The 57671-nt window shown below is 60.2% G+C and carries 47 protein-coding genes (2 of these 47 running past the window's edge); 24 read left to right on the top strand and 23 right to left on the bottom strand.

The window, feature by feature from the left end:
* The 3 genes in view from ptsP to AAEZ05_RS08740 are tightly spaced (at most 11 nt apart) and all read left to right on the top strand, a layout consistent with a single transcriptional unit that may run on beyond the window.
* On the top strand, window positions 1-1810 hold the 3' portion of the coding sequence (ptsP, locus tag AAEZ05_RS08750) for a phosphoenolpyruvate--protein phosphotransferase (RefSeq protein ID WP_045060029.1). Its footprint begins 1052 nt before the window's first position; the window shows 1810 of its 2862 coding nt (coding positions 1053-2862); its start codon lies off the left edge, out of view; the stop codon is at window positions 1808-1810.
* Window positions 1810-2751 (top strand): 1-phosphofructokinase, encoded by a 942-nt coding sequence (pfkB, locus tag AAEZ05_RS08745; protein ID WP_045060028.1) that lies wholly within the window; start codon window positions 1810-1812, stop codon window positions 2749-2751. Before ptsP ends, pfkB begins: the two co-directional genes overlap by 1 nt.
* Window positions 2752-2762: 11 nt before the next feature.
* Window positions 2763-4502, top strand: a complete 1740-nt coding sequence (locus tag AAEZ05_RS08740; protein ID WP_350646927.1) for a PTS fructose-like transporter subunit IIB — start codon at window positions 2763-2765, stop codon at window positions 4500-4502.
* Between the two features lie 253 nt (window positions 4503-4755).
* Here the strand turns inward: AAEZ05_RS08740 and AAEZ05_RS08735 are convergent, their stop codons facing one another.
* Together AAEZ05_RS08735 and AAEZ05_RS08730 are read right to left on the bottom strand one after the other, a co-directional pair.
* The gene (locus tag AAEZ05_RS08735) at window positions 4756-7284 is read right to left on the bottom strand and encodes a PepSY domain-containing protein (protein WP_350646926.1); all 2529 of its coding nucleotides are present in this window, start codon (window positions 7282-7284) and stop codon (window positions 4756-4758) included.
* Window positions 7285-7542: 258 nt separating this feature from the next.
* Complete coding sequence (locus AAEZ05_RS08730) at window positions 7543-9879, bottom strand: TonB-dependent receptor (RefSeq protein WP_350646925.1); 2337 nt, start codon at window positions 9877-9879, stop codon at window positions 7543-7545.
* Between the two features lie 207 nt (window positions 9880-10086).
* Here AAEZ05_RS08730 and AAEZ05_RS08725 point away from each other — a divergent pair, with 207 nt between their 5' ends.
* Window positions 10087-10767, top strand: a complete 681-nt coding sequence (locus tag AAEZ05_RS08725) for a Fe2+-dependent dioxygenase (RefSeq protein WP_045060023.1) — start codon at window positions 10087-10089, stop codon at window positions 10765-10767.
* Window positions 10764-11525 carry a tetratricopeptide repeat protein gene (locus AAEZ05_RS08720; protein ID WP_350646924.1) on the top strand — a complete coding sequence of 254 codons (762 nt, stop codon included), beginning with the start codon at window positions 10764-10766 and terminating at the stop codon, window positions 11523-11525. Before AAEZ05_RS08725 ends, AAEZ05_RS08720 begins: the two co-directional genes overlap by 4 nt.
* 192 nt (window positions 11526-11717) lie before the next feature.
* On the opposite strand, the gene AAEZ05_RS08715 is transcribed toward AAEZ05_RS08720, so the two are convergent.
* The 5 genes from AAEZ05_RS08715 to AAEZ05_RS08695 all read right to left on the bottom strand — a co-directional run bounded on the left by AAEZ05_RS08715 (window position 11718) and on the right by AAEZ05_RS08695 (window position 16800).
* Window positions 11718-12881, bottom strand: a complete 1164-nt coding sequence (locus AAEZ05_RS08715) for a type III PLP-dependent enzyme (RefSeq protein ID WP_045060021.1) — start codon at window positions 12879-12881, stop codon at window positions 11718-11720.
* Between the two features lie 453 nt (window positions 12882-13334).
* Window positions 13335-14492, bottom strand: coding sequence for an osmoprotectant ABC transporter ATP-binding protein OsmV (locus tag AAEZ05_RS08710; protein WP_045060020.1), 1158 nt, complete (start codon window positions 14490-14492; stop codon window positions 13335-13337).
* Entirely contained in the window at window positions 14489-15142 is a 654-nt protein-coding gene (locus AAEZ05_RS08705) for an ABC transporter permease (RefSeq protein WP_045060019.1), read from the bottom strand. Before AAEZ05_RS08705 ends, AAEZ05_RS08710 begins: the two co-directional genes overlap by 4 nt.
* 12 nt (window positions 15143-15154) lie before the next feature.
* A complete protein-coding gene (locus tag AAEZ05_RS08700) occupies window positions 15155-16063 on the bottom strand; it encodes a glycine betaine ABC transporter substrate-binding protein (protein WP_414704656.1) in 909 nt (302 codons plus the stop codon).
* Between the two features lie 20 nt (window positions 16064-16083).
* Window positions 16084-16800, bottom strand: a complete 717-nt coding sequence (locus AAEZ05_RS08695) for an ABC transporter permease (protein WP_045060018.1) — start codon at window positions 16798-16800, stop codon at window positions 16084-16086.
* A 467-nt stretch (window positions 16801-17267) separates the two neighbouring features.
* Here AAEZ05_RS08695 and AAEZ05_RS08690 point away from each other — a divergent pair, with 467 nt between their 5' ends.
* Window positions 17268-18851 (top strand): peptide chain release factor 3, encoded by a 1584-nt coding sequence (locus AAEZ05_RS08690; RefSeq protein WP_045060017.1) that lies wholly within the window; start codon window positions 17268-17270, stop codon window positions 18849-18851.
* A gap of 135 nt (window positions 18852-18986) precedes the next feature.
* Here the strand turns inward: AAEZ05_RS08690 and AAEZ05_RS08685 are convergent, their stop codons facing one another.
* Window positions 18987-19361: a nuclear transport factor 2 family protein gene (locus tag AAEZ05_RS08685; RefSeq protein ID WP_350646923.1), complete on the bottom strand. Its 375-nt coding sequence runs from the start codon at window positions 19359-19361 to the stop codon at window positions 18987-18989.
* A 157-nt stretch (window positions 19362-19518) separates the two neighbouring features.
* Here AAEZ05_RS08685 and AAEZ05_RS08680 point away from each other — a divergent pair, with 157 nt between their 5' ends.
* The 3 genes from AAEZ05_RS08680 (at window position 19519) to AAEZ05_RS08670 (ending at window position 22260) form a co-directional block, all read left to right on the top strand.
* Complete coding sequence (locus AAEZ05_RS08680) at window positions 19519-19776, top strand: hypothetical protein (protein WP_045061496.1); 258 nt, start codon at window positions 19519-19521, stop codon at window positions 19774-19776.
* Between the two features lie 1055 nt (window positions 19777-20831).
* Window positions 20832-21053, top strand: a complete 222-nt coding sequence (locus tag AAEZ05_RS08675) for an MbtH family protein (RefSeq protein WP_350646922.1) — start codon at window positions 20832-20834, stop codon at window positions 21051-21053.
* Window positions 21046-22260, top strand: a complete 1215-nt coding sequence (locus tag AAEZ05_RS08670) for an MFS transporter (protein ID WP_350646921.1) — start codon at window positions 21046-21048, stop codon at window positions 22258-22260. The genes AAEZ05_RS08675 and AAEZ05_RS08670 overlap by 8 nt, the downstream gene beginning before the upstream one ends.
* A gap of 310 nt (window positions 22261-22570) precedes the next feature.
* Here the strand turns inward: AAEZ05_RS08670 and AAEZ05_RS08665 are convergent, their stop codons facing one another.
* The 9 genes from AAEZ05_RS08665 to AAEZ05_RS08625 form a co-directional block, all read right to left on the bottom strand.
* Window positions 22571-23551 (bottom strand): peptide ABC transporter ATP-binding protein, encoded by a 981-nt coding sequence (locus AAEZ05_RS08665; RefSeq protein ID WP_045061495.1) that lies wholly within the window; start codon window positions 23549-23551, stop codon window positions 22571-22573.
* Window positions 23551-24519 carry an ABC transporter ATP-binding protein gene (locus AAEZ05_RS08660; RefSeq protein ID WP_205893544.1) on the bottom strand — a complete coding sequence of 323 codons (969 nt, stop codon included), beginning with the start codon at window positions 24517-24519 and terminating at the stop codon, window positions 23551-23553. The genes AAEZ05_RS08665 and AAEZ05_RS08660 overlap by 1 nt, the downstream gene beginning before the upstream one ends.
* A gap of 10 nt (window positions 24520-24529) precedes the next feature.
* Complete coding sequence (locus AAEZ05_RS08655; RefSeq protein WP_045061493.1) at window positions 24530-25447, bottom strand: ABC transporter permease subunit; 918 nt, start codon at window positions 25445-25447, stop codon at window positions 24530-24532.
* 10 nt (window positions 25448-25457) lie between these two features.
* Window positions 25458-26468, bottom strand: a complete 1011-nt coding sequence (locus AAEZ05_RS08650; protein WP_045061492.1) for an ABC transporter permease subunit — start codon at window positions 26466-26468, stop codon at window positions 25458-25460.
* A gap of 74 nt (window positions 26469-26542) precedes the next feature.
* A complete protein-coding gene (locus AAEZ05_RS08645; protein WP_350646920.1) occupies window positions 26543-28138 on the bottom strand; it encodes an ABC transporter substrate-binding protein in 1596 nt (531 codons plus the stop codon).
* Window positions 28139-28216: 78 nt separating this feature from the next.
* Window positions 28217-29632 (bottom strand): OprD family porin, encoded by a 1416-nt coding sequence (locus AAEZ05_RS08640; protein ID WP_045061490.1) that lies wholly within the window; start codon window positions 29630-29632, stop codon window positions 28217-28219.
* A 172-nt stretch (window positions 29633-29804) separates the two neighbouring features.
* Entirely contained in the window at window positions 29805-31406 is a 1602-nt protein-coding gene (locus AAEZ05_RS08635) for an ABC transporter substrate-binding protein (RefSeq protein ID WP_045061489.1), read from the bottom strand.
* A 303-nt stretch (window positions 31407-31709) separates the two neighbouring features.
* Window positions 31710-33335, bottom strand: coding sequence for an ABC transporter substrate-binding protein (locus AAEZ05_RS08630; protein ID WP_045061488.1), 1626 nt, complete (start codon window positions 33333-33335; stop codon window positions 31710-31712).
* A 470-nt stretch (window positions 33336-33805) separates the two neighbouring features.
* Window positions 33806-34522: an SIMPL domain-containing protein gene (locus tag AAEZ05_RS08625; protein ID WP_045061487.1), complete on the bottom strand. Its 717-nt coding sequence runs from the start codon at window positions 34520-34522 to the stop codon at window positions 33806-33808.
* Window positions 34523-34836: 314 nt separating this feature from the next.
* Here AAEZ05_RS08625 and AAEZ05_RS08620 point away from each other — a divergent pair, with 314 nt between their 5' ends.
* From AAEZ05_RS08620 to AAEZ05_RS08580, 9 genes are all read left to right on the top strand, one after another.
* Window positions 34837-36099 (top strand): ATP-binding protein, encoded by a 1263-nt coding sequence (locus AAEZ05_RS08620; RefSeq protein WP_045061486.1) that lies wholly within the window; start codon window positions 34837-34839, stop codon window positions 36097-36099.
* A complete protein-coding gene (locus tag AAEZ05_RS08615; protein ID WP_045061485.1) occupies window positions 36092-36658 on the top strand; it encodes a response regulator transcription factor in 567 nt (188 codons plus the stop codon). The genes AAEZ05_RS08620 and AAEZ05_RS08615 overlap by 8 nt, the downstream gene beginning before the upstream one ends.
* Window positions 36659-36755: 97 nt before the next feature.
* A complete protein-coding gene (locus AAEZ05_RS08610; protein ID WP_045061484.1) occupies window positions 36756-38483 on the top strand; it encodes an ABC transporter ATP-binding protein/permease in 1728 nt (575 codons plus the stop codon).
* 168 nt (window positions 38484-38651) lie between these two features.
* Complete coding sequence (locus AAEZ05_RS08605; protein ID WP_205940042.1) at window positions 38652-39401, top strand: FadR/GntR family transcriptional regulator; 750 nt, start codon at window positions 38652-38654, stop codon at window positions 39399-39401.
* A 389-nt stretch (window positions 39402-39790) separates the two neighbouring features.
* Window positions 39791-40702, top strand: coding sequence for a 5-dehydro-4-deoxyglucarate dehydratase (gene kdgD, locus AAEZ05_RS08600; RefSeq protein ID WP_045061482.1), 912 nt, complete (start codon window positions 39791-39793; stop codon window positions 40700-40702).
* 59 nt (window positions 40703-40761) lie between these two features.
* Window positions 40762-42207: an aldehyde dehydrogenase family protein gene (locus AAEZ05_RS08595; RefSeq protein ID WP_045061481.1), complete on the top strand. Its 1446-nt coding sequence runs from the start codon at window positions 40762-40764 to the stop codon at window positions 42205-42207.
* A gap of 219 nt (window positions 42208-42426) precedes the next feature.
* The gene (locus tag AAEZ05_RS08590) at window positions 42427-43794 is read left to right on the top strand and encodes an MFS transporter (protein WP_045061480.1); all 1368 of its coding nucleotides are present in this window, start codon (window positions 42427-42429) and stop codon (window positions 43792-43794) included.
* Between the two features lie 11 nt (window positions 43795-43805).
* Window positions 43806-45359 (top strand): galactarate dehydratase, encoded by a 1554-nt coding sequence (gene garD / locus AAEZ05_RS08585; RefSeq protein WP_350646919.1) that lies wholly within the window; start codon window positions 43806-43808, stop codon window positions 45357-45359.
* Window positions 45360-45513: 154 nt separating this feature from the next.
* Window positions 45514-46455 carry an AEC family transporter gene (locus AAEZ05_RS08580; RefSeq protein WP_045061478.1) on the top strand — a complete coding sequence of 314 codons (942 nt, stop codon included), beginning with the start codon at window positions 45514-45516 and terminating at the stop codon, window positions 46453-46455.
* 129 nt (window positions 46456-46584) lie between these two features.
* Here the strand turns inward: AAEZ05_RS08580 and AAEZ05_RS08575 are convergent, their stop codons facing one another.
* The 6 genes from AAEZ05_RS08575 to gatC form a co-directional block, all read right to left on the bottom strand.
* Window positions 46585-46965, bottom strand: a complete 381-nt coding sequence (locus tag AAEZ05_RS08575) for a carboxymuconolactone decarboxylase family protein (protein ID WP_045061477.1) — start codon at window positions 46963-46965, stop codon at window positions 46585-46587.
* Window positions 46962-48020, bottom strand: coding sequence for a calcium/sodium antiporter (locus AAEZ05_RS08570; protein ID WP_350599258.1), 1059 nt, complete (start codon window positions 48018-48020; stop codon window positions 46962-46964). Before AAEZ05_RS08570 ends, AAEZ05_RS08575 begins: the two co-directional genes overlap by 4 nt.
* Before the next feature lie 50 nt (window positions 48021-48070).
* Window positions 48071-48445, bottom strand: coding sequence for a septal ring lytic transglycosylase RlpA family protein (locus tag AAEZ05_RS08565; protein WP_045061476.1), 375 nt, complete (start codon window positions 48443-48445; stop codon window positions 48071-48073).
* A gap of 148 nt (window positions 48446-48593) precedes the next feature.
* On the bottom strand, window positions 48594-50039 hold the full coding sequence (gatB, locus tag AAEZ05_RS08560; protein ID WP_350646918.1) for an Asp-tRNA(Asn)/Glu-tRNA(Gln) amidotransferase subunit GatB: 1446 nt from the start codon (window positions 50037-50039) through the stop codon (window positions 48594-48596).
* A gap of 10 nt (window positions 50040-50049) precedes the next feature.
* Window positions 50050-51501: an Asp-tRNA(Asn)/Glu-tRNA(Gln) amidotransferase subunit GatA gene (gene gatA / locus AAEZ05_RS08555; RefSeq protein WP_350646917.1), complete on the bottom strand. Its 1452-nt coding sequence runs from the start codon at window positions 51499-51501 to the stop codon at window positions 50050-50052.
* Between the two features lie 16 nt (window positions 51502-51517).
* Entirely contained in the window at window positions 51518-51805 is a 288-nt protein-coding gene (gatC, locus tag AAEZ05_RS08550; protein WP_045061473.1) for an Asp-tRNA(Asn)/Glu-tRNA(Gln) amidotransferase subunit GatC, read from the bottom strand.
* A gap of 210 nt (window positions 51806-52015) precedes the next feature.
* On the opposite strand from gatC, the gene mreB reads away from it, so the two are divergent.
* The 6 genes from mreB to AAEZ05_RS08520 form a co-directional block, all read left to right on the top strand.
* Window positions 52016-53053 carry a rod shape-determining protein MreB gene (mreB, locus tag AAEZ05_RS08545; protein WP_002555108.1) on the top strand — a complete coding sequence of 346 codons (1038 nt, stop codon included), beginning with the start codon at window positions 52016-52018 and terminating at the stop codon, window positions 53051-53053.
* A gap of 140 nt (window positions 53054-53193) precedes the next feature.
* The gene (gene mreC, locus AAEZ05_RS08540) at window positions 53194-54288 is read left to right on the top strand and encodes a rod shape-determining protein MreC (protein ID WP_350646976.1); all 1095 of its coding nucleotides are present in this window, start codon (window positions 53194-53196) and stop codon (window positions 54286-54288) included.
* Window positions 54288-54779 (top strand): rod shape-determining protein MreD, encoded by a 492-nt coding sequence (gene mreD, locus AAEZ05_RS08535; RefSeq protein WP_045061471.1) that lies wholly within the window; start codon window positions 54288-54290, stop codon window positions 54777-54779. Before mreC ends, mreD begins: the two co-directional genes overlap by 1 nt.
* A 50-nt stretch (window positions 54780-54829) precedes the next feature.
* Window positions 54830-55426 carry a Maf family protein gene (locus AAEZ05_RS08530; RefSeq protein WP_045061470.1) on the top strand — a complete coding sequence of 199 codons (597 nt, stop codon included), beginning with the start codon at window positions 54830-54832 and terminating at the stop codon, window positions 55424-55426.
* A gap of 57 nt (window positions 55427-55483) precedes the next feature.
* Window positions 55484-56941, top strand: a complete 1458-nt coding sequence (gene rng, locus AAEZ05_RS08525) for a ribonuclease G (RefSeq protein WP_045061469.1) — start codon at window positions 55484-55486, stop codon at window positions 56939-56941.
* A 75-nt stretch (window positions 56942-57016) separates the two neighbouring features.
* Window positions 57017-57671 carry the 5' end (the start) of a YhdP family protein gene (locus AAEZ05_RS08520; RefSeq protein ID WP_350646916.1) on the top strand. It continues 3149 nt past the right edge of the window, so 655 of the gene's 3804 nt are visible here — the first part of the coding sequence; the start codon lies at window positions 57017-57019; the stop codon falls past the right edge of the window.

The following is a 57671-nucleotide window of genomic DNA, read 5'->3' as shown; positions in this document are numbered from 1 at the left end:
GGGAATTGCCGCTGACGCGTTGCCCGCTCTGCTGGCTGCCATCGAAGAGGGCCTTGGTGAGGAAGTCGAGCCATTGCCCGCCGTGAGCCAGCAGCGAGAAGTGCTCACCGACATCGCCGAGGTGCTTCTGGCACCGGCATCCGGCAGCCTGGTTCAGGCGATCGCCGCCGCTCCCGGGATCGCCATCGGCCCGGCGCATATCCAGGTGCTGCAAGCCATCGAATACCCGCTGCGGGGAGAGTCGGCTGCCATCGAGCGCGAGCGTCTCAAACTGGCGTTGGCCCAGGTGCGGCAAGACATTCAAGGGTTGATCGAACGGAGCAAGGCCAAGGCCATCCGCGAGATTTTCATCACCCACCAGGAGATGCTCGACGACCCGGAACTCACCGACGAAGTCGACACCCGACTCAAGCAGGGCGAAAGCGCGGAAGCTGCGTGGATGGCGGTGATCGAAGCGGCGGCCCGGCAACAGGAAGCCTTGCAGGATGCATTGCTCGCCGAACGCGCAGCCGACCTGCGGGACATCGGGCGCCGGGTGCTGGCGCAACTCTGTGGCATCGAGACGCCGAGCGAGCCGGATCAACCCTACATCCTGGTGATGGACGAAGTCGGTCCTTCCGATGTGGCACGTCTCGACCCGGCGCGGGTTGCCGGCATTCTCACTGCGCGCGGCGGCGCTACGGCACACAGTGCAATCGTCGCCCGGGCCCTGGGCATTCCGGCCCTGGTCGGTGCGGGCGCGGCCGTGTTGCTGCTGGCCCCAGGTACGCCATTGCTTCTGGATGGCCAGCGCGGTCGCCTGCACGTGGACGCCGACGCCGCCACCTTGCAGCGCGCTACCGAAGAACGTGATACCCGCGAACAACGGCTCAAGGCCGCCGCCGAGCAACGGCATCAACCGGCCCTGACCAGCGACGGCCACGCCGTCGAAGTGTTTGCCAACATTGGCGAAAGTGCGGGTGTCACCAGTGCCGTGGAGCAGGGCGCCGAAGGTATTGGCCTGCTGCGTACCGAACTGATCTTCATGGCTCATCCGCAACTGCCGGACGAGGCCACGCAAGAGCTGGAATATCGCCGCGTGCTCGATGGCCTCGCCGGTCGCCCGCTGGTGGTACGCACCCTCGATGTCGGCGGTGACAAACCCTTGCCGTACTGGCCGATCGCCAAGGAAGAAAACCCTTTCCTTGGAGTGCGGGGCATTCGCCTGACCCTGCAACGTCCCAAGGTCATGGAAGCGCAATTGCGGGCCTTGTTGCGGGCCGCGGACAACCGGCCATTGCGCATCATGTTTCCCATGGTCGGTAGCGTCGACGAGTGGCGCCAGGCCCGGGACATGACCGAGCGCCTGCGCCTGGAAATCCCTGTGGCGGACCTGCAACTGGGGATCATGATCGAAGTGCCGTCGGCGGCCTTGCTGGCGCCGGTGCTGGCAAAGGAAGTCGACTTCTTCAGCGTCGGCACCAATGACCTGACCCAGTACACCCTGGCCATCGACCGCGGTCATCCGACCCTGTCGGCGCAGGCGGACGGCTTGCACCCGGCGGTGCTGCAACTGATCGACATCACCGTGCGAGCCGCCCACGCGCATGGCAAATGGGTCGGTGTGTGCGGCGAGCTGGCTGCCGATCCACTGGCGGTGCCAGTGCTGGTCGGCCTCGGCGTGGATGAGTTGAGCGTCTCTGGTCGCAGCATCGCCGAGGTCAAGGCGCGCATCCGCGAGCTCAGCCTCACCCAGGCCCAAACCGTTGCCCGCCAGGCCCTGGCCGTCGGCAGCGCGAATGAAGTACGCGCACTAGTGGAGGCCCTGTAATGGCCAAGATCCTGACCCTGACCCTCAACCCGGCACTGGACCTCACTGTCCAGCTGCCCCGCCTTGAACCCGGCCAGGTCAATCGCAGTGACGAGATGCACACCCACGCGGCCGGCAAGGGCGTGAACGTGGCGCAAGTACTGGCAGACCTCGGGCATCAATTGACGGTCAGCGGGTTTCTCGGTGCAGACAATCCCCAGGCATTCGAGACGCTGTTCGCCAGGCGCGGCTTTGTCGATGCGTTCATTCGTGTTCCGGGTGAAACCCGCAGCAACCTCAAGCTCGCCGAGAGCGATGGGCGCATCACCGACGTCAACGGTCCGGGACCGCTGGTCAGCGCCGCGGCGCAGCAGGCGTTGCTTGACCGCCTGGATGAAATCGCACCCGATCATGACGCGGTCGTCGTCGCCGGCAGTTTGCCCCAGGGTGTCAGCCCGGCATGGTTGCAGGCACTGATCGAGCGTCTGAAGAATCTCGGCCTGAAGGTGGCCCTCGACACCAGCGGCGAAGCCCTGCGCGCAGCGCTCAAGGCCGGACCCTGGCTGATCAAGCCCAACGCCGAAGAACTGGCCGAGGTATTCGATAGCGAAGTGGTGTCGGTGGCTGCGCAGGCCGAAGTCGCGAGTCGCTTGCACGCGCAAGGTATCGAGCACGTAGTGATTTCCCATGGCGCGCAAGGTGTGAACTGGTTCAGCGTTGGCTCGGCGATGCACGCCACGCCGCCCAAGGTCAGCGTCGCCAGCACGGTGGGCGCAGGTGATTCGTTGCTTGCCGGCATGCTCCACGGTTTGCTCAGCGCCGACACGCCTGAACAGACCCTGCGCACCGCCACGGCGATTGCCGCGATGGCCGTGACCCAGATTGGCTTCGGCATTGGCGACACCGCGCAATTGGCGCAGCTCGAACAGGGTGTGCGCGTACGCCCCCTGACAGAACAATAAGAGGGATTGTCATGAAGTTAGCCATTGTTACGGCCTGCCCGAACGGCATGGTCACCAGTGTGCTGTGCGCCCGTTTGCTGGATGCTGCAGCGCAGCGTCAGGGCTGGAGCACCAGTGTCGAAGTTACCGATGCGGCGCACCCTGAGCGGCAATTGTCGGCGGCCACGCTGGAGGCGGCCGAGTGGGTATTGCTGGTGACCAGTGCGCCTGTGGACATGTCGAGATTCGTCGGCAAGCGCGTGTTCCAGAGCACTCCGGCCCACGCCCTGCAGGACGTGGAGGCGGTGCTGCGCAAGGGCGCTGATGAGGCGCAGATTTACGAGGCCCCCGAAGCCGTTGCCCAGGCACTGCCCACCGGCCAGACCACGCCGAGATTGGTGGCGATTACCGCCTGCCCGACCGGTGTCGCCCATACGTTCATGGCCGCCGAAGCCCTGCAGCAAGCGGCCAAGCGCCTGGGCTACGACCTGCAAGTCGAAACCCAGGGGTCGGTCGGCGCGCGCAATCCGCTGAGTGCCGAGGCCATTGCCCAAGCCGATGTGGTGCTGTTGGCCTGTGACATCGAGGTGGCGACCGAGCGTTTTGCCGGGAAAAAAATCTACCGTTGCGGCACGGGTATCGCCCTCAAGCAAGCCGAGGCCACCCTCAACAAAGCGCTGGCCGAGGGCTCGCAGGAAACTGCAGCGAGTGGAACCAAAGGCCCCGCCAAGCAGGAGAAGACGGGCGTCTATAAGCACTTGCTGACCGGCGTGTCGTTCATGCTGCCGATGGTCGTGGCAGGCGGCTTGATGATCGCCTTGTCGTTTGTGTTCGGCATCACCGCGTTCAAGGAGGAGGGCACCCTGGCTGCCGCGCTGATGCAGATCGGTGGCGATACCGCATTCAAACTGATGGTGCCGTTGCTGGCGGGTTACATCGCCTACTCGATCGCCGACCGCCCGGGCCTCGCGCCGGGGATGATCGGCGGTATGCTGGCGAGCACCCTTGGCGCGGGCTTCATCGGCGGGATCATTGCCGGTTTCATCGCCGGTTATGCCGCCAAGGCGATCAATCGTTATGCGCGATTGCCGCAGAGCCTCGAAGCGCTGAAACCGATCCTGATCATCCCGTTGCTCGCCAGTTTGTTCACCGGCCTGGTGATGATCTATGTGGTTGGCAAACCCGTAGCCGGGATGCTGGAAGGGCTCACTCACTTCCTCGACAGCATGGGCACCACCAACGCGATCCTGCTGGGCGTGTTGCTCGGCGGCATGATGTGCGTCGACCTTGGCGGGCCGATCAACAAGGCCGCCTACGCTTTCTCGGTAGGGCTGCTGGCATCGCAGAGTTATGCACCGATGGCCGCGACCATGGCCGCCGGGATGGTGCCGCCGATTGGGTTGGGCATCGCCACCTTCATCGCCCGGCGCAAGTTCGCCCAGTCAGAGCGGGAGGCGGGTAAAGCTGCTTTTGTGTTGGGGCTGTGCTTCATTTCCGAAGGCGCGATTCCCTTCGCTGCCAAGGATCCGCTGCGGGTGATTCCGGCGAGTATCGCCGGTGGGGCGCTGACGGGTGCGTTGTCGATGTACTTCGGCTGCAAGCTCATGGCACCGCACGGCGGGTTGTTCGTGCTGGCCATTCCGAATGCGATCAACCATGCCTTGCTCTATCTGCTGGCGATCGTCGCAGGGAGCCTGGTGACGGCGGTGGCCTATGCGCTGCTCAAACGCCCGGAAGCCGTCGAACTGGCACTCGAGCCCGCCAAGGCCTGATAGCAGTCCCCTGTAGGAGCGAGCTTGCTCGCGAAAAGACCGAGGGCAGCGCGGGGCATCAGCTTCCCCGCGTCTTCGTTAACGACCATCGCGAGCAAGCTCGCTCCTACAGGGTATCGGCGGCGCACACAGAGCCGACTGTGGGAGCAAAGCTCGCTCGCGATAGCGGTCCAGCTGTCACATCAATGCTGGATTGGAGACGCCATCGCGAGCAAGCTTTGCTCCCACAGGGGATATCCCGGGATTTTGGGTTTCAGTAAACGTCGCGTCTGTAGCGGCCTTGCTCGATCAGCTTGTCGACGTGTTCAATTCCCAGCACTTCGTTGAGTACGTGATCCACCCCTGAGGCCATGCCCTGCAGGCTGCCGCAGATGTAGATCACGGCGCCTTCGGCCAGCCATTGCTTGAGTAGATCGGCCGACTCGCGCAGCCGGTCCTGCACATAAATCTTCTGCGCCTGGTCTCGCGAGAACGCCAGGTCCAGACGCTCCAGATCCCCCGAAACCAGCCATTCCTGCAGCTCATCGCGACAAAGAAAGTCGTGCTCGCGATTACGCTCGCCGAACAGCAGCCAATGCCGCTGCTGGCCATCGGCGATCCGCGCCTTGAGCAAGCTGCGCAGCCCGGCCAGGCCAGTGCCGTTGCCCAGCAAGATCATCGGTACCGGCTCGGTTGGCAGGTGGAAACTGCTGTTGCGGCGAACCCGCAGGCTGATGCTGCCACCTACCGGTGCGTGCTCGGTCAACCAGCCGGAGCCGACGCCCAGGCTGCCGTCCGGGTGCACTTCCTGACGCACGATCAGTTCCAGGATGCCGTCGGCGGCGATCGAGGCGATGGAGTATTCGCGCATGGCCAGCGGCACCAGTGCATCCACCAGCGACTGGGCATGCAGGCCGACCAGATGCGCGCGGTTCTGCGGCAGTTGGCGACTGGCCAGGGCCTGCTCCAGGGTTTGTGCCAGGCCATCGAGGGTCACGGTGGCTCGACCGTCTATCCCCAGGCCATCGAGGAAGTGCTCGATCGCCCATGAGCAGTTACGCGGCAGTACCTCCACCAGGTCACCGGCGAGCCAGCCGCTGGCAGTGGGGGCGGTCAGGCCCAACAGGTAGACCGGCGAACCGCTGCTGTCCGGGTTCATCAGTTCGCGGCGGGTCAGCGTCCAGTTGTCGTAGCTGGGTGCTTGCCAGGTGTCCAGGGGCGCCTGTCCGGTCAGCTGGCCGAGTTGCTGCTGCCAGTGACGCAAGGCGTAGGGGTCGCCGCTGTCGACTTCCACCGGGGCGAACAGCGTCTTGCCGCCATGCTCGCCCAGCCAGGTGTGCAAGCGCCGGGCGAATCCGCAGAAGTGTTGATACTGCCGATCACCGAGGCCCAGCACCGCATAGTTCAGGCTGTCCAGGCTCATGGCGCGACCCAGCACCTTGCGCTCGAAACCCCGGGCGCTGTCCGGCGCTTCGCCGTCGCCAAAGGTACTGACCACGAACAGCGCGTTGCTTGAATCCTGCAGGTCCTGCTCGCTGACACTGGCCAGTGGCTGCACTTTCACCGGCAAGCCGGCGGCCTGCAATTGCCCGGCGGTCTGCCAGGCCAACTGTTCGGCAAAGCCGCTCTGGCTGGCGAACCCGATCAACCAGGATGGGGCGTCGACCGACGGTTGGGCAAGGCCGTTGCGAGCGTCTCTGATGTGCTTTTTCTTGCGTCGACGGTCGAGGTACAGCAACCAGCCGGTGATGAAGAACAACGGCATGGTCAGGGCACTGAGGGTCAGGATCACCCGCCCGACAATCCCGAAGTAGCTGCCGACATGCAGGGCGTAAATGCTGGTCAGCAACTGCGCCTTGAGGCTCTTGTCGCTGTAGCGGTCATGCCGCTTGACGATGCCGGTGGCGGGATCGAGGGTGATCTGGTTCAAGGCTCGGTCGTGGGGTGAGGTGTTCAGCAGATAGAACACGGTCGCCGGCTGGCCGGCCACAGGCGGCATGCGAATGTTGTAGGCGCTCAGTGCGGGACCCGCAGCGCTGTAGATACTGCTCCACATGGCTGCGTAGTCGGCTGTCGGCGCCGGACCGCTGGGGGCAGGCCCGCGTCCGCCGCGCACCCGCTCATTTTGCGGTGAATCGGACAGCAAGCGGGTCAGGCCCTTGTTGTACCACTCGTAAGACCAGGACAGGCCGGTGAGTGCCGCCAGGAGGTAGAGCAGCAGGCACCAGGTGCCGGCGACCGAATGCAGGTCCCAGTTGAAGCTGCGGCCTTTTTTCTTCCAGTCCAGGGTCAGCCAGGCGCGCCAGCTTTTCCACTGGCGGGGCCAGCGCAGGTACAGGCCGGACAGGCAGAAGAACACCAGGATCAGCGTGCATGCCCCAGTGATCTGCCGGCCGGTATCGCCCATGGCGAGGAAGCGGTGCAGTTGCAGCATCAGGCCGAAAAAGCCCTGGCCGGCGGCATCGCCCATGAACTCGGCGGTGTAGGGATCGAAGTAGCGCATCTCGCCGCGGCGTTCGCCGGGCTTGGGGGTGAAGAACACCTTGGCCGCTGCGCCGCTGTCGGTTTCGACGCTGAGCATCGAGACTTTCTTGCCGGAGGCCGCTTCGATGCGTTCCACCAGTTCGGCAGGCGGCAGGACGCCGGCGACCTGCTTCTGGACCTGCAACACCGATGGGTTCAGCGCACTGAGGATTTCATCCTGGAACGACACGGTCGCCCCGGTGATGCCCATCAGGGCCAGGACCAGCCCGGCGCTGATGCCGAAAAACCAGTGCAGCTGGAACAGGGTTTTCTTCAACACGTCGCTCGCCTTGTTCGTTCGAAAATAATCATCACGGCGCGCATTATGCCGTGGGTTGACGGGATGCCTTGTCTATTACGCACAAAAGCCCCGTTCATCTGGATGAACGGGGCCAGGCGGTAACGCTCGGCGCTACCCGTAGGAGCGAGCTTGCTCGCGAAAAACTCGAGAACAGCACGGGGTATCAGGCTGCCCGCGTCATCGTTGACGTCCATCGCGAGCGAGCTCGCTCCTGCTATGGGTGGAGTTCACCCTTTATCAGAAGTGGAAGTTGGTGCTCAACAATGCCGTACGGCCCGCCGCCTGGTTGGCGAAGTGGGTCGAGAAGGCTTTGTCGTAGTAGGTTTCGTCGGTCAGGTTCTGCACGTTCAGCTGCAGGTCCACGTTTTTGGTCAGCTTGTAGGCAACCATCGCGTCGTAGCGAACATAGTCATCAACCATGGTGGTGTTGGCCACGCTGCCGAACACGTCATCGACGTAGAACGCGCCGCCACCGACGGTCAGCTTCGGCGTGACCTGGTAGGTCGTCCAGAGGCTGGCGCTGTTTTTCGGCGTGTTAGGCAGTTCGTTGCCATCGTTGGCTGCGCCCAGTGGGCCGCCGTCGACTTGCTCGCTGTCCATGTAGGCGTAACCGGCGAAGACCTGCCATTTGTCAGTGATCTTGCCGCTGGCCGACAGTTCGATACCTTGTACGCGGGTCTTGCCGGCGTTTTCATAGGACGTGGTGTCCACTTGAACACGAGCATTGTCCTTTTCGGTGCGGAAGATATCGGCGGTCAGGGACAGGCGATCATTGAGCAGATCCCACTTGGTACCGATTTCGTAGTTCTTGGTGGTTTCCGGCTCCATGTCGCTGCTCAGCAGGTTGCCGGTGCGATCCGGAGTGCCACCCAGCGGGTTGCCTTCCTGACCTTCGCCCAGGGTATTGCCCGGCGGCGTCGCTGACGTAGCGTACGAGGCGTAGATGCTGCCGTTCTCAGCCGGCTTGTAGACCACGCCGAACTGACCGGTGATGAACTCGCTGGTGTCCTTGCCTTTGGAGGCGTTGCCATTGGTCACCACGGTCGCGCCGGCAGCGTTGTAGGTCTTGTACTTGGTGTCGAAGTGGTCGTAGCGCAGGCCCATGTTGACCAGCCACTGCTGGGACAATTCCAGGGTGTCGAACACGTACAGTGCGCGGGTGGTGCTGGAGGTGTCGGTGCCGGCGTAGTTACGCGAGATTGCGCCGTTCCACGGATCGCTCGGGTTCGGGTTTGACAGCGAGGTGCAGTTGTAGCCGCTTGGCGCGCCAATCAGTGCAGGGCTGCAGTTGGTGGTGACTGGGTTGCCGCCTGGAGTGGTATCGGTGTCGACGCTGTACGAGGACTTCTGACTCTTCTCGTGGCTCAACTCGATACCGGTGGCGAAGCTGTTCTTGAACCCGGCGATGTACACGTCACCAAACAGATCGGTCTGGTTGGTGGTGGTGTCAGTGTTGCTGACACGGGTGTTGGCACGACGCCAGACGCTGCCATTGTTGACGTTGCCCTTGGAGTCGTCTGGCTGGGTCAGGATGTAATCCTGCATGCTGCTGCCGTGGCGCAGGGTGTTCTTCACGGTCAGGGCATCGTTCAGGTCATGCTCGATGGCGATGGTCGCGGTGTCGGTGCGGCCCTTGCGGAAGTCGCGTCCGTCCAGGCCGTAGAAGTTGCTGCTGTCGCCACCGTCATCCGGCGTGTCCGGGTTGGACTTGGTGCGCGCGGCAGAACCGGCAACCGGAATGCTGTACGGAATGCCCGAGTCTGGCGTGTCGTTGCTTTCCAGATGGTAGTAATCGAGATTGACGCGGGTGTCGGTACCCAGGCCGAAAGCCACGGACGGCGCGATGCCCCAGCGGTCGTAGTCGACGCTATCACGGCCGGCGACGTTGCTTTCGTGGCTCATCAGGTTCAGACGGCCAGCGGCGGTGTCGGTGAACTGGTAGTTGCCGTCGAAGGTGTAGCGTTGCGTCTGGTCCGAACCCCAGGTGAATCCACCGTCGAGGGAATCGCCCAGATGGGCCCTCTTGCTCACCATGTTGATGCTGCCACCGGCAGCGCCACGGCCGCCAATGGCCGAGTTCGGGCCTTTGCTGACTTCGATCGACTCTACCGCGAAGATCTCGCGGCTTTGCGAGCCGGTGTCGCGCACGCCGTCCAGGTACGTATCCCCCTGGGCATCGAAACCACGGATGAATGGGCGGTCACCCTGGGGGTTGCCACCTTCACCGGCACCGAACGTGATGCCCGGAACAGTCCGCAACGCATCCTGCATGTTCAGGGCGCCAGTGTCCTTGAGTACCTGTTGCGGAATCACGGTGACAGAGCGCGGCGTGTCTACCAGTGGCGCGGTGTACTTGGGCGAGGAGGCTTTTTCGACGTTGTAGCTGGTCGCTTCCTGAGCTTCAGCGTTGATCGAGGTGGCGTCCAGGGAGATCGTGTTGCCCTGCGCCTTGGCGTCGGTCTTCTCTGCGGCCAAAACCATTTGGCCTGCGGAGCCGGCAGTGATTGCCACGCCAATTGCGGACGCGAGCAAACGCGGTGAACTGACAGGTGATTGTAGTTGTTGGCGTGACATTGAAATTCCCCTCCCCAAGGATTTGAGGTCGCGGAATATAGGGTAAACAGGTATTCGTATCAATTGCGAAACATTACTATTCGCACTGAATTTACATTCTTTACAATTTAACCTTACGGTTTTTGCTGATTCGTTCGTCGCGAGGGTTTTACACAGTCAATAAGAATCAATACCATTGACATCCCTTTGCCTGCAGGTATTGCCTCCATGTTGCTGCACATTCCCGGCGTGTTCGCGAAAGAAGAAGTGCAGCGTATCCGGGAGGCCCTGGAGCAGGCGGATTGGGCGGATGGCAAAATCACGGCGGGCTACCAATCGGCCAAGGCCAAGCATAATTTGCAGCTGCCGGAAGGCCATCCACTGGCCAAGGAAATCGGCGCAGCGATGCTGGAACGGCTGTGGAAAAATCCGCTGTTCATGTCCGCAGCCCTGCCGCACAAGGTCTTCCCGCCGTTGCTGAACTGTTATACGGCGGGCGGCAGTTTCGACTTCCATATCGACAACGCAGTGCGCCAGCCGCAGAACAGTATCGAGCGTGTGCGCACCGACTTGTCGGCCACCCTGTTCTTCAGCGAGCCCGAGGACTATGACGGCGGCGAACTGGAGATCCAGGACACCTTCGGCACCCAGCGGGTGAAATTGCCTGCCGGTGATATGGTCCTGTATCCCGGCACCAGCCTGCACAAGGTCAACGCGGTTACCCGCGGGACACGTTTTGCCTCGTTCTTCTGGACCCAGAGCCTGGTGCGCGAGGACAGCCAGCGCGCGCTGCTGTTCGAGATGGACGGGGCGATCCGTCAGTTGACTCAGGACATGCCCGATCATCCTTCATTGATCCGCCTGACCGGCACCTATCACAACCTGCTGCGCCGCTGGGTCGAGGTATGACTTTTCAATTGCGCCGCGAGGAAGTTCTGGACGGTGAACGGCTCAAGGCCATGCTCGACGAAAGCCCGGCGCGTGCTGCCCAGGCCATCCTGATCGCCGCCCGCGAGAACCTCCTGGATGCCCAGGCATTGCTCGGGCAGATCCTGCTGGACGGGCAAGGTATCGAGCAGGATTTGCCACTGGCCCTGCGCTGGTTCGAGATCGCGGCGAAACGCGGCCACCTGATGGCGCGCAACATGCTGGGTCGCTGCCATGAACACGGGTGGGGGTGCGCTGCGGACGCCGTAGTGGCGGCCGGGCATTATCGGATCGCCGCAGACGCAGGCCTGGATTGGGCGATGTACAACTACGCCAACCTGCTGGCAACCGGGCGTGGGGTGGCGGTAGATCAACGCCAGGCGCTTGATTTGTATCGCCGTGCCGCCGGGCTTGGCCACGCGAAATCGATGAACCTGCTGGGGCGTTATCTCGAAGAAGGCCAGTACTGCCCGGTTGATCCGAAGGCGGCGCGTGACTGGTATCGACGCTCGGCGGTTGGCGGCGATTTTCGCGGGCAGTTCAGTTATGCCGCGGTGCTGGCGAATGAAGGCAATGTCGCCGAAGCGCTGGGCTGGTTGCGCAAGGCGCTGGCGGGTGGCAACCTGAATTTCCTGCGGGTGGCGAGCCAGGCGTTGGCGAGCGCCGCCGATCCGCAAATCCGCGCATTGGCAACCGACTACGCCCAGCGCCAAACCGAATTGGAACGCGGTGCCCTGTAACGGCTGGCAATGACGAAACCGTAGCTGTAATGCAATTCTGCGTAGGAGCTGCCGCAGGCTGCGATCTTTTGATCTGGCCTTTGAAAAACAAGATCAAAAGATCGCAGCCTGCGGCAGCTCCTACAGGGAATGCGTTTCAACACAAAAAAGCCCATGACGTGTCATGGGCTTTTTGTCTTGCGCGGCTACCGCTTACACGTAATACGATTTCAGCGGCGGGAAGCCATTGAACTCTACGGCGCTGTAGCTGGTGGTGTAGGCACCGGTCGACAGCCAGTACATACGGTCACCGATTGCCAGGTTCAGTGGCAGGCCGTATTTGTAGTTTTCGTACATGATGTCGGCGCTGTCGCAGGTGGGGCCGGCGATGACTACTTCTTCCATCTCGCCTTTCTTCTCGGTCCAGATCGGGAACTTGATGGCTTCGTCCATGGTTTCGATCAGGCCGGAGAACTTGCCCACATCCGTGTATACCCAACGCTCGACGGCGGTGCGGGATTTGCGCGCAACCAGCACCACTTCGCTGACCAGGATGCCAGCGTTGGCGATCAGCGAACGGCCCGGCTCCAGGATGATTTCCGGCAGGTCGTCACCGAAGTCTTCCTTGAGGAAGCGGATGATTTCCTCGGCGTAGGTTTCCAGGCTGTTGGTGCGGGTGATGTAGTTGGCCGGGAAGCCACCGCCCATGTTGATCAGCTTGAGAACAATGCCGTCTTCTTCTTTCAGGCGCTCGAAGATCACTTTGACCTTGGCGATCGCCGCGTCCCATACGCTGATGTCGCGCTGTTGCGACCCGACGTGGAAGGAGATGCCGTAAGGCACCAGGCCGAGGTCGCGGGCCAGGATCAGCAGGTCCATGGCCATGTCGGTCTGGCAGCCGAATTTGCGCGACAAAGGCCAGTCAGCCGTCGTCGAGCCTTCGGTGAGAATACGCACGTAGACTTTCGAGCCCGGTGCAGCCTTGGCAATGTTGCGCAAGTCGGCTTCGGAGTCGGTGGAGAACAGGCGCACGCCCTTGTCGTAGAAATAACGGATGTCTTTGGATTTCTTGATGGTGTTGCCGTAGCTGATACGGTCGGCGCTGACGCCGCGGTCCATGACCTTGTCCAGCTCGTAGATCGATGCGATGTCGAAGCTCGACCCCTTGTCTTTCAACAGGTCGATGATCTCGACCGCCGGGTTGGCTTTTACCGCGTAATAGACTTTGGCGAACTCGAAACCGGCGCGCAGGTCATCGTAGGCCTGGCTGATCATCGCGGTGTCGATCACCACGAACGGGGTTTCTTGCTTGTCGGCGAACGCCTTCATTTTGTCAAAGGTGGCGCGCTCGAAATAATCTTCGACGTTGATCGACATGCTGGAGACTCCTAAGGGCAAACTGATTTGGTCAATGGGTGTAAATGAACGTCCTCCGTATCCCCACTTTGGTTCGCCTACTTCCCAAGGCATGTCGCCGAAAGCAAAAAAGGCCACGGGAGGCGGTGCTTCCCTTGGCCTTGCTGTCTCGTCGTCAGTACTTGAGCCGGATGGATCGTTTCCAGCATGGACGTTCGGCGCGAACTTTAGGGCGTGAGGGGCTCGAGATCAACAAAAAATGTCGCGTTTTTGCACGCTTCCGTCGTGCGGTCCTGGACAGTTACTGATGTAACCGACCTGCATGACAGTGTGATGTTCCCCAAGAAGGGAGATTTGAATACGTGTAGGAGCGAGCTTGCTCGCGATGGACCTCAACGATAGCGCAGGGAACCTGATACCCCGCGGCGCCATTGAGTGCATCGCGAGCAAGCTCGCTCCTACAGTTATTTTTTGTCAGGCGACCGCAGTCTCGGCTGGCGAAACAATGCTGGTCTTGCCGCCACGGGACTTGCCGGAGCTCAGGTACTCGGCAATCGACTCCTGGGTCACTTCACCCAGGAACACCCGATCGGCGTCCATCACCGGCAACCACGAGCGGTTGAACTCGTACATGCGCGACAACAGGATGCGCAAATGCTCGTCGTAGGCCGCCGTGGCGTTGAACTCGCGCAGGTATTGCGCGCACGTGCCGGCCTGGCGATGCAGGTCACGACGTCGGACATAGCCCAGCGCCTTGTTCTCACCATCCGTCACCACCACATAACGGCGGTCATGCTCGTCCATCAGCTCCAGGGCGTCGGCCACCGGGGTTTCCGGGCTGACCGATGGCGCGTTGTCCGCCGCGTCTTCAGCCTTCACCAGCAACAGGCGCTTGAGGGTGCTGTCCTGGCCGACGAAGTTGCTGACAAAGTCATCCGCAGGGTGCGCCAGCAAGGTGTCCGGATGATCGATCTGCAACAATTTGCCTGCGCGGAAGATCGCAATCTTGTCGCCCAGCTTGATCGCTTCGTCGATGTCGTGGCTGACCATGATCACGGTCTTGTTCAGCGCGCGTTGCATCTCGAAGAATTCGTTCTGGATCATCTCGCGGTTGATCGGGTCGACCGCGCCGAACGGTTCGTCCATCAACAGCAACGGCGCATCTGCCGCCAGCGCACGGATCACACCGATCCGCTGCTGCTGGCCGCCCGACAGTTCACGCGGGTAGCGATTGAGATACTGCTTGGGTTCAAGCTTGATCATGCTCATCAACTCGCGGGCGCGGTCGTGGCATTTCTGTTTGTCCCAGCCCAACAGGCGCGGGACGATGGTGATGTTTTCCTCGATGGTCATGTTCGGGAACAGACCGATCTGCTGGATCACATAGCCGATATTACGGCGCAGGGTCACGGCGTCGAGGTCGGTGGTGTCCTCGCCGTTGATCAGGATCTTGCCCGAGGTGGGCTTGATCAGGCGGTTGATCATTTTCAGCGTGGTGCTTTTGCCGCAGCCCGATGGCCCGAGGAACACACAGATTTCGCCTTCATTGACGGTCAGGCTGACGGAGTCCACGGCTTTCACATCTTTGCCGTTGCTTTGGAAGGTCTTGCTGAGGTTTTGAAGTTCGATCATTTGAGCAGTCCTTTTGGAGTCAGCGTGCGTTGCAGCCATTGCAGAAGCAGGTCGGCGAAGATGGCCAGGAGACTGACCAGCACGGCGCCGACGATCAGCATCGACATATCGCTGCGGCTGATTGAAGCGAGAATGAGTACACCCAGGCCACCGGCACCGATGGTGGCGGCGATGGTCATGACACCGATGTTCATGACCACGGCGGTGCGTACACCGGCGAGGATCACCGGCACTGCAATCGGCAGCTCGACCATACGCAGGCGCTGGCCAAAGGTCATGCCGATACCGCGGGCGGCTTCGCGAATGCCAGGTTCCACGCCCGTCAGGGCGAGGTAGGTGTTACGCATGATCGGCAGCAGCGAGTACAGGAAGACGGCGGTGATCGCCGGCATCGGCCCCAGGCCCTGGCCGAATTTCGAGTAGAACGGCAGCAGCAGGCCGAACAGTGCGATCGACGGCACCGTCAGCAGCACCGTGGCGCTGGCCTGCAGCGGCCCGGCCAGTGTCGGGAAACGGGTCATCAGGATGCCCAGCGGCACGCCGGCTACGATCGCCAGGGTCACGGCAATGCCGACCAGGGTGATGTGCTGCCAGGTCAGATGCGCCACCTGGGCCCAGTCGAGATGGGAAAAGGCGTTCAAAAATTCCATGTCTTTTCCTCCTTAGTTGATTGGGTGCTGGCGCAGAAAATCGGCGGCAACGGATGATGGGCTTTCGTGACCGACGTCGACCCGCGCATTCAGAGCACGCATGGTCTCGTCATCGAACAGCTCGGCCAGCGGTTTGATTTCTTCCGCGAGTTTGGGATGAGCGTCGAGGTAAGCCTGGCGTACCACCGGCGCTGCGGTGTAGTCCGGGAAGTAGTGCTTGTCGTCTTCCAGCAACTTGAGTTTGAAGGCGTTCAAGCGACCGTCGGTGGTGTAGACCAGGCCGGCGAACACCTGGCCATTACGCAGGGCGGTATAGACCAGCCCGGCATCCATCTGGCGCGTGTTTTTCCGGGTCAGGTTCATGCCATAGAGCTCGACCATGCCGGCCATGCCGTCGGAACGGTTGGCAAACTCGGTGTCCAGGGCGACGAGGTGGTTAGTCTTCGCCTCAGCCTGCATCACCGTGTTCAGCTCGCTGATGGTGTTGATCTGCGGATAAGCCTTGGCGGTGGTTTCCGGCAGTGCCAGGGCGTAGGTGTTGCTGAACTTCGACGGGGTGAGCCAGACCAGGCCTTTTTTTGCGTCGAGTTCTTTCACCCGGGCGTAGGACTGGGCGCTGTCGAGCTTTTCAGTGATGTGGTTGTAAGCCACCAGCGACACGCCGGTGTATTCCCAAATCAGGTCCAGTTGACCGCTTTCCTGAGCGCTGCGAGCGAGGTTGCTGCCCAGACCGCCCGTCACCTGGGTGTCGTAACCCTTGGTGCGCAGGTACTGGGAAGTGATTTCCGCGAGCAGGGTCTGTTCGGTGAACACCCGGGCGCCGATGCGAATCACCGGTTTTTCAGCGGCTTGAGCCAATCCTGCGAACAGCAGGACACAGCCCATTATCAAGGTCATGCCTTTCAGGTGGAGAGCTTTCATAAATATTCCTTTGCCGAGGCTTAAGACGGGCGCAAGCCGCGTTCGAGCCAGAGGCGGCTGGCCAGTGTCACCAGACCATCGAGCAGCAAGGCCAGCAAGGCGGTACACGCCGCGCCGAGCAGCAGTTGCGGCTGATTGTTCAGGGCGATGCCAGGGAAAATCAGGCTGCCCAGGCTGTTGGCGCCGATCAGGAAGGCCAGCGGTGCCGTACCGACGTTGATCGCCAGGGCCACACGCACACCACCGATGATGATCGGTACGGCGTTTGGCAGTTCGACCCGCCACAGCACTTGAGTCGGCGTCATGCCGATGCCGACGGCTGCTTCCTTGAGCGAACCCTGGACGTTTTTCAGGCCTTCATAGGTGTTGCGCACGATCGGCAACAGCGAGGCAAGGAACAGGGCGAAGATCGCGGGACCACTGCCGATGCCAAGGATGCCCAGGGCGATGGCCAGTACGGCCAGGGGCGGCACGGTGTTGCCGATGTTGAAGATTTGCATGAAGCGTTCAGCACGGCCAACCATGGTTGGGCGACTGAGGAAGATACCGGCGGGTATGCCCACAACAAGGGCGGCCAGCATGGAAGCGAGGACGAGCATCAAATGGGCTTGCAGGTAAAACAACAAATCGTCGCGGTAATGTTCGATCGTATTGATGCCGATCCAGTGGACCAGCAGGGCCAGGAGTGCGACGACAACCGCACCTCCTATCAGCCCTTTGCCATAGCGAATAGCCACAGGCGGACTCCTTTTTTTCTTTGTCGGCGAACGCAGTCCCGAGTGGCAGTGCCATTCCTGGCTGCCGGGCAATGCAACGTTCGCGAGAAGCAGCTCATGCCGCACGCCTTCCTGTAGTAGCGAGCTCGCTCGCGAAAAATGTCCCGACACCGCGGTTAACCAAATAGCCCGCGTTATCGTTGACGTCCATCGCGAGCAAGCTCGCTCCTACAGGGGAAATGCGTGCGGCTTATCGAGCCATAAGCGCAGCCTCGTCAGGCCAACTTGCTGATTTATCAGCCCCTGACACGAGTGCTGTAACAGGGGAGTGGACGTCTGCACCTTTTAAAAGGTTCCATAAATAACAGCAAATAGCCACCGTCGGAGCTGCCGAAGGTGTTTGGGGGAGGGTACGAGCGGTGGTCCGTGGGGCGCGTTTTAAGCTATACTCGCCGCCCTTTTTTGAATCACCTGCCAGGCGATTTCCCATGACCAAACAGGCCGCCGAAGTCGCGAAACGCCGCACTTTCGCCATTATTTCCCACCCCGATGCCGGTAAGACCACCATCACCGAGAAGCTCCTGCTGATGGGCAAGGCGATCGCGGTTGCCGGCACGGTGAAGTCTCGCAAGTCCGACCGCCATGCCACCTCCGACTGGATGGAAATGGAAAAACAACGGGGTATTTCCATTACCACGTCGGTCATGCAGTTCCCGTATCGCGACCACATGGTCAACCTGCTCGACACCCCGGGCCACGAAGACTTCTCCGAAGATACCTACCGTACCCTGACGGCGGTCGACTCGGCATTGATGGTCCTCGACGGCGGTAAGGGTGTGGAGCCACGGACCATCGCGCTGATGGACGTCTGCCGTCTGCGGGACACGCCGATTGTCAGCTTCATCAACAAACTCGACCGCGACATCCGTGACCCGATCGAACTGCTCGACGAAATCGAAGCGGTCCTGAAGATCAAGGCTGCGCCGATCACCTGGCCGATCGGTTGCTACCGCGACTTCAAGGGTGTGTATCACCTGGCCGACGACTACATCATCGTCTACACCGCCGGTCACGGCCACGAACGTACCGATGTGAAGATCATCGAGAAGCTCGACTCGGACGAAGCCCGCGCGCATCTGGGCGACGAGTACGACCGCTTCGTCGACCAGCTGGAGCTGGTGCAGGGCGCCTGCCACGAATTCAACCAACAGGAATTCCTCGACGGCCAGCTGACTCCGGTGTTCTTCGGTACTGCCCTGGGCAATTTCGGTGTCGATCATGTGCTCGACGCCGTGATCAATTGGGCGCCGAAACCCCTGGCGCGGGTCGCCAACGAGCGTACCGTGGAACCGATCGAAGAGAAATTCACCGGCTTCGTGTTCAAGATCCAGGCGAACATGGACCCCAAACACCGCGACCGTATCGCCTTCATGCGTATCTGCTCCGGCAAATACGAAAAGGGCATGAAGATGCGCCACGTGCGCACCGGCAAGGATGTACGGATCGGCGACGCGCTGACGTTCTTCTCCTCCGAGCGTGAGCAACTGGAAGAAGCCTTCGCCGGCGACATCATCGGCCTGCACAACCACGGCACCATCCAGATCGGCGACACCTTCACCGAAGGCGAAGTCCTGGGCTTCACCGGTATCCCGCACTTCGCCCCGGAGCTGTTCCGTCGTGTGCGTCTGCGCGATCCGCTGAAATCCAAACAGCTGCGCCAAGGCTTGCAGCAACTGGCCGAAGAGGGCGCGACCCAGGTGTTCTTCCCCGAGCGCAGCAACGACATCATCCTCGGCGCCGTGGGTGTGCTGCAGTTCGACGTGGTCGCCAGCCGCTTGAAAGAGGAATACAAGGTCGAGTGCTCCTACGAGCCGATCACCGTGTACTCGGCGCGCTGGATCGATTGCGACGATAAGAAGAAGATGGAGGAATTCCGCGTCAAGGCTGTGGAAAACCTCGCGGTCGACGGCGGCGGTCACCTGACCTACCTCGCCCCGACCCGGGTCAACCTGGCGCTGATGGAAGAGCGCTGGCCGGACGTGAAATTCCGTGCGACGCGTGAGCATCACTAAGCGTTGAGCTGTCACACAAAAGCCCCGTTGCGAAAGCCTCGGGGTTTTTGGTTTCTGGCGAAGATCAAAAGATCGCAGCCTTCGGCGTATACCTGTAGGAGCTGCCGAAGGCTGCGATCTTTTGATCTTGGCGCGCTAGAGCACAAACGTCCCTTGATGAAAAACCATCTGCCATCGCCCTGCTCTCTGACGCCAGATTGAGCTGCGCAAGGTGGTGTTGTCATCGGTTAGGCAGCGGTAGGTCACCAGGGCGGTATCAGCCGAGATTGGTTTAACGGCGAACTCGGTGATGGTGCGTTGGACGAAGACCTGATCAGGCAAACTCTCGACCACGTCGGCTTTGCACCACACGGCCCCACTGGCGCCAAACTCCGTGAAGTCGTCGTCGATCAACTGTGAAATCGCTTCGGCATCAATCCGCGTGGCCTGCGCCAGCAGGCGTTGTTCCAGTTCTAGCAGTGTCTGCAATAGCGACATTGCCGCCTCCATCGTCCGTAAAACCGGGCTCATATCGATTCGCCATAATCATTATGCAAAACCAGTCTGCTTGTGAGCGGCATTCTGCTGTTTCATTAACGTCCTATCTGGAGAACCGACTCAATCGGAACTAAATTCCACGGACTGCCCCTCAGGCATCCCATGCTTAACCAAAAGGATGAATTCGGCTATGAGCATTTTTCAACGCATTTTGCTGTTGCTAAAGGTTTTGGTGATTATGTCCGTTGGCATGTCCGCAGCGCGGGCCGAATGCCCCGATCACGGTGAACAGGCATCGAGCGGGCAGGTAGGGCACTCAGGCCTGATGATCGCCAAGTCCGAATCCGAGCCCGGTGACCAGGGGCAGGGCGGTAGCGCGGACGACGATGATTCCACTACCGAGGAGCCGGATTCCGACGACCCGGATGAAGGCGATAGCCAGACGTAAGAGGTAATTTCGGGCAAAAGAAAACCCCTTCACTCCGACCGTTACGCAGTCGAGGCAGAAGAGGTTTTTGGACAACCAACACCTGACCCTGTGGGAGCGGGCTTGCCCGCGATGGCGATGCCGCAGTGACATTAAAGTCGCCTGGCGGGACGCCATCGCGGGCAAGCCCGCTCCCACAGGTTCTTTAGTCCGCCGTCACGCCACGCCGTCGAGAAACTGCTCGGCGTAGTGGCAAGCCACCTGGCGGTTGTCGAGCAGGCGCAGGGCCGGTTCTTCGGTGCCGTAGCTCTACACCCTCTCAATCTTCGCTTGGATAAGTCACCTCATTTTGGGTGCATTTCCCGCTGCATGGTTACGGCTTCCTGTCGCCCGTATTAACCCCCCCCCCTGGCTGATGGTAGAGATTTTTCGTTATTGCCAAAACCGTTTCCGGTAAATACCACGCAGTTATTTGAAACATATTGAGATGGTTTAGAGCTTGTCGGTGGCGCGGACCTACAGAATGTTCCTACAGCTATTTCTGTAAATTTATATATCGATTTTTTTCTATTGTGCGATTGAGTGTGATGTCTATATTGAAAACTAGATCGACGCTTGAAGAGTGTCAACGTGATCGAAGCATTAGTGGGGGTGGATAAAACCATTGCGTATCAAGAGCTTTATAGGCTGTCGAATGACCTTGCCAGCCTTTTCATTCAACTGGGGCCACCTATGAATCCCGCATCGGGGTATATGCCGAGGCTTCCGTCGATCTGGTTGTCAGTATTATTGCAATAATTAAGGTTGGCGCAGCCTTTATCCCTTTGGAAGTTGCTGATTCGTCTGGTTGGATAAGTCCATAATTTCAACGAGTTGGTGCGGTTGAAATTTATCCCTGAAGAACGAACTTAACGCCAGCCGGTGCTGCTTAAAACGATGAAGGAGTTGACGAGCGCAACCCGAAAACGCTGCTTGAAAACATCTGAAATCAGAAAGCCATTCCTGCATCCAGGTTCAACTCTCACGAAGCTGAACCTTCGCTAATCATTCCTGTTCATTCGATCTGAGGAGGTTGTATGACATCGTCGAATGCCGAGTCGGGCTATGTTGTGGTTGTGAACGAGGAAGAACAGTATTCCCTATGGCCTCAAGGGAAATGTCTTCCTGCCGGGTGGAGGTCTGTATTTGGTCCGTGTCCAAGGGATGAGTGCCTGCATGAAATAGAGCAGCGCTGGGTCGACATGCGGCCGAAAAGTCTGCGAGAAGCTATGTATCGGGCTGGCCATGACAATGGCTAAAGACTTGGGGAAAAACTTTTCACTGCTCTGGGCTGCACAAGCGGTTTCACTGGTCGGTAGCGAAATTTCGGCAGTGGCCATTCCGTTGTTCGCGATTGGCATGTTGGGGTTCGATGCTGTCGAATTGGGTACACTGCTCGCGCTGCAAGGTATTCCGCCAGTGTTATTCGGTGTGTTTGCTGGCGTATGGGTCGACCGGGTTTCGCAGCGACGCCTGCTGCTTGCAAGCGATGTGCTACGAGCTGTTCTAGTTGCTTTCATTCCCCTATTGTATTGGGCTGACAGTCTGAGTACTGCAGCCCTGTTTCTGTGTACTTTCCTCATTGCCAGCGTCACCGTGTTCTCGGATATCGCCTATTGGAGTTTTATTCCCCGGATAGTGCCTGACCAACAGTTGTTGGCCGGTAATTCTCGTTTATCGATGAGCCAGTCCATCGCCACGACCGGGGGGCCGGGGATGGCGGGGGCCATCGCCAGTTTTATCGGGCCAACTATGGCGTTAGTGGTTGATGCCATCTCTTACCTTGTATCGTTTGTATTGACCAAAGGTGTCAGTGTAAAGAAGGCTGATGAGCCTCCCGTTACCCATGAACCAGTGCTTGAGGCTTTGCTATCCGGTCTTCGCTTTGTATTTGGCAACCGTAAGATCCTGTTGTTGGCCAGCGGCGCCGCGATATGGCATCTGGTGTATTTCTCGCTGTTGACGATGCTGTTCATCTATCTGACCAGGGATCTGACTTCACCGGCGTATGTGGTGGGTATCGTACTGAGCTGTGGCGGCCTGGGGTCGTTGGTGGGGGCGATCGTTATCTCGCGGGTGAAGGTGAGCATCGGGAGGTTGTTTATGCTGGCCGCTACCTTAATAGGCGCACAACTTCCGCTGGTGCTCATCCCGGTACCCTATTCAGAAATGTGGATCAGCCAGGTCGCCGTTGCTATCGCGCTACTGCTTTCCGGAGTGTCTGCCGCAGCACATTCGATCTTGCACATCACGTTGCGTCAGGAGGAAACGCCGCGGGACTTGCTGGGTCGCATGACGTCTGTGGTCAGGCTCATCAGTTGGGGGGCGATGCCGCTTGGATCGTTGCTGGGGGGGATGTTGCTCAACTATTACTCGGCTGTGGCGGCCTTCCAATTGAACAGTTTGATTGGTGCCGGGCTGACAGTTATATGGCTGGCATGTCTTATTCCCAGTTTGAAGCGTTGAGAGATGTTCGAAAGGTCTGGAGAGCACAGCGAATGATCGGTAATCAGGATGAGGTGGAGGTGCCGCTTTCATTTGCTCAGGAACGTATGTTCATTTTGAGTAAAGCCGAGGCTGATCCTGCATTATATAACGTTCCCAGAGTTGCATTATCTCGACAGATAAAAGAAAACCCCTTCTATCGAGCTGGGGCGCACTCCAGGAAAAGGGGTTTGGTCAAACAGGTAATGAGCCGGTTCGCAAAAGCGGTGTGTCAGCCACAATAATAGTGACTGACACCCCATCTTTGTGAGCAGGCTCTCGCCTACATTTTTCAGGCCACGCCGTCGAGGAACTGCTCGGCGTAGTGGCAAGCCACCTGGCGGTTGTCGAGCAAACGCAACGCCGGCTCTTCGGTACTGCAGCGCTCGGTCGCATACGGGCAGCGCTTGTGGAAAGCGCAGCCCGGTGGCGGGTTCAGCGGGTTGGGCAGTTCGCCGACGATCTTGATTTTCGGCTTGTTCGGGTCCGGGTGGATGGTCGGGGTGGCCGACAGCAGCGCCTGGGTGTAGGGGTGCAGCGGGCGTTCGTAGATGTCGTTCTTCGGGCCGATCTCCACCGGGCGGCCGAGGTACATCACCATGACGTCATCGGCGACGTGTTGCACCACCGCCAGGTTGTGAGAGATGAACACGTAGGCGGTGTTGAACTCCTGCTGCAGGTCCATGAACAGGTTCAGGACCTGGGCCTGGATCGACACGTCCAGTGCCGAGGTCGGCTCATCCGCCACCAGCACTTTTGGTTGCAACATCATCGCGCGGGCGAGGGCGATCCGTTGGCGCTGGCCGCCGGAGAACATGTGCGGGTAGCGCTGGTAATGCTCAGGGCGCAAGCCGACCTGCTTCATCATCGCCTGGACTTTCTCGCGACGTTCGGCGGCGCTCAGGTTGGTGTTGATCAGCAGCGGTTCGCCCAGCTGGTCGCCGACTTTCTGCCGCGGGTTCAACGACGCATACGGGCTCTGGAACACCATCTGCACGTCTTTACGCAGCTGCTTGCGCTGGGCCTTGTCGGCGCCAGCGACTTCCTGGCCGGCGATTTTCAAAGAGCCGGATGACGGCTCTTCGATCAGGGTCAGGGCGCGGGCCAGGGTGGATTTGCCGCAGCCCGATTCGCCAACAACGGCGAGGGTCTTGCCGGCCTCCAGTTCGAACGACACGCCGTTCAGGGCGCGTACGGTCGCGTGGCCCTTGAACAGGCCACGGGACACTTCGTAGTGACGGGTCAGGTCGCGGGCGGTAAGTACGACGGCCATTACGCCACCTCCTGATTCAGCGGGTAGAAGCAGCGGGCGAGGCTGTTGCTTTTCGGGTCGAGGGCCGGACGCTGGGTGCGGCAATTTTCTTGCACATAGGGGCAGCGCGGCGACAGCAGGCAACCCTGCGGACGGTCGTAACGACCGGGAACGATGCCCGGCAGCGTGGACAGGCGCGAGGCGCCGAGGCTGTGTTCCGGAATGGCCTTGAGCAGCGCTTCGCTGTACGGGTGCGCCGGGATGTCGAACAGTTGCGGCACCTGCCCGACTTCAACCGCCTGGCCAGCGTACATCACGCACACGCGCTGGGCGGTCTCGGCAACGACGGCGAGGTCGTGGGTGATCAGCACCAGGCCCATGTTCTGCTCTTTCTGCAGGGCCAGCAGCAGCTCCATGATCTGCGCCTGAATCGTCACGTCGAGGGCTGTGGTCGGTTCGTCGGCGATCAGCAATTTCGGCTCGCCGGCAATCGCCATGGCGATCGCGACACGCTGGCTCATACCGCCGGACAACTGGTGCGGGTAGGCATCCATACGACTGGCGGCGCCCGGGATTTCAACTTTTTCCAGCAGTTCGATGGCGCGTTTGCGCGCCTGCTTGCCGGACATTTTCAGGTGCAGGCGCAGCACTTCTTCGATCTGGAAACCGACGGTGTAGCTCGGGTTCAGCGCGGTCATCGGGTCCTGGAAGACCATGGACAGGTCTTTGCCGACGATTTGCCGACGCTGACGATTGCTGAGCTTGAGCATGTTCTTGCCGTCGAAATTCAGCGCGTCGGCGGTCACGATACCTGGGTGCTCGATCAGCCCCATCAACGCCATCATGGTCACGGACTTGCCGGAACCCGACTCGCCAACGATGGCCAGGACTTCGCCCTTGTCGACCTTGAGGTCGAGGCCGTCGACCACTGGCACGGCATTCTTGTCGCCAAAGCGAACGTTGAGATTCTTGATTTCTAACAGTGACATTTGAATCTCCTCAGGCGGCGTTCTTGAGTTTCGGGTCCAGCGCATCGCGCAGGCCGTCGCCCATCAAGTTGATTGCCAGCACGCTGAGCAAAATGGTCAGGCCAGGCAGACTTACCACCCACCAGGCGCGTTCGATGTAGTCGCGAGCCGAAGCCAGCATCGTGCCCCACTCAGGGGTTGGCGGTTGGACGCCAAGGCCAAGGAAGCCCAGTGCCGCGGCATCGAGAATCGCCGAGGAGAAGCTCAAGGTCGCCTGAACGATCAGCGGTGCCATGCAGTTGGGCAGCACGGTGATGAACATCAGGCGTGGCAGACCGGCACCCGCCAGGCGCGCTGCGGTCACGTAGTCGCGGTTCAGTTCGCCCATCACCGCAGCGCGGGTCAGACGCACGTAGGATGGCAGGGACACCACAGCGATGGCGATCACGGTGTTGATCAGGCCAGGGCCGAGGATGGCGACAATCGCCACGGCCAGCAGCAGCGACGGCAGTGCCAGCATGATGTCCATCAGACGCATGATGGACGGGCCAAGCAAGCGCGGGAAAAACCCGGCGAACAGCCCCAGGAGAATACCTGGAATCAGCGACATCACTACCGACGACAAGCCGATCAGCAGCGACAGGCGCGAGCCCTGGATCAGCCGTGACAGCAGGTCTCGGCCCAATTCATCGGTGCCGAGCAGGAACTGCATCTGCCCACCTTCCAGCCAGGCTGGCGGGGTCAGCAGGAAGTCGCGGTACTGCTCGCTCGGGTTGTGCGGTGCCACCCATGGGGCGAACAGTGCGCAGAAAATCACCAGCAACATGAACATCAGGCCGGCGACGGCGCCTTTGTTCTTGGAGAAGGCTTGCCAGAATTCTTTGTACGGGGACGGGTACAGCAGGCTTTGATCGACTGCTACCGCTGGAGTTGAAGCTGGAGTGGTCATGGTCATGATCTCAGCGCTGATGACGGATGCGTGGGTTGGCAAAGCCGTAGAGGATATCCACTACGAAGTTGACCACAATCACCAGGCAGGCGATTAACAGGATGCCGTTCTGCACCACGGGATAGTCCCGCGCGCCAATGGCTTCGATCAGCCACTTGCCGATGCCGGGCCAGGAGAAGATGGTTTCGGTCAGTACCGCACCGGCCAGCAAAGTGCCGACTTGCAGGCCGACTACCGTCAATACCGGAATCAGTGCGTTGCGCAGACCGTGCACGAATACCACGCGCGATGGCGACAGGCCTTTGGCGCGGGCGGTGCGGATGTAGTCTTCGCGCAGCACTTCGAGCATCGAGGAACGGGTCATCCGCGCAATGACCGCCAGCGGGATGGTGCCGAGCACGATGGCAGGCAGGATCAGGTGGTGCAGCGCATCGAGGAACGCACCGACGTCATCGGCCAGCAGCGTGTCGATCAGCATGAAGCCGGTACGCGGCTCAATGTCGTAGAGCAGGTCGATCCGTCCGGACACCGGGGTCCAGCCCAGGGACACCGAGAAGAACATGATCAGGATCAGGCCCCACCAGAAGATCGGCATCGAATATCCCGCCAGGGAGATGCCCATCACCCCATGGTCGAACAGGGATCCTCGCTTGAGTGCCGCGATCACCCCGGCCAGCAGGCCCAGGATGCCGGCGAACAGCAGGGCGGCCATGGACAGTTCCAGGGTCGCGGGGAAGAGTGAAGTGAATTCAGTCCAGACGCTTTCCCGGGTGCGCAACGACTCGCCGAGATCGCCTTGAGCCAGTTTGCCAATGTAATCCAGGTATTGGGCATACAGGGGTTTGTTCAGACCTAGGCGTTCCATTGCCTGAGCATGCATTTCCGGGTCGACTCTGCGTTCGCCCATCATGACTTCCACGGGGTCGCCAGGGATCATGCGAATCAACGCGAAAGTCAGCAAGGTGATGCCGAAGAACGTGGGGATCAATAACCCCAATCGGCGGGCAATAAAACTAAACATCTTGTGGTGTACCTCATCAGCCGGTTAGGCGTGCCTGGTGTCCCTGGAGTCAGGGACACCGGGAGTTTTCTTATCTACTTCACCTGGGTAGTGGCGAAGTTATTAGTGGTGAGAGGGCTGATGTGATAGCCCTCTACGTTCTTGCGCATTGCGGTAAACATTCTAGTGTGTGCGATGCTGATCCAAGGTTGATCCTGATTAAAAATGACCTGTGCCTGCTCGTAGAGCGCTGCGCGTTCAACCGGATCGACCTTGGAGCGGGCCTCATCAAGTAGGGTCTGGAATTTTTCATTGCACCAGCGCGCGTAGTTTTCGCCGTTCTTCGCCGCTTCGCAACTGAGCATAGGCGTTAGGAAGTTATCCGGGTCACCGTTATCGCCCGCCCAACCTGCAGACACCATGTCGTGCTCGCCGTTCTTCGCGCGTTTGAGCATTTCGCCCCATTCCATCACCCGTATGTCGATTTTGATGCCGACTTTGGCGAGATCGGCCTGCATCATTTGCGCGCCGAGCATCGGGTTCGGGTTGGTCGCTCCGCCGCCGTTACGGGTGAACAGGGTAAACACGGTGCCTTCCGGTACACCGGCTTCCTTCAACAGGGCGCGGGCCTTGTCGAGATCACGCGGCGGGTTCTTCAGACTGTGGTTGTAGCCCAGCAGGGTGTCCGGGTACGGATTGACCGCGACCGTCGCGTTACCTTTGCCAAACAGGGCATTGACCGCCGCTTCCTTGTCGAAGGCGATGTCGATGGCTTTGCGCACGCGCACATCACTCAAGTATTTGTGCGTGGTGTTGATGGCGATGTAGGCGACGGTCATCGCATTCATTTCATCGACTTTCAGCTTGTCGTCTTTCTTGATGCTTGGGATGTCATCGGGTTTTGGATACAACGCTACCTGGCATTCGTTGGCCTTGAGCTTTTGCAGGCGCACGTTGTTGTCGGTGGCGATTGCCAGGATCAGCGCTTCGGCCGGTGGCTTGCCGCGGAAGTACTCCGGGTTGGCCTTGAAACGGACCTGTGCATCTTTGTTATAGCGCTGGAAAATGAACGGCCCGGTGCCGACCGGTTTGTTGTTCAGGTCACCGGTCTTGCCGGCCTTGAGCAACTGGTCGGCGTATTCAGCGGAGTAGATCGACGAGAACGCCATGGCGATGTCGGCCAGGAACGGCGCTTCGCGGCGGGTCAAGGTGAACTCGACCGTGTTGTCGTCAACTTTCTTGACGCTTTTCAGCAGTTCTTTGAAGCCCATGCTTTCGAAGTACGGGAAGCCCACGCTCGACAGTTTGTGCCACGAGTGATTCGGGTCCAGCTGACGCTGGAAACTCCAGACCACATCGTCGGCGTTCATGTTGCGAGTCGGCTTGAAATAGTCGGTGGTATGAAACTTGACGTCTTGGCGCAGATGGAACGTATACGTCAGACCGTCTTCACTGATGTCCCAGGAATCGGCCAGCGCCGGGGTCACGTCGGTGGTGCCGGGCTTGAAGTCGGCCAGACGGTTAAAGATGGTCTCGGCCACTGCATCGGCTGTGACTGCAGTGGTGTACTGAACCATGTCGAAGCCTTCCGGGCTGGCTTCGGTGCAAACCACCAGCGGTTTGGCCGAAACGCCTACCGCCACACTCAGCAACGCGGCCGCAATGGCCGCACGTAGGGGAAGCATTTTCATCAAGAACCCTCTGCAATCGGTTGAAAGACAAAAGCCCAACGGCCGATTCATCGTTGAATCAGCCGCAGGGCAGGTGCATTACAGAATGTTGAACGGGATGGTGGTCACGAGACGGAACTCGTTGATGCTGCCATCAGCCTGGTTTTCGCTGGCACGGTGCGCGGTGTAGGTCGCGCGAATCGCGGTGGCCTTGAGCGGGCCGCTCTGTACTGCGTAAGCAGCACCGATGCCATATTCGTAATGGTGTTCGCCGTCCATGGACTGCACGCCGTCGTAGCCGCCACCCTTGTAGTGAGTGCCGTCGATGCCCCAGCCGCGAGCCTGGTAGATGTTGAACTTCAGGCCTGGCACGCCGTATTCGGCCATGTTCAGGCCATAGGCGATCTGGAAGGATTTCTCGTTCGGGCCGTTGAAGTCCGACAGCAGGGAGTTGGCCAGGTAGATGCCGTTGGTTTCGTGCAGGTAATCGAAGTACTCGTTACCGTTCACTTCCTGGTAGGAGAAGGTCAGGCTGTGGGCCTGGTGGGTCAGGCCGAGCGACAGGGAGTAGGTGTCGTTGTCGATTTCGCCCAGCAGTTTTTTACCTTCGTCGACAGTCTTGTAGTAGTTCAGGCCAGTGGTCAGGCTCAGTACCGAGCTGTCGCCCAGCACGTGGCTGGCGCCGAAGTAGTACTGGTTCCACAGGTCTTCGGCCTGGGTGCCCCAGAGGCTGGTGGTCAGGCTGGCGAATGGTGTGTAGGTGATGCCGGCGGTGTTGACGTGATCGGCTTCGGCACTGGAGTCGCCGTATTCGGAGCGGAACTTGCTCAGGCTTTCTTCGGTACGCGGAGAGTTGCGATCGAAGGTGGCCAGGTCGAAGGACAGGTTGTTCAGTTCTTCGCTGTGGATCGCGATCCCTTCGAAGCTCGAAGGCAGGGCACGGTTACCGATGACGTCGACCTGCGGGCTGCTGAAGTTCATGCGGCCGGCGGTCAGGGTGGTGTTGGAAACGCGCGCCTTGACGTTGGCCAGGCCCAGTTTGCTCCATTGGCCTTCAGCGTCGCCGCCTTCGCGGGTCAGGGTGCGGTTGTTGCCCGCGCCTGGACGAGTACCCGGTGCGCCACCGTTGTTGGATGCCAGGTTCTCGCGGTCGCGCTCCAGCGCAATGGCGTTGTAGGCGGCGACTTCGGTGCTGAAGCCGACGGTGCCTTCGGTGAAGCCGGAGTTGTACTTGATGATGGTGCCTTGGACCCAGTTGATACGACGATCAGTCGGGGTCGAAACGCCATTTTTTTTGTAGTTGAACGTGCCGCCACGTTTCAGTTGTTCGTTGGCGTACCAGTTACGTGTAGTGCCACTGATGGATTGGCCTTCGACGAAGCCAGTGGCGTCAGCTTGAGCGCTTTTGGTGTTGACCGTTACCGGAGTGAATTCCTGGCTCTGAGTCTCGGCGTAAGCCGTGGCGGTGATGCTACTGATGGCCAGGGCCAGTAACGCGGTGCTGCTCAGTTTCATGGGTAAAGCTCCTTGGTTTCTCTTTTTTTATACCGGCCTTTTTTTGTGGTCCGGCTATTTGGTTTGGAACTTTTCTCGCTAGGCAAACGTTTACATTACGCCAGATCGACGAATAAAGGCAATACGCTTGCTTGGGGGCGGAATGCGCCCCCAGCGTTTTTCGGCTAATCGATTATTTTTCTATGCTGACACCCGAGAACACGTTGCGACCGAAAGGGCTGACCTTGAACCCTTCGATTTTGGCGCTCAACGGCTGGTTGACCGTCGAGTGGGCGACTGGCGTGATCGGCACTTGCTGCTTGAGCAATTGCTGCGCCTGCTTGTAGAGCACGGTGCGCTGGTCGCGATCGGTGACGATCTTGGCCTGCTTGATCAGCTTGTCGTAAGCCGGATCACACCACATGGAGTAGTTGTTGCCGCCAATGGCATCGCAGCTGTAAAGCGTACCGAGCCAGTTGTCCGGGTCCCCGTTGTCACCGGTCCAGCCGATCAGGCTGATGTCGTGCTCGCCATTCTTGGTGCGCTTGATGTACTCGCCCCATTCGTAGCTGACGATCTTCACCTTGAGGCCGATTTTTGCCCAGTCGGCCTGGAGCATCTCGGCCATCAACTTGGCATTGGGGTTGTAAGGGCGCTGCACGGGCATCGCCCACAGGGTGATTTCGGTGCCTTCCTTGACGCCAGCGGCCTTGAGCAACTCGCGGGCTTTCTCCGGGTTGAAGGCGGCGTCCTTGATAGTCTCGTCGTAGGACCATTGGGTCGGCGGCATGGCGTTGACCGCCAGTTGCCCGGCGCCCTGGTACACGGCGTTGAGAATGCCCTGCTTGTTCACTGCCATGTCCAGCGCCTGGCGCACTTCAAGCTGGTCGAACGGCTTGTGTCGAACGTTGTAGGCGATGTAGCCGAGGTTAAAACCGGGCTTCTCGATGAGCTTGAGTTTCGGGTCGTTTTTCAGCGCGGTGACGTCGGCAGGGCGCGGGTGCAGGGTGATCTGGCATTCGTTGGCCTTGAGCTTCTGGACCCGCACCGAGGCGTCGGTGTTGATGGCGAAAATCAGGTTGTCGAGTTTGACCCGGCTCGGGTCCCAGTACTGCTTGTTGCCGGTGTAGCGAATGTTGGAATCTTTCTGGTAACTCTTGAATACGAACGGGCCGGTACCGATCGGCTTCTGATTGATGTCGCTTGGTTTGCCCGATGCCAGCAGCTGGTCGGCGTATTCGGCGGACAGGATGGCAGCGAAGCTCATGGCGATGTTCTGGATGAACGCGGCGTCGACGCTGTTAAGCGTCATGACCACGGTCAAAGGCCCGGTCTTTTCGACCTTGGCAATGTTCTTGTTCAGGCTCATCCCGTTGAAATACGGGAATTCAGTTGGATAAGCCTGACGGAATGGCTGTTGCGGATCGAGCATGCGGTTGAACGTGAACAGCACGTCATCGGCGTTGAAATCGCGGCTCGGGGTGAAGTACTTGGTGGTATGAAATTTCACGCCTTCGCGCAGGTGGAAGGTGTATTTCAGGCCGTCCTCGGAAATATCCCAGCGGGTGGCCAGGCCCGGCACGACATTGGTCGCGCCTTTTTCGAACTCTGCCAGGCGGTTGTACAGCGGTTCGGCGGCGTCGTTGTCGGTCGCGGTGGTGTACTGCGCGGTATCGAAGCCAGCGGGGCTGCCTTCGGAGCAGAACACCAGGCTGTCACTGGCAGCCTGGCTAATGGACGTAGCGGCCAACAGGCCGGTGCCCAGCAATGCGGATAAAACCAAGGTATGGCGCATGACGCTCCCTCTGTTCTCTGAGTATTTTCGACAAGCCGTCGTTCCGACTGGGGACTTGGGGATCTTGTCGAGCGCAATCCATTTACGTGAAGCAAAACCGAGAGCCCACGCATGAGCTGGTCGACTCCGACGGTATGAGCCATCGGGCCGGCAGTAAATGCGTAGAGTCCTAAACATTCGTAGGAAAAGTAGACGCGTCCTGCGCCGGCGCTGGAGTCGGCGTCGGACCTGGATGTAGGCTCTTTCCTACGCTCTCGGTGGATACAACAACGGCGACGTCATTGACGTCGCCGTTGTTGAACCTTATTTGCTGACGCTGACGCCGTAGAAGGAATTCAAGCCAAATGGGCTGATCTTGAAGTCCTGCACGTTGGCGCGCATGGGTTGATACACCGTCGAGTGAGCGATAGGTGTCATTGGAACAGCGTCCTTGAGGACGTGTTGTGCCTGTTTGTACAGTTCGGTGCGCTTGCCTTGGTCGGTGGTGCGCTTGGCTTCCTTCACGAGGCCGTCGAATTTCTTGTCGCACCATTTCGAGAAGTTGTTGCCACTCAGCGAGTCGCAACCAAACAACACGTTGAGCCAGTTGTCCGGATCACCATTGTCACCGCTCCAGCCAATGATCATTGCCTGGTTCTCGCCACCTTTGGAGCGCTTGATGTACTCGCCCCACTCGTAGCTGGTGATCTTCACGTTCAGACCGATTTTCTTCCAGTCGGACTGGAGCATTTCGGCCATCAGCTTGGCGTTCGGGTTATACGGACGCTGTACCGGCATGGCCCACAAGACGATTTCGGTACCTTCCTTGACGCCGGCTTCCTTGAGCAGCTCCTTGGCTTTCTCAGGGTCGTACTTGGCGTCTTTGATGGTGGTGTCGTAGGACCATTGGGTCGGCGGCATGGCGTTGACGGCCAGTTGGCCCGCACCCTGGTAAACCGAGTCGATGATCTGCGGTTTGTTGACCGCCATGTCCAGCGCCTGGCGCACGCGCAGGTCAGCCAGCGGGTTGGCCTCGTTGCTGCCTTTGACCTTGTCCATCACGTTGTAAGCGATGTAGCCCAGGTTGAAACCAGCCTGGTCAGGCATCTTCAGCGCCTTGTCTTCCTTCAGCGCCTTGAGGTCAGCCGGACGCGGGAACAGAGTGACCTGGCACTCGTTCTTCTTCAGCTTCTGGATACGTACCGACGGGTCTGTGGTGATGGCGAAGATCAGGTTGTCGATCTTGACGTCTTCAGGCTTCCAGTAGTCCTTGTTCCCGGTGTAGCGGATGTTGGAGTCTTTCTGGTAGCTCTTGAACACGAACGGGCCGGTGCCGATCGGTTTCTGGTTGATGTCGGCAGGCTTGCCGTCCTTGAGCAGCTGGGCAGCGTACTCGGCGGATTGCAGCGAGGCGAAGCTCATGGCCATGTTCTGGATGAACGCAGCGTCGACTTCTTTCAAGGTGAATTTGACGGTGTGATCGTCGACTTTATCGATCTTGGTGATGTTGGTATCCATCCCCATGTCGGTGAAGTACGGGAATTCGGTCGGGTACGCTTTGCGGAACGGGTCGTCCTTGTTAATCATGCGATTAAAAGTGAACAGCACGTCGTCGGCGTTGAACTCACGAGTCGGCTTGAAGTACGGGGTGGTGTGGAACTTCACGCCTTCACGCAGGTGAAAGGTGTACGTCAGGCCATCGTCAGCGATGTCCCAGCTGGTCGCCAGACCAGGAATCACGGCGGTGCCGCCGCGCTCGAACTGGGTCAGGCGGTTGAAAATGGTTTCTGCAGAGGCGTCGAAGTCGGTTCCGGTGGTGTACTGACCAGGATCAAAACCGGCCGGGCTCCCTTCGGAGCAAAACACCAGGTTAGTCGCCGCTTGGGCGAAAGGTGCGGCAGCTAACAAGCTGGCGCCGACTAAAAACGGAATGACCGCGTGTTTGAGCATGGTGGCCTCATGATTTGTTGTCATTTTTGGAATTAGAGGACGACCTCGTGAGTCGTGCCTGCGGATACTTATGCAGGGGCCATACCCAATGCAAGATGCAGGGGGGCCACAAGCATTAAACAGTGGCACGAACGTACCTTAATGTCGCATATGTGTAAATTGACGCGCATTTGACCGTTTGCGCAGGTTTTTTTCGGTGCATATCGCGCACCTACATGGGGCGGCCGGGACGTCTGGCGCCCCCGGTTGGCGCGCGGTGTTACTTATTTATACCCTCGCCATCGGCGTATCCGGCATATCCCACTTATGCAGCGTAGTCGGCAGATTCCATGTATGCGGCAGTCATCGGCACATTCCGCGTAGGAGCTGCCGAAGGCTGCGATCTTTTGATCTTTGCGATCTTTTGATCTTGAAGGCAAAGTCAAAAGATCGCAGCCTGCGGCAGCTCCTACAAGGGCAATCAATGCGGTTTAAGGCATCAACACTTCAATCGACCCATCTGCCGTCATGCTGACCTGGCTGGTGCCAGCCTCAACTTCCGGGGTCACCGGAGCGGCGTCCATGCTGGCGGCTTTCATCATCATCGGCCCGCGCATGTACGGTTGTGGATAACCGTTGCTGTTGAGGTTCAGGTTGACGATCTTGTAGCCCTTGCCGCCCAAGGCGTCAGTGGCCAGCTGGGCGCGGGCCTTGAAGGCGCTGACGGCGTCCTTGAGCAGTGCGTCTTCACTGGCTTTGCGCGTTGGCGTGGCGATGGCGAAGTCCATGCCGGCCATTTTCAGGTCGGTCAGCAGTTCGCCGGTCAGCTTCGACAGGGCGGCGAAATCGGAGCTTTCCAGGCGCAACTCGGCACGTTCACGCCAGCCGGTGATTTTCTGGCCCTTGGTGTCGTAGATCGGGTAGCTGTTACGGCTCCCCTGGCGCAGGGTGATGTCCTTGACCTGCTTGGCCTGGGCCAGCGACTTGTTCATGGTGGTGCTGATGTCGGCGGCGAGTTTGGCCGGGTCGGTGTTCTGCTCTTCTGTATAAAGAGTCACGATCATCAGGTCGCGGGCCACTTCCTGGCTGACTTCGGCGCGCAGGGAAATCTGGTTGTAATGCAGCTCGTCGGCGGCCAGGGCCGGCAGGCTGGCGACGGTGCCAACACTAAGGGCAAGAAGGGCGGCGCTACGGCGGAAAGTGTGCATGAAAACTCCTTGGGCGGTGCGCAGGGGTTAAGGTCCGAGCCTGCGTGAAACCATCAGACTCTAGCTTTAATGAGCCGGTTCGCACAGTTACAACTTCTATACAGATCGAAGGTGACCGTTGCGCGCTCAATCGCGAGCAGGCTCGCTGCCACAGGGATTGCATTTCAATGTGCGAGCGAGTCTGCTCGCGATAGCGGTCTCATAGACGCCACCATGGTTTCTGCCATGTGGCCGTTTGCCGCACTTTTGCCTGCCAGCCCCCGCGCTTGGTTATACTCCTGGCGATCCGCCTGGAGCGCTCATCAGGAGAGCTCATGCTCGCCCCCGTTCAAATCACTTCCGCGACTCGCCAGAACCTCTGGCGGCTGACGTTCATTCGTACTTTGGTACTCGCCGCCCAAGCTGGTTCCGTGGGCCTGGCTTACTGGTTCGACCTGCTGCCGCTGCCCTGGTTTCAGCTGGCAGCTACCCTCGGCTGCTCGATGCTGTTGTGCGCGTTCACGGCCATTCGCCTGCGCACCTCCTGGCCCGTCACTGAACTCGAATACGCCGTGCAACTGGCCTGCGACCTGTTTATCCACAGTGCGCTGCTGTATTTCTCCGGCGGTTCGACCAACCCCTTCGTTTCCTATTACCTGGTGCCGCTGACCATCGCCGCCGTGACGTTGCCCTGGCGCTATTCGGTGATCCTGTCCGGCATCGCATTGACCATGTACACCTTGCTGCTGGCGCGGTTCTATCCCCTGCAGACGTTCCCCATCGCCCGGGAAAACCTGCAGGTTTACGGAATGTGGCTGAGCTTTGCCCTGGCCGCGGCGGTGATCACCTTCTTCGCCGCGCGCATGGCCGAGGAGCTGCGTCGCCAGGAAGAGTTGCGCGCCATTCGGCGAGAAGAGGGCCTGCGCGACCAGCAACTGCTGGCCGTTGCGACCCAGGCCGCCGGCGCCGCCCACGAACTGGGCACGCCTTTGGCCACCATGAGCGTGCTGCTAAAAGAGATGCAGCAGGATCATCCCGACCCGATGTTGCAGGATGATCTGAAGGTGCTGCAGGATCAGGTGAAACTCTGCAAGGAAACCTTGCAGCAACTGGTGCGCGCCGCCGAAGCCAATCGTCGCTTGGCCGTGGAGATGCAGGACGTCACCGACTGGCTCGACGAGGCCCTGAATCGCTGGCACCTGATGCGCCCCGAAGCCAGTTATCGCTTCCAGCGGCTCGGCCAGGGCGCCGTGCCCCGCATGGCGCCACCGCCGGACCTGACCCAGGCCTTGCTGAACCTGCTGAACAACGCCGCCGACGCCTGCCCGGAAGGGTTGCAGGTGACGCTGGACTGGAATGCCGAGGACCTGACCATCAGCATCCGCGACCACGGTGCCGGTGTGCCGCTGGCCATCGCCGAGCAGATTGGCAAACCGTTTTTTACCACCAAGGGCAAAGGTTTCGGCCTGGGCCTGTTTTTGAGCAAGGCCAGCGTGACACGCGCCGGCGGCTCAGTGAAACTCTATAGTCATGAGGAAGGCGGCACGCTCACCGAGCTGCGCCTGCCCCGTGTCGCCCGAGGAGACGAACATGAGTGACGATATCCAAGTCGAAGGCGAAGGCGAAGAACTCCCGCATTTGCTGCTGGTAGACGACGACGCAACCTTTACCCGCGTGATGGCCCGCGCCATGGCCCGTCGCGGCTTTCGCGTCAGCACCGCCGGGTCCGCCGAGGAAGGCCTGACCATCGCCCAGGCGGACCTGCCGGATTACGCCGCGCTGGACCTGAAAATGGACGGTGACTCCGGCCTGGTGCTGTTGCCCAAGCTGCTGGAGCTGGACCCGGAAATGCGCGTGGTGATCCTCACCGGTTACTCGAGCATTGCCACCGCCGTCGAGGCGATCAAGCGCGGTGCCTGCAACTACCTGTGCAAACCGGCCGATGCCGATGACGTCCTCGCCGCACTGCTGTCCGAGCACGCCGACCTCGACACCCTGGTACCGGAAAACCCGATGTCGGTGGACCGCTTGCAGTGGGAACACATCCAGCGGGTGCTGACCGAACACGAAGGCAACATCTCCGCCACTGCCCGCGCCCTGGGCATGCACCGGCGTACTCTGCAGCGCAAATTGCAGAAGCGCCCTGTCCGGCGCTGAACCGGTGCTGAACAATTGTTGTCACACCGCGTTGCAACACGAGCCGATCATCTATGATCGGTTCGTGTGATGTTCTTTTTTCCAATGAGCCTTTTCCATGAATCAGAACGCTGAGTACTCCGCGGTCAATGATGCTGTGCGCGGGCAGTTTTTTCGCAAAGTCTGGGCGATGATCACGCCTTACTGGCGCAGTGAAGAGAAGGCCAAGGCCTGGACGCTGCTGATCGCCGTAATCGTTCTATCGCTGGTCAGCGTAGGCATTTCGGTGTGGTTCAACACCTGGTACAAGGATTTTTACAACGCCCTGCAACAGAAGGATGAGGCAGCATTCTGGCGGTTGATCCTGTATTTCTGCGCGATCGCGGCCGTCGCGATTGTGGGCGCGGTTTATCGGCTGTACCTGACGCAGATGCTGACCATCCGCTGGCGGGCCTGGCTGACCGAAAAACACTTCGCCCGCTGGCTGGGCCATAAGAACTACTACCACCTCGAGCAAGGCGGTTACACCGATAACCCCGACCAGCGCATCTCCGAGGACCTCAACAGCTTCACCTCTAACACCCTGGAACTGGGGATCGGCCTGCTGCGCAACATTGTCAGCCTGGTATCGTTCTCGATCATCCTGTGGGGGGTGTCGGGCAGTATCGAGGTCTATGGGTTTACCATTCCCGGCTATATGTTCTGGTGCGTGCTGGTGTATGCCGTGATCGGCAGCTGGCTGACGCATTTGATCGGTCGTCGCCTGATCGGCCTGAACAACAACCAGCAACGCTTCGAAGCCGACCTGCGATTTTCCATGGTGCGCATTCGCGAGAATGCCGAAAGCATTGCGCTGTATGACGGCGAGCCCAATGAAAATCGTCGCTTGAGCAGTCGCTTCGGCCTGGTCTGGCACAATTTCTGGGACATCATGAAGGTGTCCAAGCGCTTGACGTTCTTCACGGCCGGTTATGGCCAGGCAGCCATCATCTTTCCATTCATGGTTGCGGCACCGCGCTACTTCGCGGGCAAGATCGAGCTGGGGGAGCTGATGCAGATCAGCTCGGCATTCGGCAACGTGCAGGAGAGTTTCAGCTGGTTTATCAGTGCGTACCAGAGCCTCGCGGCCTGGCGCGCCACCTGTGATCGTCTGCTCAGTTTCCGTCAGGCCATGACCGAGAATGAGCAAAAGCCGCAGGCCATCGACGTGCAGAATTCGGGCTCGGCGTTAAAAGTACACAACCTGGGGCTGGATCTTGCTGATGGTCGCCACTTGCTGGCCGGCGCCGACATGACGGTGGAGGAGGGGGATCGTGTAATGATCAGCGGCCGCTCCGGCAGCGGCAAATCGACGCTGCTGCGGGCGATGGGGCATTTGTGGCCGCGGGGCCATGGCAGCATTCGCCTGCCGGCCGAGCGGTACCTGTTCCTGCCGCAAAAACCCTACCTGCCAATTGGCACCTTGCGTGAAGCGCTGAGTTATCCACAGGTCGCCGAGACATACCCTCAAGAGCGCTACGCCCACGTGCTGGAAGTGTGCCGCCTGCCGCACCTGCTGGGCCGCCTGGACGAACCCAATCACTGGCAGCGCATGTTGTCCCCGGGTGAACAGCAACGCCTGGCGTTTGCCCGCGCGCTGCTTTATGCGCCTCAGTGGCTCTACATGGACGAGGCAACGTCGGCGATGGATGAAGAGGATGAAGCCTCGCTGTATCAGGCGCTGATCGACGAGATCCCGGGCTTGAGCATTGTCAGCGTCGGCCACCGCAGCAGCCTCAAACGCTTCCATCCGCGGCATGTGCGTATCGACAATGGCCACCTGGTGGAGCAACCAGTCACCGCCTGACGATACGCCCGTAGGAGCTGCCGCAGGCTGCGATCTTTTGATCTTTGGTATCTGCAAGCCAGATCAAAAGATCGCAGCCTTCGGCAGCTCCTACGGGTAGAGGTGATCGTACAACCGCGTTGAGCTATGATGCGGTTTCAACCGAATTTTTCGAGACCGATGTTCACCATGGAAAACCCGATCGCCACACCACGTCTCCCTCGCAAGCGCCGTAGCCTCGCTCAGGAACTGGTGACGGTGCTGTCCGAGCAGATCCGCGACGGTCATCTCAAACGCGGTGACAAGTTGCCGACTGAATCGGCGATCATGGACGCCCATGGCGTCAGTCGCACCGTGGTGCGCGAAGCCATTTCCCGGTTGCAGGCTGCCGGGCAGGTGGAAACCCGCCATGGCATCGGTACTTTTGTGCTCGATACCCCAAGCCCGAGCGGCTTTCGCATCGATCCCGCCACCGTGGTCACCCTGCGTGACGTACTGGCCATCCTGGAATTGCGCATTAGCCTGGAAGTGGAGTCCGCCGGACTTGCCGCGCAACGTCGCAGCGCCGAGCAGTTAGCCTTGATGCGTGCCGCGCTCGATGCCCTGAACGAAAGCGCGGCCCATGCCAGTGACGCCGTAGCCTCGGACTTCCAGTTTCACCTGCAGATTGCCCTGTCGACCGGCAACCGCTACTTCACCGACATCATGACGCACCTGGGCACCAGCATCATCCCGCGCACCCGCCTCAACTCGGCGCGGCTGGCCCACGACGACCAGCAGCACTACATGAGCCGCCTGAGCCGTGAGCACGAAGAAATCTACGACGCCATCGCGCGCCAGGATTCCGATGCCGCACGGGCCGCCATGCGCCTGCACCTGACCAACAGCCGCGAACGGCTGCGCCATGCCCATGAAGAGGCTGAGGCGCAGCGGGGCTAAACCTGTGGGAGCCGGGCTTGCCCGCGATGGCGGGGGCACATCCACTATCGACGCGACAGGAACACTGCGATCGCCAGCAGCCGCATTCCCGCAATAGTCATGAGTGAAATCCGGTTGTGTGGCCCTCGACGCTCCCTGTGGGAGCCGGGCTTGCCCGCGATGAAGCCAGCGATCATCCCGCGTCGGCTCTGAGGGTTCACATCCTCGGACAACCTACCTCTCAGCCGTAGCTATCCGGCACCCATCCAGCTTTAGGTCTTTTCACTTATTCCCATCCTGACGATGAAATGCAGTTGACGATTAAATTTTAAGTTGTACGATGACCTACAACTCGGCGAAAGCTGAACGGTATTCCAACAACATACGTCGCTACCCAGGGTGTTCGAATAATGAATCCACAAGAACTGAAGTCCATCCTCTCTTCCGGCCTGCTGTCTTTTCCGGTAACCGATTTTAATGCCCAGGGCGATTTCAATCGCGCTGGCTATATCAAGCGCCTTGAATGGCTGGCCCCTTATGGCGCCTCGGCCTTGTTCGCCGCAGGCGGCACCGGTGAGTTCTTCTCCCTGGCGGCCAGCGAATACTCGGAAATCATCAAGACTGCCGTCGACACCTGCGAAACCAGCGTGCCGATTCTGGCGGGTGTCGGCGGTTCGACCCGTCAGGCCATCGAATACGCTCAAGAAGCCGAGCGCCTGGGCGCCAAAGGCTTGTTGCTGCTGCCGCACTACCTGACCGAAGCCAGCCAGGACGGCGTTGCCGCCCATGTTGAAGCCGTGTGCAAATCGGTGAACATCGGCGTGGTGGTTTACAACCGTAACGTCTGCCGCCTGACCGCTCCGCTGCTGGAACGCCTGGCCGAGCGCTGCCCGAACCTGATTGGCTACAAGGATGGCCTGGGCGACATCGAGTTGATGGTGTCGATCCGTCGCCGCCTCGGCGATCGCTTCAGCTACCTGGGTGGTTTGCCGACCGCCGAAGTGTACGCCGCTGCCTATAAGGCACTGGGCGTGCCGGTCTACTCCTCGGCGGTGTTCAACTTCATCCCGAAAACCGCGATGGATTTCTACCACGCCATTGCCCGCGAAGATCACGCCACCGTTGGCAAGATCATCGACGACTTCTTCCTGCCGTACCTGGACCTTCGTAATCGCAAAGCCGGTTACGCAGTGAGCATCGTCAAGGCCGGGGCAAAAATTGCCGGCTACGACGCAGGTCCTGTACGTGCGCCGCTGACCGACCTGCTGCCAGAAGAGTACGAAGCTCTGGCTGCGCTGATCGACAAGCAAGGCGCGCAATAACAATTGATTGAGCAAGGCCGCTGAGCAATCAGCGGCCTTTTGCGTGAGGAGATAGATCCGTGGCAGATACAAAGCGTTTCGACAATTACATCAACGGCGAATGGGTTGCCGGCAGTGATTACTGCGCCAACATCAACCCTTCCGAGCTGACCGATACCATCGGCGAGTACGCCAAGGCGGACCTGGCCCAGGTCCACGCCGCCATCGACGCCGCTCGGGCTGCATTTGCGGCCTGGTCCACTTCGGGCATTCAGGCCCGTCACGATTCGCTGGACAAAGTGGGCACTGAAATCCTCGCCCGTCGCGAAGAACTGGGCACCCTGCTGGCTCGGGAGGAGGGCAAGACCCTGCCTGAAGCCATTGGCGAAGTGACCCGCGCCGGCAACATCTTCAAGTTTTTCGCCGGTGAAACCCTGCGTCTGTCCGGCGATTACCTGCCGTCGGTGCGTCCGGGTGTCCACGTCGAAGTGACCCGCGAAGCCCTGGGCGTGGTCGGCTTGATCACCCCGTGGAACTTCCCGATCGCGATCCCCGCCTGGAAAATCGCCCCGGCCCTGGCCTATGGCAACTGCGTGGTGCTCAAGCCCGCTGACCTGGTACCGGGTTGCGCCTGGGCCCTGGCCGAAATCATCTCCCGCGCGGGCTTCCCGGCCGGCGTGTTCAACCTGGTGATGGGCAGCGGTCGGGTGGTTGGCGATGCGCTGGTGCAAAGCCCGAAAGTCGATGGCATCAGCTTCACCGGTTCGGTGGGGGTGGGGCGGCAGATCGCAGTCAGCTGCGTGTCGCGCCAGGCCAAAGTGCAGCTGGAAATGGGCGGCAAGAACCCGCAGATCATTCTTGACGACGCCGACCTCAAGCAAGCGGTCGAGCTGTCGGTGCAGAGCGCGTTCTACTCCACCGGCCAACGTTGCACCGCTTCGAGCCGCTTCATCGTCACCGCCGGAATTCATGACAAATTCGTTGAGGCCATGGCCGAGCGCATGAAGTCGATCAAGGTTGGACATGCGCTGAAAACCGGCACCGATATTGGTCCGGTGGTCTCCCAGGCGCAGCTTGAACAGGACATGAAGTACATCGACATCGGCCAGTCCGAAGGTGCGCGCCTGGTCAGCGGCGGCGGCCTGGTGACCTGTGATACCGAAGGCTACTACCTCGCGCCAACCCTGTTTGCCGACAGCGAAGCCGCGATGCGCATCAGCCGCGAAGAGATTTTTGGCCCGGTGGCCAACATTGTTCGAGTGGCCGATTACGACGCCGCGCTGGCCATGGCCAACGATACCGAGTTCGGTCTGTCAGCGGGCATCGCCACCACTTCGCTGAAGTACGCCAACCACTTCAAGCGCCACTCCCAGGCCGGGATGGTGATGGTCAACCTGCCGACGGCTGGCGTGGATTACCACGTTCCATTCGGCGGGCGTAAAGGTTCATCCTATGGGTCCCGCGAGCAAGGTCGCTACGCGCAAGAGTTCTACACGGTCGTGAAAACCAGCTACATCGGCTCCTGACGCATGCAATGCCCGGTGTTATTGCGATAACACCAACACCCCTGTAGGAGCTGCCGAAGGCTGCGATCCTTTGATCTTGATCTTATAAAAATCAAAAGATCGCAGCCTCGTTTCACTCGACAGCTCCTACGGGGATTCGCCGAACACGCGATGTAAGCGGAACAGGCGAACACCAAAGATTCACCCGCGCATAAAAATAATCAGTGGGAGTACATCTACATGCAAGCGACCAAGCCGACCCACGTCCGCTATTTGATATTGCTCATGCTTTTCCTGGTGACCACCATCAACTACGCCGACCGGGCAACCATTGCCATCGCGGGCTCCAGCCTGCAAAAAGACCTCGGCATTGATGCGGTCACCCTCGGTTACATCTTCTCTGCATTCGGTTGGGCCTACGTGGCCGGGCAAATTCCCGGTGGCTGGCTGCTGGACCGTTTCGGCTCGAAAAAAATCTATGCACTGAGCATTTTCACCTGGTCGCTGTTTACCGTGTTGCAGGGTTATGTCGGTGAGTTCGGCATGTCCACGGCGGTTGTGGCGCTGTTCATGCTGCGCTTCCTCGTGGGCCTGGCTGAAGCACCTTCTTTCCCCGGCAACGCGCGCATCGTCGCGGCCTGGTTCCCGACGGCGGAACGCGGCACCGCTTCGGCGATCTTCAACTCGGCGCAATACTTTGCCACCGTGCTGTTCGCGCCGCTGATGGGCTGGATCGTCTACAGCTTCGGCTGGCAGCACGTCTTTATCGTGATGGGCGTAATCGGCATCATCTTCTCGGGCATCTGGCTGAAAGTGATCTACAGCCCGCGTCAACACCCGATGATCAACGAAGCCGAATTCAAGCACATCGCCGACAACGGCGGCATGGTCGACATGGACCAGGACAAAGGCAAAGGCGCCAAGGCTGACGGACCGAAGTGGGACTACATCCGCCAATTGCTGACCAACCGCATGATGCTCGGTGTCTACCTGGGCCAGTACTGCATCAACGGCATCACCTACTTCTTCCTCACCTGGTTTCCGGTATACCTGGTGCAGGAACGCGGCATGACCATCCTCAAGGCAGGTTTCATTGCCTCGTTGCCGGCCATCTGTGGCTTTATCGGTGGTGTACTCGGCGGGGTGATTTCCGATTACCTGTTGCGCAAGGGGCACTCCCTGACCTTCGCTCGCAAGGCGCCGATCATTGCCGGCCTGCTGGTCTCCAGCAGCATTGTGGCGTGCAACTATGTCGATGTTGAATGGATGGTCGTCGGCTTCATGGCCCTGGCTTTCTTCGGCAAAGGCGTGGGTGCGCTGGGTTGGGCAGTGGTGTCCGACACGTCGCCCAAGCAGATTGCCGGTCTGAGTGGTGGCCTGTTCAACACGTTCGGTAACATCGCCTCGATCACCACGCCGATCGTGATCGGCTACATCATCAGCTCCACCGGCTCGTTCAAATGGGCACTGGTGTTCGTCGGTTGCAACGCACTGGTTGCGGTGTTCAGCTACCTGGTGATCGTCGGTCCGATCAAGCGCGTGGTGCTCAAGGAACCGCCGGTGAGCGGTACTGAAACTCATAATAAATTGTCTCAAGCGCATTCCTGAGGAGCGGCGTCATGCAGTTGATTGAACATTCCGACTCGCCGCGCTACATCCGCCTCAACGAGCGGGACAACGTGGTCGTGGTGGTTAACGATCAGGGCGTGCCGGCGGGCACAGCGTTTGCGGACGGTCTGGTAACCCTGGACTTTGTGCCGCAGAGCCATAAGGTCACCCTGGAAGACATTCCCCTGGGTGGCCAGGTGATTCGCTACGGCCAGACCATTGGCTACGCGTTGCAGCCGATTCCCCGCGGCAGTTGGGTCAATGAGGATCAACTGCGCATGCCGACCGCGCCACCCCTGGACAGCCTGCCGCTGTCCACCGAAGTACCGGCGGCGCAGGCTCCTCTGGAAGGCTTTACCTTCGAGGGTTATCGCAACGCCGATGGCACCGTGGGCACGCGCAACATCCTCGGCATTACCACCACGGTGCAGTGCGTCACCGGCGTGCTCGATCATGCGGTCAAGCGCATCAAGGACGAGTTGCTGCCCAGGTATCCGCATGTCGACGACGTGGTGGCGCTGACCCATAGCTATGGCTGTGGCGTGGCGATTACCGCAACAGACGCGTACATCCCCATCCGCACCGTGCGCAACCTGGCGCGCAACCCGAACCTGGGTGGCGAGGCGCTGGTGATCAGCCTGGGCTGCGAGAAGTTGCAGGCCGGGCAGGTGATGCACGAAGGGGACAGTTCGGTAGACCTGAGCGACCCGTGGTTGTACCGACTGCAGGATTCCAGTCACGGGTTCACCGAGATGATCGAACAGATCATGGCGCTGGCCGAGACTCGCTTGAAAAAGCTCGACCAGCGTCGTCGCGAAACCGTGCCGGCGTCCGAGCTGATTCTGGGCATGCAGTGCGGCGGCAGCGATGCGTTTTCCGGGATCACCGCCAATCCGGCCCTGGGCTACGCCTCGGACTTGTTGCTGCGGGCCGGTGCCACCGTGATGTTCTCCGAAGTCACCGAGGTGCGCGACGCGATCTACCTGCTGACCTCCCGCGCTGAAACCGAGGAAGTGGCGCGGGAACTGGTGCGGGAAATGGACTGGTACGACCGATACCTGGCCAAGGGCGAAGCGGATCGCAGTGCCAACACCACGCCGGGTAACAAGAAAGGCGGGTTGTCGAACATTGTCGAGAAGTCGCTGGGCTCGATCGTCAAGTCCGGCAGCAGCGCGATCAATGGCGTGCTGGGCCCTGGCGAACGCTTCAAGCGCAAAGGCCTGATTTTCTGCGCGACCCCGGCCAGTGATTTTGTCTGCGGGACCTTGCAGCTGGCGGCCGGGATGAACCTGCACGTATTCACCACCGGGCGCGGTACCCCGTATGGTCTGGCGATGGCGCCGGTAGTGAAGGTCTCGACCCGCACCGAGCTGGCGCAACGCTGGCCTGACCTGATCGATATCGACGCCGGGCGGATTGCGACAGGGCGGGCTTCGATCGAGGACCTGGGGTGGGAGTTGTTCCACTATTACCTGGATGTTGCCAGCGGCAAGAAACAGACATGGGCCGAGCAGCACAAGCTGCATAACGACATCACCTTGTTCAACCCAGCGCCGATTACCTGAGGCCGAGTTGCCTGAAAAAGATCGCAGCCTGCGGCAGCTCCTACATTGGAATACTCTGTAGGAGCTGCCGCAGGCTGCGATCTTTTGATCTTAATGTGCTCGGGGTGGCTTATCATTAGCCACCTAACGACGCTCACCCAAGGTTAATTCCGGCATGCTGGCAATCTTCCTCGAAACCCTGAACATCACCGCCCCGGTGTTTGCCATGCTGTTTCTGGGTGTGCTGCTCAAACGCATCGACTGGATCAACGACAACTTTATCCACACCGCATCGGCCCTGGTGTTCAACGTCACCATGCCGGCGCTGCTGTTCCTGGGCATCCTGCATGCCGACCTGCATGCCGCCCTGCAACCGGAACTGCTGATCTATTTTTCGGTGGCGACACTGGTGTGTTTCGCCATCGCCTGGGGCTGGGCGATCTGGAAGTGTCCGCGGGAAGATCGCGGGATCTACACCCAGGGCGCATTCCGCGGTAACAACGGGGTGATCGGCCTGGCGCTGGCGGCGAGCATGTACGGCGACTACGGGATTTCCCTTGGGGCTATTCTCGCGGCGCTGGTGATCCTGTTCTACAACACCCTCTCGACTATCGTCCTGGCGGTGTACAGCCCGGTGATCAAGTCCGATCCCTGGAGTATCTTCAAGAGCGTGATGATCAACCCGCTGATCATCAGCGTGATTGCAGCGGCACCCTTTGCCTATTTCAAGATCGGCCTGCCGGGCTGGCTGGAAACCTCCGGGCAGTACCTGGCGCAGACCACTTTGCCCCTGGCCCTGATCTGCATTGGCGGCACCCTTTCGCTGGCAGCGATGCGCAAAAGTGGCTCGATGGCGCTCAGTTCCAGCCTGGTCAAGATGATCGGCCTGCCGGTGCTGGCGACGCTGGGCGCGTGGCTGTGGGGGTTTCGCGGGGCGGAACTGGGGATTTTGTTCCTGTACTTCGGCAGCCCGACCGCTGCAGCCAGTTTTGTCATGGCCCGCCAGGCCAATGGCAACCATGAGCTGGCGGCAGCGATCATTGTCATCACCACGTTGATGGCGGCGGTGACCACCAATGTCGGGATCTTTTTGTTGCAGTGGGGCGGGTGGATTTAGCCCAGGGGGTTGCGGCGTTCTCCAGGGCCTCATCGCGAGCAGGCTCGCTCCCACATTTGGAATGCATTCCCCTGTGGGAGCGAGCCTGCTCGCGATGGCGGCAGACCTGTCACCACAACTTTCGAATAATCATTCCGGCTTCTGGTAAGTATCAATCACTTCCTGCGCCGCCCTGAACGCATCGATGGCCGCCGGTACTCCTGCATACACCGCACAATGCAACAGCGCCTCGCGAATCTCTTCCACTGTGCAGCCATTGTTCAGCGCCCCGCGCACGTGCCCCTTCAATTCCTGCGGACACTTGAGTGCGGTCAGCGCGGCAAGGGTGATCAGGCTGCGGGTTTTCAGCGGCAGGCCCTCGCGATTCCATACGCTGCCCCATGCGTGCTCGTTGACGAAGTCCTGTAGCGGCTGGGTAAAATCGGTGGCATTGCCCAGTGCGCGATCGACAAAAGCATCGCCCATCACTTGCCGACGCACTTCAACGCCGGGTTTTTTATTGTCGGTCATGGCACTTCCTTTTTGTGGTGTTGGCGACGCCAGGCGAGCAGTGACGTAAGCAGTACAAACGCCCCCAGGGCCGGCAGGACGAAAAACAGCATCAGGTGTTCAAGCTTGCCGGCCAGCGGCATGCCGGTGGTGAAGGACACCACATGCAGGCCGTAGGCCAGGTACAGCCCCAGGAAAACCAGGCCTTCGGCACGCGTCACCCGGTAACCGGAGTAGAAGATTGGCAGGCACAGCGCGGCGACGCCGAGCATCACCGGCAGGTCGAAATCCAGGGCGTTGGGCGAGACCGACAAGGGCGTCGGAGCAATCAGCGCCGTGACGCCGAGCACGCCCAGCAGGTTGAAAAGGTTGCTGCCAATGACGTTGCCCACGGCAATTTCACGCTGGCCGCGCAAGGCCGCAATCAACGAGGTGGCCAATTCCGGCAGGGAAGTGCTGATGGCCACGATGGTCAGGCCGATGATCCGTTCCGAAAGCCCAAGATCAGTCGCGACCGCGACCGCAGCGCCCAGTAGCAAGTGGCCGGCATACACCAGCATCCCCAGGCCGGCGACGATCATCAGCAGGCTGCTGAACCAGGGCGCCTGGCGAGTTTCATCGTGAGATGGCGGCCGCGTCGAGTGGCGCGACTGGCGCAACAACAGGCCCAGGTACAACACCAGCGCGGCCAGCAGCACCATGCCGTCGAAGCGGGTCAGTTCTTCATTCCAGGCGAGTATGAACACCAGCAGGCTGGCGCCGATCATCAGTGGAATATCCAGGCGCACCACCTGCCGGGACACCCGCAGCGGGATAATCAGCGCCGACAGGCCAAGCGTTACCAGGATGTTGAAAATGCTGCTGCCGATGACGCTGCCCACCGCGATGTCGACGTTCTGTGCCAGGGTCGCCTGCAGGCTGATGGCCATTTGTGGCGCGCTGCTGCCGAGGGCGACGATGGTCAGGCCGATGATCAGCGGCCGCACGTGCAGGCGTGCGGCCAGGCGTACGGCGGCCCGCACCATCAGCTCGGCGCCGGCGATCAGTAGAACCAGGCCGCTGAGCAATTCAATCACGTTGATCAGGGGCAAATCTGCAAGTCCGAAAATGGTCGGCGCTCCAGCTGTCAGTCGTCGAGGGCTTGCACACGCACCCGGGCGGTCCCGCTTCTGAGCATGCCCAGGCGTGCGGCAGCCTCGTGGGAAAGGTCAATCAGTCGCCCACGGGTGTGCGGCCCGCGGTCATTGATGCGGACCACGCAAGACTTGTCGTTGCTCAGGTTGGTGACCTTCACGCGCGTACCGAAGGGTAGTTGGCGATGGGCTGCGGTCAGGGAATTCTTGTTGAAACGCTCGCCACTGGCGGTGCGTTTACCTTGGTGTTTGGCGCCGTAATACGAAGCCGTGCCGGTTTTGTCGTAGCCGTGTGGATCGATGATGTCGTTGCTGGCGCAACCGGCCAACAGAGAGAGCAGGGCGCAAAGGCCCAGTAGACGCTTCATTCAAGGTTTCCCGAAAACAAATGTGGGAGCCAGCCTGCTGGCGATTGCGGAGTGTCAGACACGGATAGGGTGAATGTCAGACCGCTATCGCCAGCAGGCTGGCTCCCACAAGGAGTCGAGCCAGATTTGAAGGCTGGCTCCATTCTCATCAGCCTTCGAGCTTGCTTTTCAGCAGTTCGTTGACCTGTTGCGGGTTGGCCTTGCCTTTGGAGGCTTTCATGGCCTGGCCGACGAAGAAGCCGAACATCTTGCCGCGTTTGGCTTCGTCTGCCGCGCGGTATTGTTCGACCTGCTCGGCGTTGGCCGCGAGCATCTCGTCCAGCACCGCCGAGATCGCACCGGTGTCGGTCACTTGCTTGAGGCCGCGCTTGTCGATGATCTCGTCAGCGCTGCCTTCGCCGTTGGCCATGGCTTCAAAGACCACCTTGGCGATCTTGCCGGAGATGGTGTTGTCCTTGATGCGCAGCAGCATCCCGCCCAGTTGCTCGGCCGAGACCGGCGACTGGTCAATGTCCACGCCCTGCTTGTTCAACAGGCTGCCCAGCTCAACCATCACCCAGTTGGCCGCCAGCTTGGCGTCGCCGCTGATGCTCACGACTTTCTCGAAGTAATCGGCTTGTTCGCGACTGGTGGCCAGGACGCTGGCGTCGTAGACCGACAGACCGAACTGCTCCTGGAAACGCTCGCGCTTCTGCGGCGGCAATTCCGGCAGGGTCGTGCGCACGTCGTCGAGGAACGAGTCCTCGATGACCACTGGCAGCAGGTCCGGATCCGGGAAGTAACGGTAGTCGTTGGCTTCCTCCTTGCTGCGCATCGGACGGGTTTCGTCCTTGTTCGGATCGTACAGGCGGGTCTGCTGGATCACTTTGCCGCCGTCTTCGATCAGCTCGATCTGACGCTGCACTTCGGTGTTGATCGCCTTCTCGATGAAACGGAACGAGTTGACGTTCTTGATTTCGCAGCGCGTGCCGAACTCGGCCTGGCCCTTCGGACGGATCGACACGTTGCAGTCGCAACGCAGCGAACCTTCGGCCATGTTGCCATCGCAGATGCCCAGGTAACGCACCAGTGCGTGGACAGCCTTGACGTAAGCCACGGCTTCCTTGGCACTGCGCATGTCCGGCTCGGAAACGATTTCCAGCAGCGGCGTGCCGGCGCGGTTCAGGTCGATGCCGGTGGCGCCATTGAACTCTTCGTGCAGGCTTTTACCGGCGTCTTCTTCCAGGTGCGCCCGGGTGATGCCGACGCGCTTGACCGTGCCGTCTTCCAAGGCGATGTCCAGGTGGCCCTTGCCGACAATCGGCAGTTCCATCTGGCTGATCTGGTAGCCCTTGGGCAGGTCCGGATAGAAGTAGTTTTTACGGGCGAACACGTTGTGCTGGCCGATTTCGGCATCGATGGCCAGGCCAAACATCACCGCCATGCGCACCGCTTCCTGGTTCAGTACCGGCAGGACGCCAGGCATGCCGAGGTCAACCAGGCTGGCCTGGGTGTTCGGCTCGGAACCGAAAGTGGTGGAGCTACCGGAAAAAATTTTCGACCGGGTGGTGAGCTGGGTATGAATCTCCAGCCCGATCACGACTTCCCATTGCATGTGTTTCTCCTCAGAAGCCGGTTGGGGTGCGGGTGTGCCAGTCAGTGTTGAGCTGATACTGGTGCGCAACGTTGAGCAAGCGGCCTTCCTGGAAATACGGGGCAAGCAGTTGCACGCCCACCGGCAGGCCATCGACGAAACCGGCCGGCATGGACAAGCCCGGCAAGCCGGCGAGGTTGGCGGTGATGGTGTAGACGTCTTCCAGGTAGGCAGCGACCGGGTCACTGTTCTTGGCGCCGAGCTTCCAGGCCGGGTTCGGCGTGGTTGGGCCGAGGATGATGTCGACCTCGTTAAAGGCGGCCATGAAGTCGTTTTTCACCAGGCGGCGGATCTTCTGCGCCTTCAGGTAATAGGCGTCGTAGTAGCCGGCCGACAGCGCGTAGGCGCCGACCATGATGCGGCGCTGCACTTCCGGGCCGAAACCTTCACCGCGGGAACGCTTGTACAGGTCGATCAGGTTTTTCGGGTCTTCGCAGCGATAGCCGAAACGCACCCCGTCGAAACGCGACAGGTTGGAGGAGGCTTCTGCCGGGGCGATCACGTAGTACGCAGGAATCGCGTGCTGCATGTTCGGCAGGCTGATTTCCTTGATCACGGCACCGAGCTTCTCCAGCTCCTTGATGCTGTTGTGGATCAGCTCGGCGATCCGCGGGTCCAGACCGGCGCTGAAGTATTCCTTCGGCACGCCGATGCGCAGCCCTTGCAGCGAGCTGTTGAGGCTGGCGCTGTAATCCGGCACGGGCTCGTCGATGCTGGTGGAGTCATTGGCATCGAAACCGGCCATGCCTTGCAGCAGGATCGCGCAGTCTTCGGCGGTGCGCGCCAGCGGACCGCCCTGATCGAGACTGGAGGCGTAAGCGATCATGCCCCAGCGCGAAACACGACCGTACGTCGGTTTAAGGCCCGTGAGGTTGGTAAACGCGGCCGGCTGACGAATGGAGCCGCCGGTGTCGGTCGCGGTGGCGGCCGGCAGCAGGCGTGCGGCAACAGCCGCAGCTGAACCACCGGACGAACCGCCCGGTACGTGTTCCAGGTTCCACGGGTTTTTCACCGCGCCGTAGTAGCTCGACTCGTTGGCCGACCCCATGGCGAATTCGTCCATGTTGGTCTTGCCCAGGGTCACGGCCCCGGCAGCGGCCAGCTTGGCAACCACGGTGGCATCGTACGGCGCCTTGAAGTTGTCGAGCATCTTCGAGCCGCAGCTGGTGCGGATGCCCTGGGTGCAGAACAGGTCCTTGTGGGCGATCGGCGCACCAAGCAGGGCGCCGCTCTCACCATTGGCCCGGCGGGCGTCAGCGGCTTTGGCCTGCTGCAGCGCGAGGTCCTCGGTGAGGCTGATGAAGCTGTTGAGCTGTGGATCGAGCTGGGCGATACGCGCCAGCAGGACCTTGGTCAGCTCTTCGGAAGAAAACTTTTTGTCGGCGAGTCCGCGGGCGATCTCGGCCAGAGTCATTTGATGCATTGCAGGCTCTTTCCCTTTAGTCGATGACTTTCGGAACCAGGTACAGGCCGTTTTCGACCGCTGGTGCGATGGACTGGTAGGCCTCGCGATGATCGGTCTCGGTCACGACGTCCGCGCGCAGGCGCTGGCTGGCTTCCAGTGGGTGGGCGAGCGGCTCGATACCGTCGGTATTGACCGCCTGCATTTCGTCGACCAGCCCGAGAATGCTGTTCAGGGCCGAAGTGATGTGTGGAAGATCGGCATCATTGAGGCCAAGGCAGGCCAGATGAGCGATTTTTTCCACGTCGGAGCGTTCAAGCGCCATGGGAATCTCCAGTGGAAAACAGAACGGACGGCGTCCGTGTGTTAGATTGTCGGAACACTACCGCATTTCTACGGTCATAAGGCCGCGATTGTGGGGGTTGGTGCACAGAAAAGCGGCCAATTTAACATATTGGCGCCTTGCCCAAAATCCCTGTCGTTGTTAGAGTTTGCCGCACTTTTTTACCCACGCGTTGCCTAGGGTCCTTTCCCCATGTTCAAGAAACTGCGTGGCATGTTTTCCAGCGATCTTTCCATTGACCTGGGCACTGCCAACACCCTTATTTACGTGCGCGAGCGCGGAATCGTTCTGAATGAGCCATCGGTTGTGGCCATTCGGACACACGGTAACCAGAAAAGTGTCGTGGCCGTCGGCACCGAGGCCAAGCGTATGCTCGGCCGTACTCCAGGAAATATTGCTGCCATTCGTCCGATGAAAGACGGCGTAATCGCCGACTTCAGCGTCTGCGAAAAGATGCTGCAGTACTTCATCAACAAGGTTCATGAAAACAGCTTTCTGCAGCCTAGCCCGCGAGTGCTGATCTGCGTTCCATGCAAATCCACCCAGGTTGAGCGTCGTGCCATCCGTGAATCGGCCCTGGGTGCCGGTGCCCGTGAAGTGTTCCTGATCGAAGAGCCGATGGCTGCTGCGATCGGCGCCGGCCTGCCGGTAGAGGAAGCTCGCGGTTCGATGGTGGTCGACATCGGTGGCGGTACCACTGAAATCGCGCTGATCTCCCTGAACGGTGTGGTCTATGCCGAATCCGTACGGGTTGGCGGCGACCGCTTCGACGAAGCGATCATCACCTACGTGCGTCGCAACTACGGCAGCCTGATCGGCGAGTCCACCGCCGAGCGCATCAAGCAGGAAATCGGTACGGCCTACCCGGGCGGCGAAGTTCGCGAAGTCGATGTTCGCGGTCGCAACCTGGCTGAAGGCGTGCCACGTGCTTTCACCCTGAATTCCAACGAAGTGCTGGAAGCTCTGCAAGAGTCCCTGGCTACCATCGTTCAGGCAGTGAAAAGCGCACTGGAGCAATCGCCTCCGGAACTGGCTTCCGACATCGCCGAGCGTGGCCTGGTGCTGACCGGTGGTGGCGCCTTGCTGCGTGACCTCGACAAGTTGCTGGCCCAGGAAACCGGCCTGCCGGTGATCGTTGCCGAAGACCCGTTGACCTGCGTTGCTCGCGGCGGTGGCCGTGCATTGGAAATGATGGATAAACACACCATGGACCTGCTCTCCAGCGAATAAGTCGCGGGGTTGCATCTATGCTGTTGAGCGCACAGGCAGCACTTTGCAGTGCTGCCTGTTGGCGTTTATCTTCTGTCAGTCTGCATCCAGGCCGGTCTGCCGTATGAATAAACAAAACATTTGCCTGGGAGGAGCGGCTTATTAAACCGCTTTTCACCAAAGGGCCTTCACTGGGCGTGCGCTTGTTGGTGCTGGTCGTGCTATCGGTCGCGCTGATGGTGGTCGATGCCCGCTTCACACTGCTCAAGCCAGTGCGTAGCCAAATGTCGCTGGTGCTGATGCAGTCCTACTGGATCACCGACCTGCCGCAGCGGTTATGGCAAGGTGTGGCCAGTCAGTTTGGCAGCCGCACCGAACTGGTCGCCGAAAACGAAAAACTCAAGACCGAAAACCTGCTGCTGCAGGGCCGCATGCAAAAGCTTGCCGCCCTGACCGAGCAGAACGTTCGGCTGCGCGAGTTGCTCAACTCCTCGGCCCTGGTCAACGAAAAGGTCGAAGTGGCCGAGTTGATCGGCATGGACCCCAATCCCTTCACCCATCGCATCATCATCAACAAGGGTGAGCGCGATGGCGTGGTCCTCGGCCAGCCGGTACTCGATGCCCGTGGCCTGATGGGGCAGGTCGTCGAGTTGATGCCCTATACCTCCCGCGTGTTGCTGCTGACCGATACCACCCACAGCATTCCGGTGCAGGTCAATCGCAACGGCCTGCGCGCAATCGCCAGCGGCACCGGTAACCCGGAACGCCTGGAACTGCGCCATGTGGCCGATACGGCCGACATCAAGGAAGGCGACCTGCTGGTCAGTTCCGGGTTGGGCCAGCGGTTCCCGGCCGGTTACCCGGTGGCCACGGTCAAGGAAGTGATCCATGACTCCGGCCAGCCATTTGCCATCGTTCGCGCCGTGCCCACCGCCGCATTGAACCGCAGCCGTTACCTGCTGCTGGTGTTCAGCGACGGGCGCACGGCCGAAGAGCGTGCCAATGAAGCGGCCCAGGCCCAGGAAACCCTGGACCAGTACGGTGGCGGCCCGATGATTCCTGCCACGGTGCCCAAACCCGCCCTGGTCCCGGCGGCAGCGACTGCGCCTGCGGCTCCCGCTGTGCCGGCGGTCGTCGCGCCGGTGGCGCCTGCCGCCACGACCCCGGTCAAGCCTGTTGTGACAAAGCCGCCGGTCACCAGGCCGGCTGCCAAACCGCCTGTCTCTGCACCGGCTAACACTGGGGGACGAGAATAATGGTCGGTACTACTGCATCCCGAAACGGCTGGATCGTCTGGCTGACCTTCGCCATCGGCATGCTGCTCAGCGTCTCACCGCTGCCGCAGTTCATGGAAATCCTGCGCCCATTGTGGCTGGCATTGCTGCTGGCCTTCTGGGCACTGGCGATGCCGCAGAAAGTCGGCATGGTCACCGCATGGTGCCTGGGTCTGGCCGAGGACGTGCTCTACGGCACGCTGCTGGGCCAGAACGCCTTGATTCTCACGCTCATCACCTTCCTGGTGCTGTCGCTGCAACAACGCCTGCGGATGTTCCCTATGTGGCAGCAGAGCCTGGTGATCCTGGTGATCTTCGGCCTGGCCCAACTGGTTCAGCTATGGCTCAGCGCCCTCACCGGTAATCGCCAGCCAACACTGGCGCTGGTATTGCCCGCTCTGGTCAGTGCCCTGCTGTGGCCGTGGATCAGCTACGGTTTGCGCGGGCTGCGTCGACGCTACAAGATCAACTAAATCGGTCAGGCATTTGCCCGCACGGGTGTACTGGACAGGGAGATGTCGTGATGAAACAGCTATTTCTCGCCTCAGGCTCGCCACGTCGGCGTGAGTTGCTCACGCAGATTGGCGTGCCGTTTTCCGCCATCAGTGCGGACATCGATGAAACCCCCTTGAATGACGAATCCCCTTCGGCCTACGTCGAGCGCCTGGCGCGAGGCAAGGCCGAGGCCGGGCGTGATGCTGTCGTGTGCGCCGCAGACTATTGCGTGCTGGGTGCCGACACCGCCGTAGTGCTGGACGGGAAAATTCTTGGCAAGCCGGTGGACGAAGCTGACGCATGCGCCATGCTTATGATGTTGTCCGGTCGCGAGCATGAAGTTCTGACAGGTATCGCCGTGCTGGATGGCGCGCGTTGCGAATCCCGGGTGATCCGTAGCCTGGTACGTTTTCGCCGCATTGAAGCGCCAGAAGCGGCGGCCTACTGGGCCAGCGGCGAACCCCGTGACAAGGCCGGCGGTTATGGCATCCAGGGGCTCGGCGCGGTGTTCGTGGCGGGGCTGGATGGCAGCTACTCCGCGGTGGTTGGCTTGCCACTGTGCGAAACCGCAGAACTGCTGGGCCATTTCGGCATACCCTGTTGGCAAACCCTTAACGCGCTCTGAGCGTCGTACTGACAAGATGCGGCCATTATCGTGAAAATGCCTGAACGAGACCCTGCCATGAGTGAAGAGATCCTGATCAACATCACGCCGATGGAATCGCGCGTGGCGGTGGTTGAAAACGGTGTGCTGCAAGAGGTTCACGTCGAGCGCACGCAAAAGCGCGGGATTGTCGGCAACATCTACAAGGGCAAGGTCGTTCGGGTATTGCCGGGGATGCAGGCGGCTTTTGTCGACATCGGCCTTGATCGGGCGGCGTTCATCCATGCCTCGGAGATTTCCCTGCGCGAAGGGCCTGCCGTCGAGAGCATCAGCGCACTGGTTCACGAAGGCCAGAGCCTGGTGGTGCAGGTCACCAAGGACCCGATCGGCTCCAAAGGCGCACGCCTGACCACCCAGCTGTCGATTCCGTCGCGATACCTGGTGTACATGCCGCGTACGGCACATGTCGGCATCTCCCTGAAAATCGAAGACGAAGGCGAGCGTGAACGGCTCAAGCAGGTAGTCACCGACTGCGTGGCCAGGGAAGGGATCAAGGAAGCGGGCGGCTTCATTCTGCGCACGGCTGCAGAAGGTGCCGGTGCCGATGAAATCCTCATGGACATCCGTTACCTGCGCAGGCTCTGGGATCAGATCAACGAGCAGATCAAGACCATCGGCGCGCCGAGCGTGATCTACGAAGACCTCGGCCTGGCGCTGCGTACCTTGCGCGACCTGGTCAGCCCGAAGATCGAAAAAATCCGCATCGACTCTCGGGAAACCTTCCAGAAAACCACGCAGTTCGTCGCTGAATTGATGCCGGAAATTGCTGATCGCCTGGAGCACTACCCGGGTGAACGGCCGATTTTCGACCTGTACGGCGTCGAAGATGAAATCCAGAAGGCCCTCGAGCGCAAGGTCCCGCTAAAATCCGGTGGTTACCTGGTGGTCGATCCGGCGGAAGCCATGAGCACCATCGACGTCAACACCGGGGCTTTTGTCGGGCATCGCAACCTCGAAGAAACCATCTTCAAGACCAACCTGGAAGCGGCCACCGCTATCGCTCGTCAACTGCGCCTGCGCAACCTGGGCGGGATTATCATCATCGACTTCATCGACATGGAAGACGAAGAGCACCAGCGCCAGGTCCTGCGTACCCTCGAAAAACAGCTGGAGCGAGACCACGCCAAGACCAACATCATCGGCATCACCGAGCTGGGCCTGGTGCAGATGACCCGCAAGCGTACCCGTGAAAGTCTCGAACAGGTGCTGTGCGAACCTTGCAGCAGCTGCCAGGGCCGGGGCAAGCTGAAGACGCCGGAAACCGTCTGCTATGAAATTTTCCGGGAAATCCTGCGGGAGGCTCGCGCCTATCAGGCCGAAGGCTATCGTGTATTGGCGAACCAGAAAGTTGTCGACCGCCTGCTGGATGAGGAGTCCGGCAATGTCGCCGAACTCGAAGGATTTATCGGCCGCACCATCCGGTTTCAGGTGGAAACCATGTATTCACAGGAACAATACGACGTGGTGCTGCTCTGAACCCTTACGTCGTCAATCACCTGGAACAGCTGGCCTCAGCTTTCTGCAGTTTTAACGCCATGGGAGCCAACTGACATGGACCGTCTGACACGCATTTTGGCCGCACTGACCCGCTGGGGTCTGGGCCTGTGCGCGTTGGCTTTGGTGCTGATGGCGCTCTACGTCAGCCTTGGGCGGGAACTGACGCCGCTGGTGGCCGAATACCGGGCCGAGGTCGAGGCCAAGGCCAGCACTGCGTTGGGTATGCCGCTGCACATCGGTGAACTGGAAGGTAACTGGAGCGGTTTTGCGCCGATCCTGCTGGCCCATGACGTGATGCTCGGCGAAGGGGCAAACGCTCTGCGCCTGGACCAGGTGCGCGCGGTGCCGGATATCTGGGCCAGCCTGCTGGCCCGCGAAGTACGCCTGGCCCATCTCGAACTCAACGGCCTGAAGATCAGCCTCAAGGAAGGCGAGGATGGCCATTGGGCGCTGGAAGGATTGCCCGTCCAGCAGGATCAGCCGCTGGACCCTGAACAACTGCTCAACCGCATGCAGATGGTCCAGCAGCTTTCGGTCCTTGATAGTCAGGTGACCTTGCAACCGCTGGATCATGTGCCGCTGACCCTGACGTATGTCGGCATGAGCCTCAAGACCGGCAGCACCCGACAGCGGCTCGATGCCCGGCTGACATTGCCGGATGGCCAGCCATTGGCCCTGAGCCTGCGCACTCGGCTGCAGGCCAGCGACT

Origin of the sequence: Pseudomonas sp. HY13-MNA-CIBAN-0226 (assembly GCF_040310305.1) — a bacterium.
Taxonomy (GTDB): domain Bacteria; phylum Pseudomonadota; class Gammaproteobacteria; order Pseudomonadales; family Pseudomonadaceae; genus Aquipseudomonas; species Aquipseudomonas gregormendelii.
This window is presented reverse-complemented; position numbering and strand designations above follow the sequence as displayed.

Coding starts and splice junctions, on each gene's coding strand:
- pfkB (WP_045060028.1), top strand. CDS start 1,810: ATGGCCAAGATCCTGACCCTGACCCTCAACCCGGCACTGGACCTCACT.
- AAEZ05_RS08740 (WP_350646927.1), top strand. CDS start 2,763: ATGAAGTTAGCCATTGTTACGGCCTGCCCGAACGGCATGGTCACCAGT.
- AAEZ05_RS08730 (WP_350646925.1), bottom strand. CDS start 9,879: ATGTCACGCCAACAACTACAATCACCTGTCAGTTCACCGCGTTTGCTC.
- AAEZ05_RS08725 (WP_045060023.1), top strand. CDS start 10,087: ATGTTGCTGCACATTCCCGGCGTGTTCGCGAAAGAAGAAGTGCAGCGT.
- AAEZ05_RS08720 (WP_350646924.1), top strand. CDS start 10,764: ATGACTTTTCAATTGCGCCGCGAGGAAGTTCTGGACGGTGAACGGCTC.
- AAEZ05_RS08715 (WP_045060021.1), bottom strand. CDS start 12,881: ATGTCGATCAACGTCGAAGATTATTTCGAGCGCGCCACCTTTGACAAA.
- AAEZ05_RS08710 (WP_045060020.1), bottom strand. CDS start 14,492: ATGATCGAACTTCAAAACCTCAGCAAGACCTTCCAAAGCAACGGCAAA.
- AAEZ05_RS08705 (WP_045060019.1), bottom strand. CDS start 15,142: ATGGAATTTTTGAACGCCTTTTCCCATCTCGACTGGGCCCAGGTGGCG.
- AAEZ05_RS08700 (WP_414704656.1), bottom strand. CDS start 16,063: ATGAAAGCTCTCCACCTGAAAGGCATGACCTTGATAATGGGCTGTGTC.
- AAEZ05_RS08690 (WP_045060017.1), top strand. CDS start 17,268: ATGACCAAACAGGCCGCCGAAGTCGCGAAACGCCGCACTTTCGCCATT.
- AAEZ05_RS08685 (WP_350646923.1), bottom strand. CDS start 19,361: ATGAGCCCGGTTTTACGGACGATGGAGGCGGCAATGTCGCTATTGCAG.
- AAEZ05_RS08680 (WP_045061496.1), top strand. CDS start 19,519: ATGAGCATTTTTCAACGCATTTTGCTGTTGCTAAAGGTTTTGGTGATT.
- AAEZ05_RS08675 (WP_350646922.1), top strand. CDS start 20,832: ATGACATCGTCGAATGCCGAGTCGGGCTATGTTGTGGTTGTGAACGAG.
- AAEZ05_RS08670 (WP_350646921.1), top strand. CDS start 21,046: ATGGCTAAAGACTTGGGGAAAAACTTTTCACTGCTCTGGGCTGCACAA.
- AAEZ05_RS08665 (WP_045061495.1), bottom strand. CDS start 23,551: ATGGCCGTCGTACTTACCGCCCGCGACCTGACCCGTCACTACGAAGTG.
- AAEZ05_RS08660 (WP_205893544.1), bottom strand. CDS start 24,519: ATGTCACTGTTAGAAATCAAGAATCTCAACGTTCGCTTTGGCGACAAG.
- AAEZ05_RS08655 (WP_045061493.1), bottom strand. CDS start 25,447: ATGACCACTCCAGCTTCAACTCCAGCGGTAGCAGTCGATCAAAGCCTG.
- AAEZ05_RS08650 (WP_045061492.1), bottom strand. CDS start 26,468: ATGTTTAGTTTTATTGCCCGCCGATTGGGGTTATTGATCCCCACGTTC.
- AAEZ05_RS08645 (WP_350646920.1), bottom strand. CDS start 28,138: ATGAAAATGCTTCCCCTACGTGCGGCCATTGCGGCCGCGTTGCTGAGT.
- AAEZ05_RS08640 (WP_045061490.1), bottom strand. CDS start 29,632: ATGAAACTGAGCAGCACCGCGTTACTGGCCCTGGCCATCAGTAGCATC.
- AAEZ05_RS08635 (WP_045061489.1), bottom strand. CDS start 31,406: ATGCGCCATACCTTGGTTTTATCCGCATTGCTGGGCACCGGCCTGTTG.
- AAEZ05_RS08630 (WP_045061488.1), bottom strand. CDS start 33,335: ATGCTCAAACACGCGGTCATTCCGTTTTTAGTCGGCGCCAGCTTGTTA.
- AAEZ05_RS08625 (WP_045061487.1), bottom strand. CDS start 34,522: ATGCACACTTTCCGCCGTAGCGCCGCCCTTCTTGCCCTTAGTGTTGGC.
- AAEZ05_RS08620 (WP_045061486.1), top strand. CDS start 34,837: ATGCTCGCCCCCGTTCAAATCACTTCCGCGACTCGCCAGAACCTCTGG.
- AAEZ05_RS08615 (WP_045061485.1), top strand. CDS start 36,092: ATGAGTGACGATATCCAAGTCGAAGGCGAAGGCGAAGAACTCCCGCAT.
- AAEZ05_RS08610 (WP_045061484.1), top strand. CDS start 36,756: ATGAATCAGAACGCTGAGTACTCCGCGGTCAATGATGCTGTGCGCGGG.
- AAEZ05_RS08605 (WP_205940042.1), top strand. CDS start 38,652: ATGGAAAACCCGATCGCCACACCACGTCTCCCTCGCAAGCGCCGTAGC.
- kdgD (WP_045061482.1), top strand. CDS start 39,791: ATGAATCCACAAGAACTGAAGTCCATCCTCTCTTCCGGCCTGCTGTCT.
- AAEZ05_RS08590 (WP_045061480.1), top strand. CDS start 42,427: ATGCAAGCGACCAAGCCGACCCACGTCCGCTATTTGATATTGCTCATG.
- garD (WP_350646919.1), top strand. CDS start 43,806: ATGCAGTTGATTGAACATTCCGACTCGCCGCGCTACATCCGCCTCAAC.
- AAEZ05_RS08580 (WP_045061478.1), top strand. CDS start 45,514: ATGCTGGCAATCTTCCTCGAAACCCTGAACATCACCGCCCCGGTGTTT.
- AAEZ05_RS08575 (WP_045061477.1), bottom strand. CDS start 46,965: ATGACCGACAATAAAAAACCCGGCGTTGAAGTGCGTCGGCAAGTGATG.
- AAEZ05_RS08565 (WP_045061476.1), bottom strand. CDS start 48,445: ATGAAGCGTCTACTGGGCCTTTGCGCCCTGCTCTCTCTGTTGGCCGGT.
- gatB (WP_350646918.1), bottom strand. CDS start 50,039: ATGCAATGGGAAGTCGTGATCGGGCTGGAGATTCATACCCAGCTCACC.
- gatA (WP_350646917.1), bottom strand. CDS start 51,501: ATGCATCAAATGACTCTGGCCGAGATCGCCCGCGGACTCGCCGACAAA.
- gatC (WP_045061473.1), bottom strand. CDS start 51,805: ATGGCGCTTGAACGCTCCGACGTGGAAAAAATCGCTCATCTGGCCTGC.
- mreB (WP_002555108.1), top strand. CDS start 52,016: ATGTTCAAGAAACTGCGTGGCATGTTTTCCAGCGATCTTTCCATTGAC.
- mreD (WP_045061471.1), top strand. CDS start 54,288: ATGGTCGGTACTACTGCATCCCGAAACGGCTGGATCGTCTGGCTGACC.
- AAEZ05_RS08530 (WP_045061470.1), top strand. CDS start 54,830: ATGAAACAGCTATTTCTCGCCTCAGGCTCGCCACGTCGGCGTGAGTTG.
- rng (WP_045061469.1), top strand. CDS start 55,484: ATGAGTGAAGAGATCCTGATCAACATCACGCCGATGGAATCGCGCGTG.